Consider the following 57,671-nt stretch of genomic DNA (forward strand, 5'->3'; position numbering starts at 1 on the left):
GATTCTGGCTTTCATCAAACGCTGCCTGGAAGACAACGGATATCCACCCACCCGTGCGGAAATCGCTCAGGAACTGGGCTTCAAGTCACCCAATGCGGCGGAAGAACACCTCAAGGCACTGGCCCGCAAAGGCGCAATCGAGATGACGCCTGGCGCCTCCCGTGGCATTCGCATCCCCGGCTTCGAAGCCAAGGCCGACGATTCCACCCTGCCGATCATTGGCCGGGTTGCAGCCGGCGCCCCGATTCTTGCGCAGCAACACATCGAAGAGTCCTGCAACATCAATCCTGCCTTCTTCCATCCGCGCGCCGACTACCTGCTGCGCGTCCACGGGATGAGCATGAAGGATGTCGGCATTTTCGACGGCGACCTGTTGGCCGTCCACACCACCCGTGAAGCCCGTAACGGCCAGATCGTGGTTGCGCGAATCGGCGACGAAGTGACCGTCAAGCGTTTCAAGCGCGACGGCAGCAAAGTCTGGCTGATTGCCGAGAACCCCGAATTCGCCCCTATTGAAGTGAACCTTCAAGATCAGGAACTGGTGATCGAAGGCTTGAGTGTCGGCGTCATTCGCCGCTAAAGGAGGCATCATGCAGTTCCCACAGACATCACCACAGCAAACCCAACTGCCGTTGTTCGAAGCGTTCATGGCACAGCCATTGGCGCCGATCCTGAAAGACGTAGTCGAGTCCCCCTGGAGCGCCGAGCCTGACGTTTTCAGCGAGCTGTCACTGCGTGGTGCAGCCGGGAACTGCCTGAGCCTTCTGGCACCGATCCTTCGGGAATTGAGCCAGGACCAGGACGCACGCTGGCTGACACTGATCGCGCCACCCGCCAGCCTGACCCAAGCCTGGTTGCGAGATGCCGGCCTCAACCGTGAACGCATTCTATTGCTGCAACCGCGGGGTACCCAGAGCGCCCAACAACTGACCTGCGAAGCTCTGCGCCTGGGTCGCAGCCACACGGTAGTCAGTTGGATCAACCCACTGAGCCCGCAATCGCGACAACAACTGATCAGCGCCGCCCGCACCGGAGACGCTCAGAGCCTGAACATTCGACTGGGTTAACTGAAAGACAAAACGCGTGTCTCACCGCGTGAGGCTTCTCCAGGGACAGAGAAGCCGATGAGTCGCGATATCAAGAAAAACGACAAACGGGGATCAATGAAGAACCCGTGGCCCCTCATCCTTGTCGAACTCGCCTTCAACCAGGCGACCCGCCATCTGAACACCCACGCTCAACATCGCCTTGGCGACTTCCACGTGCTGCCCTTGCAGGAATGCCTTGGCGTCCTCGGAGAAATCCAAAGTAACCAGAGAACCCTCGTCCTCGGCCCTGCGCAGCTCGATACGGCCGTCTGGTAACTCGACAATTTCTAGAAAGGACGTTGGCATAAAGGACTGTTCTCCACGAAAGGCGGGGATTATATAGGCATCGCGCCGGCTTCGCTTGGGATCTTGACCAGATGTCATCCCAAAACTGTTTCTGTCAGCACTCGTTCAGGCCTTCGCGAAAGCGGATCGCCAATCCTTTCAGGTTCTGACGCCAACTCTCCAGTTCCTCCCGGCTCAACTCCTCCGGCGCGTCCTCCTCATCCAGATTTACAGCCTGAATCAGTGGCTGGGTCACATCCCCCTTCGGCTTGTGCGGCGCCCGTGGCGGCTGAAACAGCGCAGCATAAGCAGCCAACAGCTTGGCCAGCCAGGTTTCCGGGTTATTGGCCAACTCAACCAACTCAGCCATTTCCGGAATAGCGATGGTTTCCAGTACCTCACGAGTCAGCAACAACTCCGCACGGGGCGCATTGGCTTGAGGCAAGCGATAGAAACCGGCGATTTCGTGACACAGACCCAACAGAGCACCGTACAGGTGAAACAGCGCGGATTCGCGTCCAGCCTGGATCAGCGCCAGCGAATTCATCGCCCGACCCTCTTCAGTGCGAGCCAGTGCTTCCAGCGACAAGCCGGCGAAATAAATCTTCTGATTGGTGCGGGTATAAAGTTCGTGGGCCATGACGGCAGCCTCCACAACGAAATAATTGCTTCATGCAGGTTGGACAGTGTCGTGGATCAGCCGATCCGACCGCAAGCCCCTAATGCCAGTCAGTTAAGCGGTAACGCGATCTGTAGCAGCTGCCGAGCCCGCGAGGCTGCGTTCGGCTGCGAAGCAGTCGTAAAATCAGTCATTGCGGTACGTCAGGCAGACCGCGTCAGCTGGACTCACGACTGCTTCGCAGCCGAACGCAGCCTCGCGGGCTCGGCAGCTGCTACAAAGGGTATCTGACTGGCATTACCGCAGCCCCTTTTTTTGCACAAAAAAAGCCGCATGAAAACCCGAGGGTTCTCATGCGGCCTTTTTATGTGGCAAGGGAGCTTGCTCCCGCTGGCCGACGGAGTCGGCCCACTGTCAGCCTGCGCTTAAGCCTTGGCAGCTGGCCGCTTGTCTTCGACCGTCCACTTACCGCCGTCGTAGTACGCTTTCCAGCCAGTCGGCTTGCCATCAACCTCGGTCTGCACGTACTGCTCCTTGGTCTTGCGACTGTAACGAATCACAGCCGGGAGGCCATCCGGATCTTTTTTCGGCGCTTCGCAGAGGAAGTGATACTTCGGATCGATCTCATCCTTGTGCGGAATGATTTCGATCACCAGCGGAGCACGAGTCTCGCGGTTTTTCGGGAACTGACTGGCCGCCAGGAACAGGCCGGAAGCACCGTCGCGCAGAATGTAGGTGTCGTTGACCTTTTCGCACTTCAGCTCCGGCATTTTCACCGGATCCATCTTCGGCGGCGCCGCATCACCACTTTTCAGCAGTTTGCGGGTGTTCTTGCAGGTCGCATTGGTGCAACCGAAGAACTTGCCGAAACGGCCAGTCTTGAGCTGCATCTCGCTGCCACACTTGTCACACTCCAGGCTCGGACCTTCATAGCCCTTGATGCGATAGGTGCCCTCTTCGATTTCGTAACCATCGCAATCCGGGTTGTTACCGCAGATGTGCAACTTGCGCTTCTCATCGAGCAGATAGGCATCCATCGCCGTGCTGCAGATCGGGCAGCGATGCTTGCCACGCAGTACCAGCGACTCCGACTCACCCTCGTCGTCCGCGGCAATTTCATCGCCCGGCACCAGGTTGACGGTGGCCTTGCAACGTTCCTTCGGCGGCAGGCTGTAGCCCGAGCAACCGAGGAACACGCCGGTCGACGCAGTACGAATCTGCATCGGACGACCGCAGGTCGTGCACGGAATATCCGTCATCACCGGTTGGTTGGCGCGCATGCCGCTGTCCGGGCTCTCGGCAATTTCGAGCTTCTTCTTGAAGTCGCCGTAGAACTCGTCGAGCACGTTTTTCCAGTCGCGTTCGCCCTGGGCCACGTCATCGAGATGCTCTTCCATGCCGGCAGTGAAGCCGTAGTCCATCAGGTTCGAGAAGCTCTCGGCCAGACGCTCGGTGACGATGTCACCCATCTTTTCCGAGTAGAAACGACGGTTGTGCAGCGCAACGTAGCCGCGATCCTGGATGGTCGAAATGATCGCCGCGTAGGTCGAAGGACGACCGATGCCGCGCTTTTCCATTTCCTTGACCAGGCTGGCTTCCGAGTAACGCGCCGGCGGCTTGGTGAAGTGCTGGGTCGGATCAAGCTTGATCAGCTTCATCGCGTCACCCTGGGCCATGTCCGGCAATACGTCGTCGTCGCCCGGCTTGGCGATTTGCGGCATGACGCGGGTGTAACCGTCGAACTTCAGGATGCGGCCCTTGGCACGCAGCTCGAAGTCCCCGGCACCGACGGTGACTGTGGTCGACAGGTATTGCGCCGGCAGCATCTGGCAAGCGAGGAACTGGCGCCAGATCAGCTCGTAGAGGCGCTCAGCGTCCCGCTCCATGCCCGACAGCTTGCTTGGCTCGGTGTTGGCGTCGGAGGGACGAATCGCTTCGTGAGCCTCTTGTGCACCTTCCTTGCTACTGTAGACATTAGGGGTTTCCGGCAGGTACTTCTTGCCGAACTCGCCTTCAATATAAGTACGCGCCATCGCCACGGCATCAACCGAGAGGTTGGTCGAGTCGGTACGCATGTAGGTGATGTAGCCGGCTTCGTACAAACGCTGGGCCATCATCATGGTTTTCTTCACACCGAAGCCCAGGCGGTTACTGGCAGCCTGTTGCAGGGTGGAGGTGATGAACGGTGCCGACGGCTTGCTGCTGGTCGGCTTGTCTTCGCGCTTGACGATGCTGTAGCTGGAAGACTTGAGCTTCTCCAGCGCGGCCATGGCCTGGGCTTCGTTGAGCGGCTTGAAGGCTTCGCCCTTCTCGCGAGCGACGTCGAAACGCACGGTCGCGCCCTTGGCGGTGCCGAGGTCGGCATGAACCTCCCAGTATTCTTCAGGGATGAATGCGCGGATTTCACGCTCGCGCTCAACCACCAGCTTCACCGCAACCGACTGCACGCGACCGGCGGACAGGCCACGAGCGATCTTGGCCCACAGCAGTGGCGAAACCATGTAGCCCACAACGCGGTCGAGGAAGCGACGCGCCTGCTGGGCGTTGACGCGGTCGATATCCAGCTCGCCTGGCTGGGAGAAGGCTTCCTGGATCGCCTTCTTGGTGATTTCGTTGAACACCACACGCTTGTAGCGGCTGTCGTCACCACCGATGGCTTCGCGCAGGTGCCAGGCAATGGCTTCCCCCTCGCGATCCAAGTCGGTTGCGAGATAGATGGTGTCAGCATCCTTGGCGAGCCGGCGCAGCTCCTCGATGACTTTTTCCTTGCCCGGGAGGATCTCGTACTTGGCTTTCCAGCCATGGTCCGGATCGACACCCATGCGTGTGACCAGCTGCTTGCGCGCTTTTTCTTTCGGCGACAGTGCCGGCGCTTCACCCGCAGCAGCCTTGCCGCGCTTGGCGGCTGGCTCTTTGCTGGCGCTAGCCGAACCGCTGGTGGGCAGGTCTCGGATATGGCCGATACTCGACTTCACCACGTATTCGTTGCCCAAATACTTGTTGATGGTCTTGGCCTTAGCCGGGGATTCCACAATGACCAGCGATTTGCCCATGGATCAGAAAATTCCTGAATTCGAGAAGTGAAAGGCGATTGGCGCCTGACGCGGCACCGCTATATATAGTGGCAACAAGGTGAGGTCAAGCGCAGGGTTTTGCGCGCACTCAGCTTATGGCTTGGTAAAAAGGCTTTCTTCGGCCTGCACCAAAGCAAAGCGTGGCACCTGTTCGCCGTCAACCTCGACGGACTCCAGGAACATGCTCAAGGGACGCACCCAAAAGCCGTAATCGCCATACAGGGCTTGGTAGAAGACCACTTCTTCTTCGGTTTCCGAATGCCGCGCAACACTGAATACGCGGTACTGCGGACCTTTGTAATGTTGGTAGAGCCCTGGTTGTATCGGCATGCTTTGGCCCTCACTCAAATTTTTTCAAAATAAAAACAAAAATAAATCCGGAAAAACAAAAACCGGGGCACTTGGCCCCGGCTTCCATCAACGAGACGCTTAAACGCGTTCGAAGACGGTGGAGATGCCTTGGCCGAGACCAATGCACATGGTGGCTACCCCGAAGGTGCCGCCATTCTGCTTCATCACATTGAGCAAAGTGCCGGAGATTCGCGCACCGGAGCAACCGAACGGGTGGCCCAGGGCGATCGCGCCGCCGTGCAGGTTAACCTTCTCGTTCATCTTGTCGAGCACTTTCAGATCTTTCAGCACTGGCAGGGCCTGTGCGGCGAAAGCTTCGTTGAGCTCGAAGAAGTCGATGTCGGAGATGCCCAGACCCGCGCGCTTCAGTGCTTTTTGTGTGGCCGGTACTGGACCATAGCCCATGATTGCCGGATCCACACCTGCCACTGCCATCGAGCGAATCACCGCCATAGGCTGGATGCCCAGGTCCTGTGCGCGCTGTGCCGACATCACGATCATGCACGAAGCACCATCGGTGATCTGCGACGAAGTACCGGCGGTCACGGTGCCCCCCTTCGGATTGAACGCCGGCTTCAGAGCCGCCAGGCTTTCCAGGGTGGTTTCCGGACGAATGGTTTCGTCGTAGTCGAAGGTTTTCAGGAAACCGTTCTCGTCGTAACCCTGCATCGGGATGATTTCGTCTTTGAACTTGCCTTCCACGGTCGCCTTGTGGGCGAGTTGGTGGGAGCGCACGCCGAAAGCATCCTGCTGCTCGCGGGTAATGCCGTGCATTTTGCCCAGCATTTCCGCGGTCAGGCCCATCATACCCGAGGCCTTGGCCGCGTACAGCGACATGTGCGGGTTCGGATCGACACCGTGCATCATGCTCACGTGCCCCATGTGCTCGACGCCACCGACGACGAAGACGTCACCGTTGCCGGTCATGATCGCTTGCGCAGCAGTGTGCAGAGCGCTCATGGACGAGCCACACAGGCGGCTGACGGTCTGGCCGGCCGAAGTGTGCGGGATCTGGGTCATCAGCGACGCCATGCGCGCGATGTTCCAGCCCTGCTCCAGGGTCTGGTTCACACAGCCCCAGATCACGTCCTCGACTTCGTTCGGGTCGACCTTGACGTTGCGTTCCAGCAATTTGCTGATCAGGTGCGCCGACATGTCTTCGGCGCGGGTGTTGCGGTGCATGCCGCCCTTGGAGCGGCCCATCGGAGTACGACCGAAGTCGACAATCACGACGTCTCTAGGATTCAAGCTCATAAGTTCACTCTCACTCTAGTTGGGGGCGCTTAACCGAAGAAGCTCTGGCCGTTCTTGGCCATTTCGCGCAGCTTCGCGGTCGGGTGGTACAGCGCGCCCAAATCAGCGTACTGGTCAGCCAGGGCAACGAACTCTGCCACACCGATCGAATCGATGTAGCGCAGCGCACCGCCACGGAATGGAGGGAAACCAATACCGTAGACCAGACCCATGTCGGCTTCGGCAGCGGTTTCGACGATGCCGTCTTCCAGGCAACGCACGGTTTCCAGGCACAGCGGGATCATCATCCAGTTGATGATGTCTTCGTCAGTGACTTCGCGCTGTTCAAAGACGATTGGCTTGAGCACTTCCAGTACCGACGGGTCGGCGACTTTCTTCTGCTTGCCCTTTTTGTCGGTCTCGTAGGCGTAGAAGCCCTTGCCGTTCTTCTGGCCCAGGCGCTTGGCTTCGTAGAGCACGTCAACGGCCGAACGACGGTCGTCTTTCATGCGGTCCGGGAAGCCTTCAGCCATCACGTCACGGCCGTGGTGACCAGTGTCGATGCCGACCACGTCCATCAGGTAGGCCGGGCCCATTGGCCAGCCGAATTTTTCCATGATCTTGTCGATACGAACGAAGTCCACACCGGCGCTGACCAGCTTGGCGAAACCGCCGAAGTACGGGAACAGGACACGGTTGACCAGGAAGCCCGGGCAGTCGTTGACGACGATCGGGTTCTTGCCCATTTTCTTGGCGTAGGCAACGGTGGTCGCTACGGCCAGTTCGCTGGACTTCTCGCCACGAATCACTTCAACCAGCGGCATCATGTGCACCGGGTTGAAGAAGTGCATGCCGACGAAGTTTTCCGGACGCTTGAGGGCCTTGGCCAGCAAGGTGATGGAAATGGTCGAGGTGTTGGACGCGAGGATGGTGTCCTCTTTGACCTGGTCTTCAACTTCAGCCAGTACGGCTTGCTTGACCTTGGGGTTCTCGACGACTGCTTCCACCACCAGGTCCACGTGACCGAAATCACCGTAGGACAAGGTCGGACGAATGCCATTGAGCACTTCTGCCATTTTCGCAGCGGTCATGCGGCCTTTATCGACGCGGCCAACCAGCAGTTTGGCGGCTTCGGCAAGACCCTGCTCGATGCCGTGCTCGTTGATGTCCTTCATCAGGATCGGCGTGCCTTTGGAAGCCGACTGATAGGCGATACCGCCGCCCATGATACCGGCGCCGAGCACGGCGGCCTGCTTCACGTCCTTGGCGATTTCATCGTAGGCCTTGGCCTTTTTCTTCAGTTCCTGATCGTTCAGGAACAGACCGACCAGGCTCTGTGCGGCCGAAGTCTTGGCCAGCTTGACGAAACCTGCGGCCTCAATTTCCAGCGCCTTGTCTCGACCGAAGTTCGCAGCTTTCTGGATGGTCTTGATCGCTTCAACCGGCGCCGGGTAGTTCGGGCCGGCCTGGCCTGCCACGAAACCTTTGGCGGTTTCGAAAGCCATCATTTGTTCGATGGCGTTCAGCTTCAGCTTTTCCAGCTTCGGCTGGCGCTTGGCCTTGTAGTCGAACTCGCCAGAGATGGCGCGCTTGATCAGTTCCAGCGCGGCCTCTTGCAGCTTCTCTGGAGCAACCACTGCGTCGACAGCACCGACTTTCAGCGCGTCTTCAGGACGGTTTTCCTTGCCGGCGGCAATCCACTCGATGGCGTTGTCTGCGCCGATCAGGCGCGGCAGACGAACAGTACCGCCGAAGCCCGGGTAGATGCCCAGCTTGACTTCCGGCAGACCGATCTTGGCCTTGGTCGACATGACGCGGTAGTCCGCGGCCAGGCACATTTCCAGACCGCCACCCAATGCAATGCCGTTGATCGCGGCTACAGTCGGGACGTTGAGGTCTTCGAAATCGCTGAAAATCTTGTTGGCTTCGAGGTTGCCAGCAACAAGTTCTGCATCCGGCAGCTTGAAGTTGTCGACAAATTCAGTGATGTCGGCGCCGACGATAAACACGTCCTTGCCACTGCTGACGATCACGCCCTTGATCGAAGCATCTGCCTTGATGGTGTCTACGGCCTGACGCAGTTCGTTCAGGGTTAGACGGTTGAACTTGTTGACGGACTCACCCTTGAGGTCGAACTTCAGTTCGACGATGCCACTTTCAAGAGCCTTAACCGTGATGGCTTTACCTTCGTAAATCATCAACTGATCTCCACGATATGGAAGCTGAACAGTACACGCCGGACGCAGGCGAATGGCTTGGCAGGACGTTAAACGTCGATGCTACGCCGATTCACCCGACACACCCGCCAACGCGATAGTCGGGATTCTGTAGGAGCGGTCTGAAATACAAACGCTCAATTCATACGCCCGTTTGATTTGGGTACGTCACCTTCACGGAATTTCCGACAATTGTCAATCGCCCGAAACACGGGTTGAAACGCGACTTTCCGGTCATTTCCGTACTGCGAAGACCTTCAACACGCTTAAGCATGCGAGGTCATTCATAGGATCAATTGTTAGAAAAGTCGCCCTAATTCGCTGCAGCCCGTGATTAACAGGCTACGCTGGCGGGACCAGGGGAAAAGTTGAACGCTTCGGCGAATGCCCAGCGCAAGATCAGCCAACACCGATTTACCGGCCTGCCTGGCCAACCCGCCCGATGATTTTGTCGGGCTTTTTATTGCCTTCTGTAGCAGCCGCCGAGCCTGCGAGGCTGCGTTCGGCTGCGAAGCAGTCGTAAATCAGGCACCGTGGTACATCAGGCTGATCGTGCGCTCAGGGTTTACGACGACTTCGTCGCCGGACGCAGCCTCGCAGGCTCGGCAGCTGCTACAGATCCGTTTCAGGCGAGGGCTTTGAGGGTGGCGTCGATCTGTTGCAACACCTCGGCCTCGCCCTTCTCGCCCCAATACAAGGCAATCATTTGCTTGTCGGCTTCGACCTTGTAGACATTGCCCGGCAATTTTTCGAAATGATTGAGCAGCGCCCGATCCTCACAGACTTCCTGCCATTGATTCACCCAGACACCCGGTGATTTTTGCCAGTAACACCAGCACGCAGGCTGACTGCCACGTCGCGGGCGATGGTACTGGGCGCAGGGGCTCGGCGGCTCCTGGCTTAGCCAATGCGGCCACTCCTGAGGCGCCAGCTGCATGGACAGGCCGATGCGTCGGGCCTCCATCCGCAGGGCTATGCGCCCACTCTGGGCACGCGAAGGGCGCAACCATGCCAGCGGGCTGAGCACCACCAGCAGGATTGACACCACTATCCAGACCGTCATATCTGTACTCCCGATTCTTGATGGGCGCGTTCAGTCACTTTTGAACCGGTGCGCTTGAAACCAGCCATACTTACCAATATTGCAATCCTCAGGAGGAGCACCTCATGCCCTACAACCATATTCTGGTCGCTGTAGATCTGACCGAAGAGTGCGACCCTGTCATCCACCGCGCTCGCGAACTGTCGGTGAGCAACGGCGCGAAACTGTCGCTGGTGCACATTGTCGAGCCAATGGCGATGGCCTTCGGTGGCGACGTGCCAATGGACCTGTCACAACTGCAACAGCAGCAGTTCGATCAGGCCAAGGAACGCCTTGAACGCCTGAAGCACAAATACTCAGAGCTTGAGGGCTCCAATTGCCACCTCACCTACGGCCAGCCACGCCAGGAAATCCATCACTTCGCCAAGGAACAGCAATGCGATCTGATCGTGGTGGGCAGCCATGGCCGACATGGCCTGGCACTGCTGCTGGGTTCCACCGCCAACGATGTACTGCATGGCGCGCCTTGCGATGTGCTGGCGGTGCGCCTGCAAAACAAATCCTGACGCTACACTTTCCCTGTGGGAGCGGGCTTGCTCGCGAATGAGGTGTGACAGTCGACATATTCGTTGAATGTTGAACCGCTTTCGCGAGCAAGCCCGCTCCCACAATGGATCTGCAACAACCCGCAGATTGCATTGCATATGAAAAGCCCGGCGCTCATCACTGAACGCCGGGCTTTTTTATTGCAGGATCAATCAGGCATCCAGTTCGGCCCAACGTTCGACCATGACGTCGAGTTCAGCCTGCAATTGTTCCAGCTGAGCGATCACGGCAGCGGTTTCAGCCGCAGGACGCTGGTAGAAACCCGCATCAGCCATCTGCGCTTCAACAGCGACAATCTGCTGCTCCATGGCTTCGATCTGGCCCGGCAACGCTTCCAGCTCGCGCTGCAACTTATAGCTGAGCTTTTTCTTCGCCACTGGCGCTTCGACGGCTGCCGCAACTGGCGCAGGCTCGGCCTTCACCACAGCGGAGTTGAGGTCGGCCTTGCCGGACTTGCTCTCGGTCACGCCCAGCAGGCGCGGCGAGCCGCCCTGACGCAGCCAGTCCTGATAGCCGCCGACGTATTCGCGAACCTTGCCTTCACCTTCGAAGACCAGGGTGCTGGTAACCACGTTATCGAGGAATGCCCGGTCGTGGCTGACCATCAGCACGGTGCCGTTGAAGGTCAGCAAGACCTCTTCGAGCAATTCCAGGGTTTCGACGTCGAGGTCGTTGGTCGGTTCGTCGAGCACCAGCAGGTTCGCCGGCTTGCTGAACAGCTTGGCCAGCAGCAGACGGGCGCGCTCACCACCGGACAGCGCCTTGACCGGCGTGCGGGCACGCTGCGGGCTGAACAGGAAGTCGCCGAGGTAGCTCAGCACGTGGCGGCTCTGGCCGTCGATATCGATGAAGTCGCGGCCTTCGGCGACGTTGTCGATCACGGTTTTTTCCAGATCCAGCTGATGGCGCAACTGGTCGAAGTAGGCAACATCGATCCTGGTGCCCTCTTCCACTTTGCCGCTGGTCGGTTGCAGCCCGCTGAGCATCAGCTTCAGCAGCGTGGTCTTGCCGGTACCGTTGGCGCCGAGCAGACCGATACGGTCGCCGCGCTGCAGCACCATGGAGAAGTCCTTGATCAGGAACGGACCGTCCGGGTGAGCAAAGCTCACGTTATCGAGGACCATTACCTGTTTGCCGGACTTGTCGGCGGTTTCCAGCTGGATGTTGGCCTTACCGGTACGCTCACGACGCTCGCTGCGCTCGACGCGCAAGGCTTTGAGCGCACGTACGCGGCCTTCGTTACGGGTACGACGGGCCTTGATGCCCTGACGAATCCACACTTCTTCCTGGGCCAGACGCTTGTCGAACAGCGCGTTGGCGGTTTCTTCGGCCGCCAGCGCGGCTTCCTTGTGTACCAGGAAACTGGCGTAGTCGCCGTTCCAGTCGATCAGGCCGCCGCGATCCAGTTCGAGGATGCGGGTTGCCAGGTTCTGCAGGAAAGAACGGTCGTGCGTGATGAACAGCACGGCGCCCTGGAAATCCTTCAGCGCCTCTTCAAGCCAGGCGATGGCACCGATGTCCAGGTGGTTGGTCGGTTCGTCGAGCAGCAGCAGGTCCGGCTCGGACACCAGGGCCTGGGCCAGCAGGACGCGACGACGCCAGCCGCCGGACAACTCGGCGAGGGTCTTGTCGGCCGGCAATTGCAGGCGGCTCAGGGTGCTGTCGACCAGCGTCTGCAAGCGCCAGCCATCACGGGCTTCGAGGTCGTGCTGAACGTGCATCAGTTTGTCCAGATCGGCATCGGTGACGATGTTCTGGCTCAGGTGGTGATATTCGGCGAGCAGCGCACCGACGCCGTCCAGGCCTTCGGCCACCACGTCGAACACTGTCCGCTCGTCGGCTACCGGCAATTCTTGCGGTAATTCGCCGATCTTGAGACCGGGTGCGCGCCAAACGGAGCCGTCATCGGGCTTCTGGTCGCCCTTGACGAGCTTCATCATGCTGGACTTGCCAGTGCCGTTGCGGCCGATGATGCACACCCGCTCACCACGGGCGATCTGCCAGGACACCTTGTCCAACAACGGCATAGCGCCGAAAGCAAGGGACACATCGCTGAATTTGAGCAGGGTCATGAGCTTCTCCAAAAACCGGGCGCGCATTCTACCTGACTTGAGGCTTCAGAAGGCCGGCAATTTCACTCTCGTAGCACTCTGAACGACAAATGTTGCGAACTGATGCGGGAAGACCCGCAAAGCTTTCGCCGGCTGCTGGCAAAAGGCTAAGCTACAGACAATTCAGTGCGGGCCTGACCCGCACTTGTCATGTTTTCTCTGCCTGGACGTCTCATGCGCAGTCGCCTTTTCAATCTTTTGTCCTGCTTTTTACTTTCAGCCGCAGCGTTTCAATCCGCCCAGGCGGTGGACCTGTCCACCCAACGCCAATATTACGATGAAGCCAAACGCGCCCTGGCCAAGGGTGATACCGGCCCGTATTTCCGTTACAGCCAGGCCCTCGCCGATTATCCGCTGGAACCGTACCTGGCCTACGACGAACTGACCGCGCGCCTGAAAACCGCGAGCAACGCCGAAATCGAGAAATTCCTCGCCGAACACGGCGACCTGCCCCAGGCCAACTGGATGAAGCTGCGCTGGTTGCGCTGGCTGGCGGATCGGGGTGACTGGGCGACTTTCGTCAAGTATTACGACCCGAAAATGAACTTCACCGAACTGGACTGCCTGAATGCGCAGTACCAGCTCAGCCACAACCTCAAGGCCGAAGGTAATGCTAACGCGGAAAAACTCTGGCTGACCGGCAAATCCCAACCCGATGCCTGTGACACCCTGTTCGGCATGTGGGCGGCCGAAGGCCAGTTGACCGAGCAAAGACGCTGGGAGCGCGCCAAACTCGCTGCCCAGGCGCGCAATTACCCGCTGGCCAACAGCCTGGTCAACAGCATGACCACCCTCGCCCCTCGCGGTCGTTTGCTGGTGGACGTCGCGCAGAAACCGGAACTGCTCAACCAGCCGGCACGCTTCACTCCGGCCGATGAAGCCATGTCTGACGTGGTCAGCCTCGGCCTGCGCCGCCTGGCTCGCCAGGACCCGGACAAGGCCATGGACCTGCTCGATGGCTATGCCAACAGCATGCACTTCTCCCGGGATGAAAAAGTGGCGATCGCCCGGGAAATCGGCCTGACCCTCGCACGACGTTTCGACAGTCGCGCACTGGATGTCATGACCAAATACGACCCCGAGCTGCGCGATAACACGGTTTCCGAATGGCGCTTGCGCCTGCTCCTGCGCCTGGCGCGCTGGGATGATGCCTATCAGTTGACCCGCCGCCTGCCCCAGGACCTGGCCACCACCAACCGCTGGCGCTACTGGCAGGCCCGCAGCCTGGAACTGGCGCAACCGCAGAACCCGGAAGCGCAGACGCTGTATAAAAGCCTGGCCCGCGAACGCGACTTCTATGGCTTCCTCGCCGCCGATCGCTCGCAGTCGCCCTACTCTTTGCTCAATAAGCCGCTGGTACTCAGCCAGGCCACCATCAACAAGGTGCGCAATACGCCCGGCGTGCGCCGTGCCCTGGAGCTGCATGCCCGCGGGCAGATCGTCGATGGCCGCCGCGAGTGGTACTACGTCAGCCGTCACTTCAGCCGCGATGAAATGGTCGCCCAGGCCAAACTGGCCTACGACCTGAAATGGTACTTCCCGGCGATCCGCACCATCAGTCAGGCGCAGTATTGGGATGACCTGGACATCCGCTTCCCGATGGCTCACCGCAATACTCTGGTGCGTGAAGCGAAGAGCCGCGGCCTGCATCCGAGCTGGGCGTTTGCCATCACCCGCCAGGAAAGTGCGTTCATGGACGACGCCCGCTCCGGTGTCGGCGCCTCGGGCCTGATGCAACTGATGCCCGCCACCGCCAAGGAAACCGCACGCAAGTTCAGCATTCCCTATAGCTCGCCACAGCAACTGTTCGATCCGGAGAAGAACATCCAGCTCGGCGCCGCTTACCTGAGCCAGGTGCACAGCCAGTTCAACGGCAACCGCGTCCTCGCCTCCGCCGCCTACAACGCCGGCCCGGGTCGCGTCCGCCAATGGCTGCGCGGTGCCGACCACCTGAGTTTCGACGTGTGGGTGGAAAGCATTCCGTTCGACGAAACCCGCCAGTACGTGCAAAACGTGTTGTCGTACTCGGTAATCTACGGCCAGAAGCTCAATTCGCCACAACCGATCGTGGATTGGCATGAGCGGTTTTTCGACGATCAATAAGAGGAGCCGCGGCTAATGCCAGCCGGTTAAGCGGTAATGCGATCTGTAGCAGCTGCCGAGCCCGCGAGGCTCGGCAGCTGCTACAAAGAGTGTCGCAGTTTTTTTTATTGCTCAGGATTTCTACGCCGACTTGAGCCGTGCGACGACCTGATTACCGCGCGGGGTCAGGCGATACTTTTGTGCCGGACTATTTGGCGATTCGGGATTGGTCATTTCTACCCATTCGGCCGCTAATGCAGGCTTGAGATAGTTAGCGCGGAAGGTCGCCTTGTGCACCAATCCGATGTCAGCCATCAAATCGCTGATTTTACGCGGACCATTGATATGTAGTGCAGAAAGCAACTTCCCTACTGGGTCGGTTACTGGGTCGGTTACTGGGTCGGTTTCTAGCTCGCCAAGGACAGCTTCCTCAAGTGCAAGGCTCAGAGCGTGCAACATGAACTCTACGAAAGGCGTCGATTCGGCCGATTGATCGGCAGCCAACAATGCCGCGTAATAAGCATCCTGCTGATCCCGAATGACCGCCTCAACCGGTAAATAAGACAATACCGGGCGCCATTGACTGAGTATCAGGGTTTGCCAAAGGCGTCCCATGCGTCCATTGCCGTCAGCAAAAGGATGGATGAACTCGAATTCATAATGGAAGACACAGCTGGTGATCAGCGGATGCCAATCAGAGGCGCCAAGCCACGCCAACAAGTCGTCAATCAAGTGCACGACACGACTAGGCGGTGGCGCCATATGGATCAACGTATCGCCACGGTAGATACCCACGCCGGCTCGACGAAACTGCCCGAAATCGTCAATCAATCCGCCCATCAGCAATTCATGGGCGCGAAGTAAATCGGCTCGATTGCTTGGCTGCCAATCCGGCATGGCTTCGTAAGCAGCAAACGCATTACGCACTTCCTGGATTTCCCGAGGCAAACCCAGCACACGCTGCCCGGCCAGAACGGCAGTCACCTGCTCGACGCTCAGCGTATTGTTTTCGATGGCCAAGGAGGCCTGAATCGTTCGAATCCGATTACCACGACGTAACTGAGGTGTCTGCAGGCGTCCGTCCATCGCCGTAAGCTGACCGATCAGCTCGCTGATCTCGGCGATCAGCGACAACATTTTCGTGGTCAAGGTCAACGGTGGTTGATAACGGCTCATATCCTCATCCGGGCTCATGGCAGAGGTCGACATAATGCCCGAACCGGGCAACATTCATCAGCTCCCACTCACGCGAACTCATGCCCATCACTGAACTGCAACGCCGCCAATCGCGCATACAACGCATTGCTGGCGATAAGTTCCTGATGTGTGCCCACCGCCACCAGTTTCCCCTGATCCATCACAGCGATTCGGTCGGCGTTTTTCACGGTAGCCAGGCGATGGGCGATCACCAGGGTGGTGCGGTTTTTCATCAGGCTCGGCAGCGCCTGCTGGATCAGGTGTTCGCTCTGGGCGTCGAGGGCGCTGGTGGCCTCGTCGAGAAGCAGGATCGGCGCGTCCACCAGCAACGCGCGGGCGATGGCCAGGCGTTGGCGCTGGCCGCCCGACAAGCCGAGACCGGCGTCCCCCAGATGAGTCTGGTAACCGTTGGGCATGGCTTCGATAAAGTCATGGGCGTAAGCGATCTTTGCCGCTTCCTGTACCTCGGCCAGTGTCGCCTTCGGGTTGCCGTAGCGAATGTTTTCTTCAATGCTGCCGAAAAACAGCGCCGGGGTTTGCGACACCAGGGCAAAGCAGCGGCGCAGGTCCAGTGGATCGAGTTGAGTCAACGGCACGCCATCGAGCAGGATGCGCCCCTCGGCCGGGTCGTAAAAACGCAGCAGCAAGTCATACACCGTGGATTTCCCTGCCCCTGATGGCCCGACCAGCGCCAACGTTTCACCGGCATTGACGGTCAGATTCAAGCCGTCGACGGCATAACTTTCCGGCCGCGACGGGTAGGAAAAACGCACACTTTGCAGTTGCAGGCGGCCGTCGACCCGTTCCGGCAATGTCACCGCGCCTGCGACCGGCGGCAGGATGATGTTTTCCGAACGCAACAACTCGGCAATCCGCTCGGCCGCGCCGGCTGCCCGTTGCAACTCGCCAATCACTTCGCTCAACGTGCCGAATGCACTGCCGACGATCAGGCTATAGAACACGAACGCCGCCAGCTCGCCTGTGGAAATTCGCCCGGCCATGACGTCCATGCCGCCGACCCAGAGCATCACCCCGACCGCGCCCAGTACCAACACGATCACCAGGGTAATCAGCCACGCCCGCTGGAAGATGCGTTTGCGCGCCGTATTGAATGCCTCTTCCACGGTCACGGCAAACCGACGCTCGTCCTGGGTCTGATGGTTGTAGGCCTGCACGGTCTTGATCTGCCCCAGGGTTTCGGACACATAACTGCCGATGTCGGCAATCCGGTCCTGGCTCAGGCGCGAGAGGTTACGCACCCGGCGTCCGAAGATCAGGATCGGCGCGATCACCAGGGGCAACGCAACCACCACGATGCTGGTGAGCTTGGGGTTGGTGATGAACAACAGGACGATCCCGCCGATCACCATCAACAGATTGCGCAAGAACAACGACAGCGAAGAGCCGATGACCGATTGCAGCAGCGTGGTATCGGCGGTCAGGCGGGACTGGATTTCGGAACTGCGATTGTCTTCGTAAAACCCCGGGTGCAGGTAAATCAGATGATTGAACACCTGACGCCGGATATCGGCGACGCAGCGTTCGCCGATCCACGACACCAGATAAAACCGCACAAACGTACCGACGGCCAGCCCCATGACCAGCATCATGAACAGAGCGATGGACTGATTGAGCAGATGCGGTGACTGGGTCATGAACCCCTGATCCACCAGCAGGCGGATGCCCTGCCCCATGGACAAGGTGATGCCTGCGGTGGCGATCAACGCCAGCAAAGCGCCAAAGGCCTGCCAGCGATACGGCGCGATGAAACGACTGGCCAGGCGAGCAGCACGGCGGTGACGGGCAGAAAGCATCGCAATCATCCAGAACAAAGCAGTCAGTAGGGTCAGCCTACACCGTTCAATGGGGTAGCCCGGTGTAAATCACAATGAGTCAGGTTAATTATGTCCACCAAGACAGGAGGCTAGACGCTATTGATCTAAAGTTCGGCTAGCCACGCGCAGGCATTTCTGCTGGACTGGTCCTGTCCCCCCGGAAAGATCGCAGGACGTTGTCATAGCCCGGTCACCTGGAGGTTCTACAGTAAGCACACAACCTGATGAGGAGACAGGCCATGTCCTTGCAACACAGCAGCGATGACAAGATTCAAGTGATCCGCACGCAACCAGACCAGTCTCTGGGTTGCTCGATTATTGACGAGCAGGGCCGCGAAGTACCGATCACTGAAAAAATGATCCAGAAAGCTTGCAGCGAACTGGAAAAGCGATTGGTCAAACCTGCCGAACAAAAGTGATGTAGCCACTGTCTTCTTGACCCGGCCCATTGTTGGCCGGGTTTTTTATGGGCGCCTGTCCGGACATTGTGGGGCGCCCTTCGCGAGCAAGCCCGCTCCCACAGGGGATTTGTGGTGCATGAAGATCCAGTGTGGGAGCGGGCTTGCTCGCGAACGGGCCGCCGCGGTCTGTCAGATTGTCGTTGCGCCCAACGCCGCCACAATCCTCTGCAGCTCAGGCGAGTCACCTTCGATCCGCACCTGCAACCCGTCAACTTCGCGGCGCAACGGGTACTGCTTGCGCAGCACATCGAATGCCGCACGCTGCTCGCTGACACTGCCGACGAGGCTGCGACGGAAATCCGCATCGTCACGACGCGGGTCATACACGCCACGGCACAGCATGGCCAACGCCCAGGCCGGGTCGCTTTGGGCATTCAGGGTCACGTGCGAGAGCCATGGTGCCGGCAGCAAATCGCTCAGGCTGATGCGGGCCGGTTGCCCGAGGAAATCGCAATACGCCTGATAAATCTGCGCCGTCCCCCGCTGCTTGCCGTCGAGGCTGTAACCGGCAATGTGCGGCGTTGCCAGCACGCACAGTTCGGCCAGCGCCACATCGACTTCAGGCTCGCCTTCCCAGACATCGAGCACCGCTTGCAGGTCTTCGCGCTCCAGCAACACATCGCGCAGTGCCGCATTGTTGACCACCGGCCCGCGACTGGCGTTGATCAGCCAGGTGCCGGGTTTGAGCTGGTTCAGACGCTTTTCATCGAACAAATGCCAGGTCGATTGCCGGCCCTGCTTGGTCAACGGCGTGTGCAGGCTGATAACGTCGCACTCCTCGACGATCTGCTCAAGACTGACGTAGTCACCCCCTTCAGCGGCCTGCCGTGGCGGATCGCACACCAGCACCTTCCAGCCCAGGCCTTGCAGAACCCTGACCAGCCGCCCGCCCACTTCACCGGCACCGACCACGCCATAGGTACGCCGGGTCAGGTCGGCACCTTCGATTTCGGCCAGGGTCAGCAAACTGCCAAGCACATAGTCGACCACGCCGCGGGCGTTGCAACCCGGTCTTCGTGTTTTTTTTTATATTTTGTGCGCTGGACCAGGTGATACCGGCCTGCTGAAAGTACTCCAGGTCCAGATGATCGGTGCCGATGGTGCACGTACCGACAAAGCGCACCTTGCTGCCTTCGAGCAGCGCACGATTGACGTTGGTCACCGAACGCACCAACAGCACATCGGCCTGCTCGACCGTGGCTCGATCGATGGAACGACCCGGTACCCGGTGGACTTCACCGAAACCTTCGAAGAAGGCATCGAGCAGGGGGATATTTTCGTCGGCAACAATCAGCATGGCAGGCTCCTTTGGCGGATCGGCAGTTTAGGCGTAGATGCGGGTAGTGGGCCAGCGGGCATTGTTCATCTGTGCCTGAATGTGGGAGCGGGCTTGCTCGCGAAAGCAGTGTGCCAGGCAACATCAATGGTGACTGACACTCCCCCTTCGCGAGCAAGTCGAATCGTCGCGCCGCCGCTCCCACAGGTTTTTAATTACAAATCGGTAACACGGGGTTTTTCCTGACTGCCGCGTCAACGCGTAGAATGCGCGCCTGTGCATCAAACCCCTTTGGACGTTTCGCTATTGAATCCTGTAATTGAGAATACCGCCGCCATGGCTCCTGCGCGGACGACACCCGTACGCCTGGAGCTCAAAGGCCTGCTCAGCCTGGCCTTGCCGATCATGATCGCGCAACTGGCCACCACGGCCATGGGCTTTGTCGATGCGGTGATGGCCGGCCGGGTCAGCCCTCGGGACCTGGCTTCGGTGGCCCTGGGCAATTCGATCTGGATTCCAGTCTACCTGTTGATGTCTGGCGTTCTGCTGGCAACCACGCCCAAGGTCGCACAACGCTTTGGCGCCGGGCAGCTTGACGAGATCGGTCCGCTGGTACGCCAGGCACTGTGGCTCGCGCTGTGTGTCGGCTTGATCGGCAGTGGCCTGCTGCTCGGTGCCGAGCCAATCCTGCACTGGATGAAAGTCGATCCGCAATTGATCAAGCCGAGCATGGGCTACCTGCACGGTATCGCTTTCGGCTTTCCCGGCATGGCGTTCTATTACGTCCTGCGCTGCTACAGCGATGGCATGGGGCGTACCCGTCCGAGCATGGTTATTGGCTTGTGCGGTCTACTGCTGAACATCCCGCTGAACTATGCGTTGATCTATGGCCATTTCGGCGCACCGGCCCTGGGCGGCGTCGGTTGCGGCTGGGCCAGCGGCATTGTGATGTGGTTCATGGCGTTGAGCATGGCCGGCTGGACGTTCTGGGCCCCGTTCTATGCCCGCACCCGGGTGCTGGTGCGTTTCGACCGTCCGAAGTGGGCCGTGATCAAACGCCTGGTCGGGATTGGCCTGCCGATCGGTATCGCGGTCTTCGCCGAGTCCAGCATCTTCGCGGTCATCGCCCTGTTGATCGGCAGTCTCGGCTCGACCGTGGTGGCCGGCCATCAAATCGCCCTGAACATCAGCTCGTTGCTGTTCATGATTCCCTACTCGCTGGGCATGGCGGTGACCGTGCGGGTCGGTCAGGCACTGGGGGCCGGCAATCCTTGGCAGGCGCGCTTCGCGGCGAAGGTCGGGCTCGGTGCAGCGTTGGTGTTTGCGGCGTTCTCGGCCAGCCTGATCCTGTGTCTGCGCGAACCGATCGCCTCGATCTACACGCCTGACCAGAGCGTGATCCAGATTGCGTCGATGCTGATTGTCTATGCCGCGCTGTATCAGTTTTCCGATGCCATCCAGGTGATTTGCGCGGGCGCGTTGCGCGGATACCAGGACACCCGGGTGACGATGATCCTGACCTTGTTCGCCTATTGGGGCATCGGCCTGCCGGTCGGCTACGTGCTGGGACTGACCGATTGGTTCGGCCCGGCCAGCGGCCCGAGCGGGCTGTGGGAAGGGCTGATTGCCGGTTTGAGCTGTGCAGCGCTGATGCTGTCGATCCGCCTGACGCGCAGTGCGCGCAAACGGATTCGTATCAGCCAATCGATGGGCTAAGCGCACACAAAAAAAGACCTGCCAGTGCAGGTAATGCCGATCAGTTAAGCCACAACGCAATCTGTAGCAGCTGGCGTAGCCTGCGTCCGGCTGCGCAGCAGTCGTAAAATCAAAGCTCGCGGTACGTCAGAGAGATCGTGCAAGCCGGATTTACGACTGCTGCGCAGCCGGACGCAGCCTTCGGCAGCTGCTACAAGGAAGGTGTAGCGTCTGGGTTCGCCTAACTGATCGGCATTAGCCAGTGCAGGTCTTTTTTTTTGAGTCCGTCAACCGGATTTCTTGCGGATCCAGTAGAGGTAGGTGCCTGCCTCTTCGTGCTGCGCCACCAGTTCGTGATCGAGAAACACACAGAACTTGGGAATGTCGCGACGGGTCGACGGGTCGGTGGCGATCACTTTGAGCAGGCCGCCGGGCACCAGGTCACGAATGTGCTGGTGCAGCATCATCACCGGCTCGGGGCAGTTGAGGCCAGTGGCGTCGAGGGTGCCGTCTACCGGCGTATCAAGCATTTCACTCATGATTCACTCCTGAAACTGGCCGGCATTGTCGCGCATTGCCGGGTGCAACGTCATCTGTGGCATAACGCCGCCGTTGCAGGATTAGCACTGCCCTGTGGGAGCGGGCTTGCTCGCGAAGGCGGTGTGTCAGCAGCATTGATGTCGACTGACACGACGCCTTCGCGAGCAAGCCCGCTCCCACATGGGTCCGTCGGTGTTAGCGGGACTTGGGTTTCTTCACGTCCAGCCGGCGCAAATGGCAAGTCACTTCCTCGCGGTCGTGGTACAGCTGTTTGCAGCCGATCTCGACCTTGATGCCCCGCGCCTTGAAGCCGTCGGCAATGCGCTCGAGCAAACGCTTCACTTCGGCATAGCGCTGTTTCATCGGCAGCTTGAGGTTGACCACCGCCTCGCGGCAATGCCCGTCGCCGATCCACTCTTCCAGCATCGCGGCGTTGCGCGCCGGTTTCTCGACGATGTCGCAGACCATCCAGTCCACCGGCTGCTTGGGCTTGAAGGTGAAACCGTCGGCCATCAAGTGTTGCACCAGCCCCGTGTCCATCAGGCTTTCGGCCATCGGACCGTTGTCGATAGCCGTCACCAGCATGCCGCGGTTGACCAGCTGCCAGGTCCAGCCACCGGGGGCGGCCCCCAGATCAACGCCGGTCATGTCGCTGTGCAGACGCTCGTCCCACTGGTCGCGCGGGATGAAGTGGTGCCAGGCCTCCTCCAGCTTGAGGGTCGAGCGGCTCGGCGCTTCGCGTGGAAACTTCAAACGCGGAATGCCCATCGGCCACATCGCCGAATTATTGGACTCGGCCAGCCCCATGAATACTTCGCGACCACTTTTGAATGTCAGCAACAAACGCGGCTTATGCGCGTCGTCCACCAGCTTGCCGGCCGCCACCAGCGCCTTGCGCAGATGCACCTCGAACTTCTTGCAGAAGTTCGACAGTTCCTTGCCATCGTTGGTGTCGACCATTTCCAGCCACAGGCTGCCGCACAGCGGAAAGTCCGCCATATGATCGAGGATCACGCTGATGCGGTCGGTTTCCGGCAGATCGATAAAAATCCCCCGGGCCCACTGGCGCGGGAAGATCAACTCGGCGAAACGCTGCCCGCGCATCAGGCGCTCGGCACCGTCTTCTTCGGTGCAGACAAATTCAGCGCAAGCAGTTGCCGCTTTGGCCTTGGCATAACCAGCCACGTTCAACCGCGCGGCAAGGTCGGAAATCTCGGAACAGACTTCGCCTTCGAAGCCCGGCCGGCAATGCATAAAGAGGGTGTTCATTCTTACTCCTGGGCAATGGCGAGGAATTTCGGCCACTGCACGATGCCCAGGCTTGCGTTGAAGCAAAGCCTGTCACGAAAACCCGCGCATGATAGCTGACTTCGGAACCCGGGACTTAGCGATAGAGTCCAGTTATTAGCCTTAAGCACTAAAGAGGACTAGGTTTAGTCCTCTATCCGTTCCCTCAGTCCGTAGCCGTGCGGACTCAAAGGAGTGATCGCAATGCCGTCCCTCGATAGCCTGAAGACTTTGAAAACCCTGCAAGTCGGCAACAAGACCTACCATTATTTCAGCCTGCCGGATGCCGCCAAAAGCCTGGGCGACCTGCACAAGCTGCCAATGTCGTTGAAAGTCCTGCTGGAAAACCTGCTGCGCTGGGAGGACGAAAAAACCGTCACCGGTGCCGACCTCAAGGCGCTGGCCGCGTGGCTCAAGGAGCGTCGCTCCGACCGCGAAATCCAGTACCGCCCGGCGCGGGTGCTGATGCAGGATTTCACTGGCGTTCCCGCCGTGGTCGACCTGGCCGCCATGCGCGCGGCGATGGCCAAGGCCGGCGGCGATCCGCAGCGGATCAATCCGCTGTCGCCGGTGGACCTGGTGATCGACCACTCGGTGATGGTCGACAAGTTCGCCAGCAGCAGCGCCTTCGAGCAAAACGTCGATATTGAAATGCAGCGCAATGGCGAGCGTTATGCGTTCCTGCGCTGGGGCCAGAGTGCCTTCGACAACTTCAGCGTGGTACCGCCGGGCACCGGGATTTGCCACCAGGTGAATCTGGAGTACCTCGGCCGCACGGTCTGGACCAAGGATGAGGACGGCCGCACCTACGCCTTCCCCGACACCCTGGTCGGCACCGATTCCCACACCACCATGATCAACGGCCTCGGCGTGCTCGGCTGGGGCGTCGGCGGTATCGAGGCGGAAGCAGCGATGCTCGGGCAACCGGTGTCGATGCTGATTCCGGAAGTCATCGGTTTCAAACTCACCGGCAAGCTCAAGGAAGGCATCACCGCCACCGACCTGGTGCTGACTGTCACCCAGATGCTGCGCAAGAAAGGCGTAGTGGGCAAATTCGTCGAGTTCTACGGTGATGGCCTCGCCGACCTGCCGCTGGCCGACCGCGCGACCATCGCCAACATGGCCCCGGAATACGGCGCCACCTGCGGTTTCTTCCCGGTGGACGACGTCACGCTGGAATACCTGCGCCTGTCCGGGCGCCCCGTCGAAACGGTGCAATTGGTCGAGGCCTACAGCAAGGCCCAGGGCTTGTGGCGCCTACCCGGCCAGGAACCACTGTTCACCGACAGCCTGGCGCTGGACATGGGCAGCGTCGAAGCCAGCCTCGCCGGGCCGAAACGCCCACAAGACCGGGTTTCGCTGCCGAATGTCGCCCAAGCCTTCAGTGACTTCCTCGACCACCAATTCAAACCCACCAGCAAGGAAGAAGGTCGCCTGGAAAGTGAAGGCGGAGGCGGCGTCGCCGTCGGCAACGCCGATCTGGCCGGCGAAGCGGACTACCACCACGAAGGCCAGACCTATCGCCTGAAAAACGGCGCGGTGGTGATTGCCGCGATCACCTCCTGCACCAACACCTCCAACCCGAGCGTAATGATGGCGGCCGGGCTGGTGGCGAAAAAAGCCGTGGAAAAAGGCCTGAAACGCAAACCCTGGGTGAAGAGCTCGCTGGCGCCCGGCTCGAAAGTGGTTACCGACTACTACAAGGCTGCCGGCCTGACCCAATACCTGGATGAATTGGGGTTTGCCCTGGTCGGCTATGGCTGCACCACCTGCATCGGCAACTCCGGACCGCTGTCGGAGCCCATCGAGAAAGCCATCCAGCAAGCCGACCTCACTGTGGCCTCCGTGCTCTCAGGCAACCGCAACTTCGAAGGCCGGGTGCATCCATTGGTGAAAACCAACTGGCTGGCCTCCCCGCCACTGGTGGTCGCCTATGCGCTGGCAGGCACGGTACGCACCGACCTCAGTCGCGAGCCATTGGGCAATGACAAGGACGGCAAGCCGGTTTATCTGCGGGATATCTGGCCAAGCAGCAAAGAAATTGCCGACGCCGTGAATCAGGTCAACACCGCCATGTTCCACAAGGAATACGCCGAAGTGTTTGCCGGTGACGCGCAATGGCAGGCGATTGAAGTGCCGCAGGCGGCGACCTACGTCTGGCAGGACGACTCGACTTACATCCAGCATCCACCTTTCTTCGACGACATCGGTGGCCCGCCGCCCGTGGTCAAGGATGTATCGGGTGCGCGCATCCTCGCGCTGCTCGGCGACTCGGTGACCACCGACCACATCTCCCCGGCCGGCAACATCAAGGTGGACAGCCCGGCCGGGCAATACCTGCGCGACAAAGGCGTGGAACCGCGCGACTTCAACTCCTACGGCTCACGGCGTGGCAACCACGAAGTGATGATGCGCGGCACCTTCGCCAACATCCGCATACGCAACGAAATGCTCGGCGGCGAAGAAGGCGGTAACACCCGCTACATTCCCACCGGGGAAAAAATGCCGATCTACGACGCCGCCATGCGCTATCAGGCTTCGGGCACGCCGCTGGTGGTGATCGCCGGCCAGGAATATGGCACCGGATCGAGCCGCGACTGGGCAGCCAAAGGCACCAATTTGCTGGGGGTGAAAGCAGTCGTCGCCGAAAGCTTCGAACGGATTCACCGCTCCAACCTGGTGGGCATGGGCGTGTTGCCGTTGCAGTTCAAGCTGGATCAGAACCGCAAGAGCCTGAAACTCAACGGCAGTGAAACCCTGGACATCCTCGGTTTGACCGGCGTCGAGCTGACGCCACGGATGAACCTGACGCTGGTCATCAACCGTGAAAACGGCACCAGCGAGAAAGTCGAAGTACTGTGCCGCATCGATACGCTCAATGAAGTGGAGTACTTCAAGTCCGGGGGGATTCTGCACTACGTGTTGCGGCAGTTGATTGCGTCATGACCGACCGCTGACAAAGACACCGCCTTCGGGCGGTGTTTTTGTTTGTGGCACCCCCCCTATAATCTCGCGCCGCCGAATGTGGCCTTGCCCACAATGTTGCATCCGACTCATGACCACTGTGGGAGCGAGCTTGCTCGCGATGGCGGCTCAACATTAACGATGATGTTGAATGACACTCCGCTATCGCGAGCAAGCCCGCTCCCACAGAGGTTGGCGGCGCACCGCAAATACTGACACAAGGACTTCAAATGATTGCCCTGCCATGGACGTTTCTGGTCCTGCTTTCCCTAGGCTACGGTCTGGCGCTGACCTACGGCCATCTCGGTTGGCTTTCTGCAATCCCGCTGTTCTTGTTACTGGTCGCTGGCGCCGCAGTCCGCCAACGCGTGATCCCTTTTGCCCGTCTCCTCGGCCACGGCCTGTTCATCGTCCTGGCACTGACACTGGCGACGCATTGGCTACCCGGTTTCTACAACGGTCGAGGCATCGACCCCCAGCGTTTTACCGATAATGCCGTGCCGTTTGCCATGCACCTGAATCTGGACAAACCGCTGATCGGCTTCTGGCTGTTACTGGTTTGTCCGTGGATTGTCGGCCGCCGTTCGCTTCGGCTATCCCTGTATGCCACCGCACTGGCACTGACCTTGAGCGCCGTGCTGGCGTTGGGTGGCGCGCTGCTGCTCGGCATAATCGCCTGGGCGCCGAAGTGGCCAGATCAAGCCTGGCTGTGGTTGCTCAACAATCTGCTGCTGGTGACGCTGGTCGAAGAGGCGCTGTTTCGTGGCTATATCCAGGGCGGCCTGAGCCGGTGCCTGAAAAACCGGCCCTACGGTGAAAACCTCGCCCTGCTGCTGGCGTCATTGATGTTCGGCCTGGCCCACACCGGCGCGGGATGGCAATGGGTTTTGCTGGCGACCCTGGCCGGGGTCGGCTATGGCCTGGCCTATCGGTTCGGCGGTCTGGGCGCCGCCATTGCCAGCCACTTTGGCTTGAACCTGCTGCACTTCGGCCTGTTCACCTATCCGATGCTCGTCGGCTGACGCAAGGGTCATTTCGCGACGCATTGCTAATTATCAAAAAATAGTCTCAACAATCCGCCGACCTTGCCGATACAGCACTTGAAAGCCTTGCGGATTAAAAAAGCCATGCGTAACAACCAGCCAATTACACAACGCGAGCGGACCTTCCCGGCTCAGCAACGGTTGATTTCCACCACCGATGCCAAGGGCATGATCACCTACTGCAACGACGCCTTCGTCGAAATCAGCGGGTTTTCCCCAGAGGAGCTGATCCGTGCACCGCACAACCTGGTCCGTCACCCCGACGTCCCGGTCGCGGTGTTCGCGCACATGTGGGGCACACTGAAACAAGGCTTGCCATGGATGGGCATTGTCAAGAACCGCTGCAAGAACGGTGATCACTACTGGGTGAACGCCTATGTGACACCGATCTTCGAAGGCAATCAGGTAATCGGTTACGAGTCGGTGCGGGTCAAGCCCACCGCCGAACAGATCCGCCGCGCCGAAGCGCTCTACCAACGCATCAACCAGGGCAAGCCGGCCGTTCCTTCCTCGGATAAATGGCTACCGGTCCTGCAGGATTGGCTGCCGTTCATTCTGGTCAGTCAGTTGAGCTTCATGATCGGTGCATCGCTGAACTCGCAATGGGGTTTTGCCCTGGCGGCCGGTCTTTCGGTGCCTCTGGGCTTGCTGGGTCTGAGCTGGCAACAGCGCGGTCTCAAGCGTTTGTTGAAACTGGCTGAACAGACGACGTCTGACCCGTTGATTGCACAGATGTACACCGACAGCCGTGGTGCCCAGGCGCGTCTGGAGATGTCGATCCTCAGCCAGGAAGCGCGTCTGAAAACTTGCCTGACCCGTCTGCAGGACACGGCCGAACACCTGAGCGATCAGGCCAGGCAATCCGATGCCCTGGCGCACAACAGCTCCACCGGCCTGGAACGTCAGCGCGTCGAAACCGAGCAAGTGGCCACCGCGGTCAATCAGATGGCCGCTACCACCCAGGAAGTCGCCAGTCACGTACAACGCACTGCCGATGCCACCCAGGAAGCCAATCGCCTGACCGGTCGTGGTCGCGACATCGCCGGGGAAACCCGCGAAGCCATCCAGCGCCTGTCGGTGGTGGTCGGTGAAACCGGCGTGACCGTGACCCAACTGGCCAAGGACAGCAACGAAATCGGTGGTGTGGTCGACGTGATCAAAGGCATCGCCGACCAGACCAACCTGCTGGCGCTGAACGCCGCCATCGAAGCGGCCCGTGCCGGTGAGATGGGTCGTGGTTTTGCAGTGGTGGCCGATGAAGTCCGTCAGCTGGCGCAACGCACCAGCGAGTCCACCGGGCAGATTCATGCGCTGATCGCCAAGCTCCAGCAAACCGCCGGTACTGCCGTGCAAACCATGGAAGCCGGACATCGCCAGGCTGAAGAAGGCGTAGCGCGGGTACTGGAAGCGGACCAGGCACTGGTGGGGATCAGCGAGGCGGTGGCCAACATCACCGACATGACCACCCAGATCGCTGCTGCGACCGAAGAGCAAAGTGCCGTGGCCGAAGAAATCAGCCGCAACATCAGCAATATTTCGTCCCTGGCGGACCAGACCTCGGAACAGGCACAGAATTCGGCGCTGCTGAGTGAAGAGCTGACCAAGACTGCGAATACCCAGTATTCGTTGGTGGAGCGGTTTAACCGCTGTTAGAGGCTGGAATGACAAAAAACCCGGACAGTGAAAGCTTCCGGGTTTTTTATTGCCAATATGAAATGTGTACCGCCTGGACAGGCCTCATCGCGAGCAAGCTCGCTCCCACAGGGTTTTGTGTTGATCACACAATCAAGCCACACCAAAGATCACTGTGGGAGCGGGCTTGCTCGCGAAGAGGCCAGTTGCAATACCACATCTTTCAATGAAGAAATGCGACCACTTTCTGCGCCGCAGCCACCAAATGCTGCTCATGACTAAACCCCGAAGCCTTCAACGGCTTCAAATCATGATCCCCCGCCACCAGCCAGCACACCTCGATACTTGGCGACAGCGCATAACCCGCGACCGCCTCGCGATTGCCCAACGCATCGCGCTCGCCCTGCACAATCAAAGTCCGAGTCTTCAGCCCGGCCAGATGCTCGACCCGTGGCTTCTCCGGTTTGCCCACCGCATAAAACGGATAGCCCAGGCACACCAGCGCATCCACACCCAACTCATCGGCCAGCAAACTGGCCATCCGCCCGCCCATGGACTTGCCACCGATGGCCAGCGGCCCGGCGACATGGCGTCGCACTTCGGCATACACCTCGCGCCAGCATTCCAGCAGTTTCGGGGCCGGATTTGGCGGGCGTTTGCCGCCGTCGGTGCGCCGTAGCGCCATGTAGGGGAACTCGAAACGCAAGACGTTGACACCAAGCCCGGCAAGGCGTGCAGCCATGTCGCTCATCCAGTCGCTGTCCATCGGCGCGCCGGCGCCATGGGCGAGGATCAGCGTCGCCGAAGCCGGGGCTGGCGCGGCGTTCCAGAGCCATCCGCGATCCCGCACACACTGCGCCCATTGATCCCCGTCAATACCGGCCTTGTGCCCTTTGTCCATGCTTGCCTCGCTTTTAGTCTGCCTATAACTCCGGCCGAAGGGTGCGCTGCCTTGCGCGAGTGCGTTCACTTCGGCTGAACCGTGGATGGGGAACCATGAACACTTCTATCAGTACCGCCTACAACTACAAGGTGGTCCGCCAATTCGCCATTATGACGGTGGTGTGGGGCATCGTCGGCATGGGGCTCGGGGTTTTTCTCGCTGCCCAGTTGGTCTGGCCCGAACTCAACTTCAATTTGCCGTGGACCAGCTTCGGCCGCTTGCGTCCACTGCACACCAACGCAGTGATCTTCGCCTTCGGCGGCTGCGCCTTGTTCGCCAGTTCGTTCTATTCGGTGCAACGCACCTGCCAGGCCCAATTGTTTGCGCCGAAAATCGCCGCGTTCTGCTTCTGGGGCTGGCAACTGGTGATTCTGCTCGCGGCCATCAGCCTGCCGCTGGGCTACACCAGTTCCAAGGAATACGCCGAACTGGAATGGCCGATCGACATCCTGATCACCATTGTCTGGGTCGCCTACGCCATCGTGTTCTTCGGCACGATCATGCAGCGCAAGACCAAACACATTTATGTCGGTAACTGGTTCTTCGGTGCGTTCATCATCACCGTGGCGATCCTGCACATCGTCAACAACATGGAACTGCCGGTCAGCTTCACCAAGTCCTACTCGCTGTACGCCGGTGCCACCGACGCGATGGTGCAATGGTGGTACGGGCACAACGCCGTGGGCTTTTTCCTCACCGCGGGTTTTCTCGGGATGATGTACTACTTCGTGCCGAAACAGGCCGAGCGCCCGGTGTATTCCTATCGCTTGTCGATCGTGCACTTCTGGGCGCTGATCACCTTGTACATCTGGGCCGGTCCGCACCATTTGCACTACACCGCGCTGCCGGACTGGGCGCAGTCGCTGGGCATGGTGATGTCGCTGATCCTGCTGGCACCGAGCTGGGGCGGGATGATCAACGGCATGATGACCCTGTCGGGCGCCTGGCATAAGTTGCGCAGCGACCCGATCCTGCGTTTTCTGGTGGTGTCCCTGGCGTTCTACGGCATGTCGACCTTCGAAGGGCCGATGATGGCGATCAAGACGGTCAACGCCCTCTCCCACTACACCGACTGGACCATCGGCCACGTACACGCCGGCGCCCTCGGCTGGGTGGCGATGATCTCCATCGGCGCGCTGTACCACATGATCCCGAAAGTCTTCGGACGCGAGCAGATGCACAGCATCGGCCTGATCAACGCGCACTTCTGGCTCGCCACCATCGGCACCGTTTTGTACATCGCCTCGATGTGGGTCAACGGTATCGCCCAGGGCCTGATGTGGCGTGCGGTGAATGAGGACGGCACGCTGACTTACTCCTTCGTCGAGACCCTGGTGGCCAGCCACCCTGGCTTCGTCGTGCGGCTGGTGGGTGGCGCGATCTTCCTCAGCGGCATGTTCCTGATGGCCTACAACACCTGGCGCACCGTGCGGGCCTCACAGCCTGCCGCCGTCGCCGCTGCCGCGCAGATGGCCTGAGGAGTCCGCCATGAAACACGAAACTATCGAGAAAAACGTCGGCCTGTTGCTGCTGCTGATGATCCTGGCCGTGAGCATTGGCGGCCTGACCCAGATCGTCCCGCTGTTCTTCCAGGACGTGACCAACAAACCGGTGGAAGGCATGAAGCCCTACACCGCGCTGCAACTGGAAGGTCGCGACCTCTACATCCGCGAAGGCTGCGTCGGCTGTCACTCGCAGATGATCCGCCCGTTCCGCGCCGAAACCGAACGCTACGGCCACTACTCGGTGGCCGGCGAAAGCGTCTGGGATCACCCGTTCCTGTGGGGCTCCAAGCGCACCGGGCCGGACCTGGCGCGGGTCGGCGCGCGTTACTCGGATGACTGGCACCGCGCGCACTTGTACAACCCGCGCAACGTCGTGCCGGAGTCGAAGATGCCCGCCTACCCGTGGCTGGTGGCCAATCAACTCGACAGCAGCCACACCGAAACCAAGCTGCGCGCCATGCGCACCCTGGGCGTGCCGTACACCGACGAGGACATCACCGGCGCCGTTGCTTCGCTCAAGGGCAAGAGCGAAATGGACGCGCTGGTCGCCTACCTGCAAGTGCTCGGCACTGCGATCAAGAGCAAGAGGTGAGCCATGGTTGTTGAGATGAGCACTGGAATGATCCGCGGCCTGGGCACCGTCGTTGTCTTCATCGCCTTCGTCGGCCTGATCCTGTGGGTGTTCAACGGCAAGCGCAGCCCGGAATTCGCCGAAGCGCGCCTGCTGCCGTTCGCCGACGAGCCACAACCCGACATCACCGAAGATTCAGCAACAAGGAGTACCCGGCCATGACCACCTTCTGGAGTACGTGGATCTGCGTACTGACCATCGGCAGCCTGATCGGCCTGACCTGGCTGTTGATCGGCACCCGCAAGGGCGAGACCAAGGGCAGTGTCGACCAGACCATGGGCCACAGCTTCGACGGCATCGAGGAGTACGACAACCCGTTGCCACAATGGTGGTTCATGCTGTTCGCCGGCACCCTGGTGTTTGCCGTCGGTTACCTGATCCTTTATCCCGGCCTCGGCAACTGGAAAGGCATCCTGCCCGGCTATGAAAACGGCTGGACCGGCGCCCACGAGTGGGAAAAGGAAATGGCCAGGGCTGACGCGAAGTTCGGACCGATTTTCGCCAAATTCGCGGCAATGCCACTGGAAGAAGTCGCCAAAGACCCGCAAGCGCTGAAAATGGGCGGCCGCCTGTTTGCCTCCAACTGCTCGGTGTGCCACGGCTCGGACGCCAAGGGTGCATTCGGCTTCCCCAACCTGACCGACAGCGACTGGCGCTGGGGCGGCGCGGCCGAAACGATCAAGACCACCATCATGGGTGGCCGGATGGCGATGATGCCGGCCTGGGGAGAAGTTCTGGGTGAAACCGGTGTGAAGAACGTCGCCGCTTATGTGCGCCATGATCTGGCCGGCCTGCCGTTGCCGGAAGGCAGCAAAGCCGACCTGCAAGCCGGACAACAAGCCTTCAGCACCACGTGTGTAGCCTGCCATGGCGCAAACGGCCAGGGCACTGAAGCCATGGGCGCACCGAACCTCACGCACCCGGCCGGTTTCATTTACGGCACCAGCCTGACGCAGCTTGAACAAACGATTCGGCATGGTCGCCAGGGCCATATGCCGGCGCAGAACGAACTGCTCGGCAATGATAAGGTGCAGCTGCTGGCCGCGTATGTGTACAGCCTGTCCCACGGTTTGAATACCGAGCGCCCACAGGCTGAAGACAACCGCGAATAAATCCCGACCGCTCTGCTGCCGCATTCTCCCGGATGCGGCAGTTCCCTGCCCCTTTGCGACGCATTGTCGCACCCTCCTTGAGTCTTCCTTTCGGTTCCCCGGATTCAGGTCTAAGCTTCCCCCGATGCGGACTGGCCGGTGCCGGTTCCAGGTCGACCCTGAACGATGTGTTCGACGAATCTGCCCGACGACAGGCCGCAAAGGCTGGTAGATACCGGCTGTCGCGCCAATTGCCTTCGGTCAGCCAAACGTTGCGTTTGAACACACCTCGTTACATCCGACCTGACCCCCTCGCCTGATCAGTCCGCCGGGACGTTTTGCCCGCGGGCAATTTTGTCCCTACGCGGCGCATGGAAAGGCCGCAGAATCAGCATTTGAAAGCATTGACCCAGGTCATGGCGCGTTGCAATGACCCCCTGCTTTCTCCATACTTGCGGCCGATTTTTAATCCTAATAAAACACCCAAACCGTGGAACCTTAGAATGAGCACAGCAATCAGTCCGACTGCTTATAACTATAAGGTAGTCCGCCAGTTCGCCATCATGACGGTGGTCTGGGGGATCCTTGGCATGGGGCTCGGTGTCTTCATCGCCTCACAGCTCGTATGGCCGGAATTGAACTTCGGTCTGCCGTGGACGACTTTTGGACGCCTGCGCCCGTTGCACACCAACCTGGTGATTTTCGCCTTCGGTGGATGTGCACTGTTTGCCACTTCTTATTACGTCGTGCAGCGAACCTGCCAAACGCGACTGATTTCCGACAGCCTCGCCGCCTTCACCTTCTGGGGATGGCAAGCGGTGATTGTCGGCGCGATCATTACCTTGCCGATGGGTTTCACCACCACCAAGGAATACGCGGAACTGGAATGGCCCCTGGCTATTCTGCTGGCCATTGTCTGGGTCACCTACGGTCTGGTGTTCTTCGGCACCATCGTCAAGCGCAAGACCAAGCACATCTATGTGGGTAACTGGTTCTACGGCGCGTTCATCGTCGTGACCGCGATGTTGCACATCGTCAACCACATGTCGCTGCCGGTCAGCCTGTTCAAGTCCTACTCGGCCTACTCGGGTGCGACGGATGCGATGATCCAGTGGTGGTACGGCCACAACGCCGTAGGTTTCTTCCTGACCACGGGCTTCCTGGGGATGATGTACTACTTCGTGCCGAAACAGGCCGAACGCCCGATCTACTCCTATCGCCTGTCGATCGTGCACTTCTGGGCACTGATCACCCTGTACATCTGGGCCGGCCCGCACCACCTGCACTACACCGCACTGCCGGACTGGGCGCAGTCCCTGGGCATGGCGATGTCGATCATCCTGCTGGCGCCGAGCTGGGGCGGCATGATCAACGGCATGATGACCCTGTCGGGCGCCTGGCATAAGCTGCGCACCGACCCGATCCTGCGCTTCCTGGTGGTGTCCCTGGCGTTCTACGGCATGTCGACCTTCGAAGGTCCGATGATGGCGATCAAGACCGTCAACTCGCTGTCGCACTACACCGACTGGACCATCGGCCACGTACACGCCGGTGCCTTGGGCTGGGTAGCGATGATCTCGATCGGCGCCATCTACCACATGATCCCGAAACTGTTCGGTCGTGCGCAGATGCACAGCACCGGCCTGATCAACACCCACTTCTGGCTCGCGACCATCGGCACCGTGCTCTACATCGCGTCGATGTGGGTCAACGGCATTACCCAGGGCCTGATGTGGCGTGCAATCAACGACGACGGCACCCTCACCTACTCGTTCGTCGAAGCGCTGCAAGCCAGCCACCCCGGTTTCATCGTTCGCGCCCTGGGCGGTGCGTTCTTCGCCACCGGCATGTTGTTCATGGCCTACAACGTATTCCGTACCGTACGTGCCTCGAACCCGGCTGAAGCTGAAGCCGCCGCCAAGATTGCCGTAGTTGGAGCTCACTGATGAAGCATGAAGCAGTCGAGAAGAATATTGGCCTGCTGGCCTTCTTCATGGTCATCGCCGTCAGCGTCGGCGGCCTGACCCAGATCGTTCCGCTGTTTTTCCAGGATGTCACCAACAAGCCGGTCGAGGGCATGAAGCCCCGCACCGCTCTTGAGCTGGAAGGCCGGGACATTTATATCGCCAACGGTTGTGTCGGCTGCCACTCGCAGATGATCCGTCCGTTCCGTGCCGAAACCGAACGCTACGGCCACTACTCGGTCGCCGGTGAAAGCGTCTGGGACCACCCGTTCCTGTGGGGCTCCAAGCGCACCGGTCCGGACCTGGCCCGTGTCGGCGGTCGCTACTCCGATGACTGGCAACGTGCGCACTTGTACAACCCGCGCAACGTCGTGCCCGAGTCGAAAATGCCGGCCTATCCGTTCCTCGTGGAAAACAAGCTCGACGGCAAAGACACCGCCAAGAAAATGGAAGTCTTGCGCACGCTCGGCGTTCCTTACACCGACGAAGACATCGCCGGTGCCAAGGATGCTGTGAAGGGCAAAACCGAAATGGACGCGCTGGTGGCCTATCTGCAAGGCCTGGGCACCATCATCAAAAGCAAACGGTGAATTATGGATATCGGGATGATTCGTGGCCTGGGCACCGTTGTCGTGATGGTGGCCTTCATCGGACTGGCACTGTGGGTGTTCAGTCCCAAGCGCAAGTCGGAGTTTGAAGACGCGACCCTGCTGCCTTTCGCGGATGATCCCGAAGCCATCAAGCACGTCGAGCAAGCTTCTAGGAGTAACAAAGAATGACTACATTCTGGAGTCTGTACGTCACAGTCCTCAGTCTCGGTACGATCTTTTGCCTGACCTGGCTGCTGCTGTCGACCCGCAAGGGCCAGCGCGCAGAGCAGACGGACGAGACGGTCGGGCACGAATTCGACGGGATCGCGGAGTACGACAACCCGCTGCCGAAATGGTGGTTCATGCTGTTCGTGGGCACCATCATCTTCGCACTGGGCTACCTGGCGCTGTATCCGGGCCTGGGTAACTGGAAAGGCCTGCTGCCGGGTTACGGCTACCTCGACAACGAGAAGCAGACCCCGTTCGCCAACGGCCAGACCGGCTGGACCGGCGTTCACGAGTGGGAAAAGGAAATGGCCAGGTCGGACGCCAAGTTCGGTCCGATCTTCGCCAAATTTGCCGCCATGCCAATCGAAGAAGTGGCCAAGGACCCCCAAGCGCTGAAGATGGGTGGCCGTCTGTTCGCCTCCAACTGCTCGGTTTGCCATGGTTCCGACGCCAAGGGCGCCTATGGTTTCCCTAACCTGACCGACGCCGATTGGCGCTGGGGCGGCGAGCCGGCAACCATCAAGACCACCATCATGGGCGGCCGTCATGCCGTAATGCCGGCGTGGGCTGAAGTGATCGGCGAACAAGGCGTGGCCGACGTGGCCGCGTTTGTCCTGACCAACCTCGATGGCCGCAAGCTGCCGGAAGGCACCAAGGCCGACCCGGTTGCCGGGCAGAAACTGTTCGCCACCAACTGCGTGGCGTGCCACGGTCCGGAAGGCAAAGGCACGCCAGCGATGGGCGCCCCTGACCTGACTCACCCGGCAGCGTTCATCTACGGTTCGAGCTTCGCTCAACTGCAGCAGACCATCCGTTACGGCCGTCAGGGCCAGATGCCTGCGCAAGAGCAACTGCAAGGCAACGACAAGGTTCACCTGCTGGCCGCTTACGTCTACAGCCTGTCTCACGGTGAGAAGGCAGCGGACGCCGAATAAGGCAAACGCTTGATGCAACAAAAAACGGCCCCGCCAATGAGAATTGGCGGGGCCGTTTTGGTTTGGGCGGCACCGTGTTAAAGCGTGGCGACCAATGGTGTATCGCTGGCCCCACTTCTACGTTGTCGAAAGACGCATCGAGTAGTAACGTTTCTACAAAGCTTCCCGAGGAGGGTCAACAATGATGGCCATTACTACCATCTCAAGCCGTGAGTTCAATCAAGACACAAGTGGTGCCAAAAAAGCCACGCGTCAGGGGCCGGTTTTCATCACTGACCGAGGCAGGCCGGCCCATGTGCTGCTAAGCATAGAGGACTACCAAAAACTGACCGGCATCAATGCCGACATCGTCGACTTGTTGGTAATGCCAGAAGCGGCAGACATCGAGTTCGAAACCGAGCGCGCCGTGATTACTCATCGCCCCGTGGATCTGTCCTGATGTTTCTACTCGACACCAATGTGATTTCTGAACTGCGCAAACCCCAGGCTGACGCTAACGTCGTCGCCTGGGCAAAAAGCATCATCGCGCCTCGCATGTTCATTTCAGCTATTACCTTGAAGGAACTGGAGACAGGCGTTCTACGCATGGAACGTCGCGATCCCGCTCAGGGAAAGGTATTGCGTACCTGGCTCAAGCGCCACGTAATACCGGCTTTCGATGCTCGAATCCTGCCGATCGATGCCGCTGTGGCCCTTCGGTGCGCCAGCTTGCACGTTCCGGATCGGACCAACGAAGCAGACGCATTGATTGCAGCGACAGCGCTGGTTCATGGTCTGACCGTTGTCACCCGTAACGTCAGCGATTTTCAATCCAGCGGCGTGCAGTTGATCAACCCATGGGCCGATTGAACGCCGACTCCCGCAAAAGCATCCATAATTTACAAGTCAATTGATTCAAGTCATTACACCATCAATTGATTTTGCCAAACGTGACCAAAGGTCGCACCCGCAGGCTAGAGCGACAGGCGTATCATTGCGCCACTGCAACACCTCTTTTTGACCGCGGTTGGCACGTACTGACCGAGGCATTTTTCCACTGCCGTGGGATGCAATGATGAGCAACCAGATTCCGGTACACGACGTCACTCCACCCGCCAAGAACGCGAACAACAGCGTCGACCTCTACGCCTCCAGAGAAAAAATCTACACCCGCGCCTTCACCGGCCTGTTTCGCAATCTGCGGATGACCGGCGGTGCCGTGTTGTTCCTGCTGTATTTCGGTACGGTGTGGCTGAACTGGGGCGGTCATCAGGCCGTCTGGTGGAACTTGCCGGAGCGCAAGTTCTTCATTTTCGGCGCCACCTTCTGGCCTCAGGATTTCATCCTGCTGTCCGGCATGTTGATCATCGCCGCGTTCGGCCTGTTCTTCATCACCGTGTACGCCGGACGGGTCTGGTGCGGCTATACCTGCCCGCAAAGCGTCTGGACCTGGATCTTCATGTGGTGCGAAAAAGTCACCGAAGGTGACCGCAACCAACGCATCAAGCTCGACAAGGCGCCGATGAGCGCCAACAAGTTCCTGCGCAAGTTCAGCAAGCACAGCCTGTGGCTATTGATCGGTTTCGTCACCGGCATGACCTTCGTCGGCTACTTCTCGCCGATCCGCGAATTGACCATCGAATTCTTTATCGGTGAAGCGGATGGCTGGTCGTACTTCTGGGTCGGTTTCTTCACCCTCGCCACTTACGGCAACGCCGGCTGGTTGCGCGAACAGGTGTGCATCTACATGTGCCCTTACGCGCGCTTCCAGAGCGTGATGTTCGACAAGGACACCCTGATCGTTTCCTACGACCCGCGCCGTGGCGAAAGCCGTGGCCCGCGTAAAAAAGGCATCGACTACAAGGCCCAGGGCCTGGGCGACTGCATCGATTGCACCATGTGTGTCCAGGTCTGCCCGACCGGTATCGACATCCGTGACGGCCTGCAAATCGAATGCATCGGTTGCGCCGCCTGCATCGATGCCTGCGACGCCGTCATGGACAAAATGGAATACCCGCGCGGGCTGATCAGCTACACCACCGAGCACAACCTGTCCGGGCAGAAAACCCATAAACTGCGTCCGCGCCTGATCGGCTATGCCATTGTGCTGCTGGCAATGATCAGCTTGCTGGTGACGGCCTTCTTCATGCGTTCGCTGGTGGGCTTCGATGTCAGCAAAGACCGCGTGCTGTACCGCGAAAACGCCGAAGGCCGGATCGAAAACGTCTACAGCCTGAAAATCATGAACAAGGACCAGCGCGACCATACCTACTTGCTCGAAGCCTCTGGCCTGCCGGATCTGAAATTGCAGGGCCGACGCGAGATCAAGGTCGCAGCCGGCGAGATCGTCAGCCAGCCTGCCGAGCTGTCCGTCGCGCCGGAAAAACTGCCGTCGAGCACCAATGAGGTGAAATTCATCCTCAAGGATGCCGATGACGACAGCGTCCACATTGAAGCCAAGAGCCGGTTCATCGGCCCACAAAATCGTTGAGAGAACAGAGCATGCCCGCAGCAACTGCCGCAAGTCCCTGGTACAAGCACCTCTGGCCGTGGATCATCATCGGAATCCTGGCCTGTTCGGTGACCTTGACCTTGTCCATGGTGACCATCGCGGTGAACAACCCGGACAACCTGGTCAACGACAACTACTACGAGGCCGGCAAAGGCATCAATCGCTCCCTCGACCGCGAGCTGCTGGCCCAGAACCTGAAAATGCGCGCCAGCGTTCATCTTGATGACGTGACCGGCGAAGTTGACCTGCGCCTGAGCGGCGACAGCCAGCCCAGGACCCTGGAACTGAACCTGATCTCGCCGACCCAGCCAGAGAAGGATCGCAAGATCACCCTGACCCGCAGCGAAACCGAACAGGGCCGCTACATCGGCCAGTTGAGCGACAAGGTCGAAGGCCGGCGTTTTGTCGAGTTGCTCGGCACTCAGGACGACCACATCTGGCGCATGTTCGAAGAAGAACCGGTCAGCCATGACAAGGATCTGCTGCTCGGTGACGAACCGTTGCAAGGTGCCGAAGACCTGAAAAAGTAAAAGCTGCGCTCCGCGCATTCGCGGGCAAGCCCGCTCCCACAGTTGATCAATGTCATGCGCAGATTTTGCGTACACCGATGATCCCTGTGGGAGCGGGCTTGCCCGCGAAGAGGCCCTACTTGACGACAGAGATCCAGCGGCATTAATGAAAACCTCATGACCACCCCACTCCCCTGCTACCACTGCGCCCTGCCCGTCCCGACCGGCAGCCGCTTCACCGCCGCGGTCCTGGGGCAAACCCGCGAATTCTGCTGCCCGGGTTGCCAGGCCGTGGCCGAAGCCATTGTTGCTGGCGGCCTGGAAAACTATTACCAGCACCGCAGCGAAGCCTCGGCCAACCCTGAAGCGCTGCCAGTGCAACTGGTGGATGAACTGGCGCTGTACGACCGTGCCGATGTACAGCAGCCCTTTGTTCGCCACGAAGGCGAGCTCGCCGAAACCACACTATTGATGGAAGGCATCAGTTGCGCTGCCTGCGGCTGGCTGATCGAGAAACACCTGCGAACCTTGCCGGCGGTGGCTGAAGCGCGCCTGAACCTGTCCAACCATCGCCTGCACGTACGCTGGGCCGATGCGCAATTACCGCTGAGCCAGGTCCTCAGCGAACTGCGCCACATCGGTTACGCCGCACACCCGTATCAGGCCGACCGCGCCAGCGAACAACTGGCCAGCGAAAACCGTCTGGCCCTGCGCCAGCTTGGCGTGGCCGGATTGCTGTGGTTCCAGGCGATGATGGCAACCATGGCCACCTGGCCTGAATTCAACATCGACCTCAGTCCTGAACTGCACACCATCCTGCGTTGGGTCGCGCTGTTCCTCACCACCCCGATCGTGTTCTACAGCTGCGCGCCGTTCTTCAAAGGCGCCATGCGCGATTTGCGTACCCGCCACCTGACCATGGACGTTTCCGTGTCACTGGCCATCGGCAGCGCCTACGTTGCCGGAATCTGGACCTCGATCACCGGGGTCGGCGAATTGTATTTCGATGCCGTCGGCATGTTTGCCCTGTTCCTGCTGGCCGGGCGTTATCTGGAACGGCGCGCCCGCGAGCGCACAGCCGCCGCCACTGCGCAACTGGTCAACCTGTTGCCCGCCTCGTGCCTGCGCTTGACGCCTGACGGCCAGAGCGAACGCATTCTGCTCAGTGAACTGCGTGTCGGCGATCACGTGCTGGTTCATCCGGGCGCCATTCTCCCGGCTGACGGCAGGATCCTCGACGGCCAGTCGAGTGTCGACGAGTCGCTGCTGACCGGCGAATACCTGCCGCAACCCCGCACCCTCGGCGATGCGGTCACCGCTGGCACCCTGAACGTCGAAGGCGCGCTGACCGTCGAGGTCCAGGCCCTGGGCCAGGACACTCGCCTCTCGGCCATCGTTCGCCTGCTGGATCGCGCCCAGGCCGAAAAGCCGCGCCTGGCGGAAATCGCCGACCGCGCCGCGCAATGGTTCCTGCTGTTGTCGCTGATCGCTGCCGCCGCGATTGGGCTGCTGTGGTGGCAACTGGATGCCTCGCGGGCGTTCTGGATTGTGCTGGCGATGCTCGTGGCGACCTGCCCGTGTGCCTTGTCGCTGGCGACACCGACCGCACTCACCGCCGCCACCGGCACCTTGCACAAACTTGGCCTGCTGCTGACGCGCGGCCATGTGCTGGAAGGCCTGAACCAGATCGACACAGTGATTTTCGACAAGACCGGCACCCTCACCGAAGGGCGCCTGGCGCTACGCTCGATCCGCCCTCTCGGTCCGCTCGACAGTGATCAATGCCTGAGTCTCGCCGCGGCCCTGGAAAATCGCTCCGAACACCCGATCGCCCGTGCATTCGGACGCGCGCCGATGGCGGCCGAAGAAGTCCACAGCACCCCGGGACTCGGCCTGGAGGGTCTGGTCGAGGGGCGGCGCCTGCGCATCGGCCAACCGGGATTCGTCTGCGAACTCAGTGGCGCCGTGGTGCCGCCGATGCCCGAAGAAGCTGGCCAATGGCTGCTGCTGGGCGACAGCCAGGGACCGCTGGCCTGGCTCGTCCTCGATGATCGCTTGCGTACCGATGCGCCCGCGCTGCTGGCCGCGTGCAAGGCGCGTGGCTGGCGCACGCTGTTGTTGTCCGGCGACAGCTCGCCGATGGTCGCCAGCGTGGCGACGGAACTGGGCATCGATGAAGCCCGCGGCGGTTTGCGTCCGGACGATAAACTGCAAGTCTTGCAACAACTGCACAAAGAAGGTCGCAAGGTATTGATGCTGGGGGACGGGGTCAATGACGTGCCGGTGCTGGCGGCTGCGGATATCAGCATCGCCATGGGCTCGGCCACCGATCTGGCGAAAACCAGTGCCGATGCCGTGCTGCTGTCGAACCGCCTCGACGCGCTGGTGCAAGCCTTCAGTCTGGCACGGCGTACCCGTCGGGTGATTATCGAGAACCTGTTGTGGGCCGGGTTGTACAATGGCCTCATGTTGCCCTTCGCCGCTCTCGGCTGGATTACCCCGGTCTGGGCTGCGGTGGGCATGTCGATCAGTTCGTTGACCGTGGTGTTGAACGCCCTGCGCCTGACTCGAATGCCGAGCGCGCCCGCCCTCTCCACCACGCCAGAAACCCGCCCGCTGCCAGCCTGAGCCGCGCGGGCATGGAGTTCAGATGCCAGCTCTTTACGTGATGATTCCCGCTGCGCTGCTGATCGTGGCCATCGCCGTCTATATCTTCTTCTGGGCAGTCGACAGCGGTCAGTACGACGACCTCGACGGACCGGCCCACAGCATCCTGTTCGACGACCAGGACCCGAACCACACCGCCGCCGTCGACGAGGCCAGCGGCCAACCGGCCAAGCCGCAAGACAAGGCACCGCCCCATGTTTGAACTGGCGCCACTGCTGGTGTCGGCGGTGATCCTCGGCTTGCTCGGCGGCGGCCATTGCCTGGGCATGTGCGGCGGTTTGATGGGCGCACTGACCCTGGCGATTCCCAAGGAACAACGCAGCCGCCGCTTTCGCCTGCTGCTGGCCTACAACCTGGGGCGGATTCTGAGCTACGCCTGCGCCGGATTGCTGATCGGCCTGGCCGGATGGGCCGTGGCCAGCAGCCCGGCGGCGATGTTCCTGCGCATCCTCGCCGGATTGCTATTGATCGCCATGGGCCTGTACCTGGCCGGCTGGTGGAGCGGCCTGACCCGTATCGAAAGCCTCGGTCGAGGCTTGTGGCGGCATATTCAGCCCGTCGCCACCCGGTTGCTGCCGGTGTCGAGCGTTCCGCGCGCGCTGCTGTTGGGCGCCCTCTGGGGCTGGCTGCCATGCGGCCTGGTTTACAGCACATTGCTATGGTCGGCCAGTCAGGGTAACGCGCTGGACAGTGCATTGTTGATGCTTGCGTTCGGGCTCGGCACCTGGCCGGTGTTGCTGGCGACAGGCCTCGCCGCCGAGCGCATCACCGCACTGTTGCGCAAACGCAGTGTGCGGATGACAGGCGGGGTGCTGGTGATGCTGTTTGGCATCTGGACCTTGCCGGGGCCGCATCAGCATTGGCTCATGGGGCACTAGATCGGCGGCGCCCCCTTGTAGCAGCTGCCGAGCCTGCGAGGCTGCGTTCGGCGGCGCAGCCGTCGTAAACCCTGAGCACCAAATTCACCTGTAACACCGCACAGTCTGATTTCACGACGGCTCCGCCGCCGAACGCAGCCTCGCAGGCTCGGCAGCTGCTACAGGGTGATGTTTGGCAATGACACCCTTGATGCAAATCAAGATCCCCCAACCCGCCCTCGCATAAAGTGGCTGACACTGCCAGCCTATCCGGGGAATGCCCGCATGATGCTCGACGCCATTCGTTGGGACACTGATCTAATCCGCCGTTATGACCTGGCGGGACCACGCTACACCTCATACCCGACTGCCGTGCAATTCAACAGCCAGGTCGGCACCTTTGACCTGTTCCATGCCCTGCGCGACAGCCGCAAGGCCCAACGCCCGTTGTCGCTGTACGTGCACGTACCGTTCTGCGCGAACATTTGCTATTACTGCGCCTGCAACAAGGTCATCACCAAGGATCGCGGCCGGGCGCAGCCCTACTTGCAGCGCCTGGAACAGGAAATCCAGTTGATCGCCTGCCACCTCGACCCCAAGCAGAAAGTCGAGCAACTGCACTTCGGTGGCGGCACGCCCACTTTTCTCAGCCACGACGAGCTGCGCCAGTTGATGGCGCATTTGCGCAAACACTTCAATTTGCTGAACGACGACTCCGGTGACTACGGCATCGAAATCGACCCGCGCGAGGCCGACTGGTCGACCATGGGCCTGCTGCGCGAACTGGGTTTCAATCGGGTCAGCATCGGCCTGCAAGACCTCGACCCGGCGGTCCAGCGAGCGGTCAATCGCCTGCAAAGCCTGGAAGAAACCCGCGCCGTGATCGACGCCGCCCGCACCTTGCAGTTTCGTTCGATCAATATCGACCTGATCTACGGCCTGCCGAAACAGACGCCGGAAAACTTCGCCCGCACCGTCGAAGAGGTCATCCAGCTGCAACCGGACAGGTTATCGGTGTTCAACTACGCCCACCTGCCGGAACGCTTCATGCCGCAGCGACGCATCAACAGCAATGAACTGCCGACACCCGCGCAGAAGCTGGAAATGCTGCAGCGCACCATCGAACAACTGATCAGCGCCGGTTACCGCTACATCGGCATGGACCACTTCGCCCTTCCCGACGACGAGCTGGCGATCGCCCAGGAAGAATCGACCCTGCAACGCAACTTCCAGGGCTACACCACCCACGGTCATTGCGATTTGATCGGCCTCGGTGTCTCGGCGATCAGCCAGATCGGCGACCTTTACTGCCAGAACACCAGCGACCTGCATCAGTATCAGAACGCGCTCGCAGCGTCGCAACTGGCCACCAGCCGTGGCCTGTCATGCAACGCCGACGACCGCCTGCGGCGTGCGGTCATCCAGCAATTGATCTGCACCTTCAGCCTGGAATTTTCCGACATCGAACAGGCATTCAACATCGACTTCCAGGGCTATTTCGGCGAACTCTGGCCCCAACTGCAAGACATGGCCAAAGACGGGCTGATCGAACTCGACCGCGACAGGATCACCATCCTGCCCGCCGGGCGATTGTTGGTGCGCTCGGTGTGCATGGTTTTCGATGCGTATCTGGAACAACACGGGCGCCAGCGCTTTTCCCGGGTGATCTAGGCCGCTGCGACAAAGCGCCACGGACTGGCCTCAATCTGCCTGGGTGAGTTACCCTTACATCTTATGTGTGTTTTCCCACAAGGATTGAAGAAATGTCCGAGCCAGTAAAACTGCGCGCTCATAATCAAGCCCATTGCAAGGATTGCAGCCTGGCCCCTCTTTGCCTGCCACTTTCCTTGAATCTGGAAGACATGGATGCGCTGGACGAAATCGTCAAACGTGGCCGACCGCTGAAAAAAGGCGAATTTCTGTTCCGCCAGGGCGATACCTTCGATTCTGTTTACGCCGTCCGTTCTGGCGCCCTCAAGACCTTCGGCTTGAGCGACACCGGCGAAGAACAGCTCACCGGTTTTCACCTGCCCAGCGAACTGGTCGGCCTGTCGGGCATGGACACCGAAAAGCATCCAGTGTCGGCGCAAGCCCTGGAAACCACTTCAGTGTGCGAAATTCCCTTTGAACGTCTCGACGAACTGGCCCTGCAGCTGCCGCAGTTGCGCCGTCAGTTGATGCGCGTGATGAGCCGCGAAATCCGTGACGACCAGCAGATGATGCTGCTGCTGTCGAAAAAGACCGCCGACGAACGCATCGCCACGTTCCTGGTCAACCTCTCGGCACGCTTCCGCGCCCGGGGCTTTTCCGCCAATCAGTTCCGCCTGAGCATGTCGCGCAACGAAATCGGCAACTACTTGGGCCTGGCGGTGGAAACCGTGTCCCGCGTCTTTACGCGCTTCCAGCAAAACGAACTGATCGCGGCAGAAGGCAAGGAAATCCGGATTATCGACCCGATCCAGCTTTGCGCCCTGGCCGGTGGCTCACTGGAAAGCTGAAACAAACCGTTGCGGCTGAGCGAAACGGTTCAGCCGCCGTTATACTTTGTCGTTTGCAGCCCTGCCAGGATTCTTCGACTATGGCCTTCGACTCCTTCGACATCAAATCCCTTATCCGCCCTGTCATCGACTTCCCGAAACCGGGTGTGATCTTTCGCGACATCACCCCGCTGTTCCAGTCGCCCACGGCCCTGCGGCTGGTGATGGACAGCTTCGCCCATCGTTATGTCGAGGCTGACTTCACCCATATCGGCGCCATGGACGCCCGTGGCTTCCTGATCGGTTCAGTACTGGCCTATCAGTTGAACAAGCCGCTGGTGCTGTTTCGCAAGCAAGGCAAACTGCCGGCCGAAGTGCTGGCCGAGGGCTATGCGACCGAATACGGCGAAGCCTTCCTGGAAGTGCACGCCGACAGCTTGTGCGAAGGCGATTCGGTGGTGATGTTCGATGACCTGATCGCCACCGGCGGTACCCTGATTGCGGCAGCCAACCTGATCCGCCGCATGGGCGCGCGCGTGCATGAAGCGGCGGCGATTATCGACTTGCCGGAGCTGGGTGGTTCGCAGCGTCTGGAAGACATGGGCATTCCTACGTTCTGCCTGACGCAGTTTGCGCTGACTGATAAGTAATCTGGCGCCTGTACTGACGCCTTCGCGAGCAAGCCCGCTCCCACACTGGACTGTATTCTTCCTGAAAGAACACGATCGAATGTGGGAGCGGGCTTGCTCGCGAATGGCGTCAGCCGCCACACCACCAAACTCAAAGCCCCATCTGCTTGCTGATGATCTCGTTCATCACTTCCCGCGTCCCCCCGCCAATCGACAGGATCCGGTTGTCGCGATACAGCCGCTCCACCAGACTCTCGCGCATGTAACCCAGCCCACCCAATATCTGCACCGCATCGTTGACGATCCGGTCTGCCGTATCCGTCGCGAAATTCTTGGCCATGGAAATCTCCTTGATCACGCTCTGCCCCGCCGCCATTTTCGCGGCCTGGCGGTAAGTGAACTCCCGGGACACTTCCAGCGCGGTCGCCATCTCGGCGAGACGATGCTTGATCACCTGGAACTTGCCGATCGGCTTGCCAAAGGCTTCCCGCTGGCGCGCCCATTTCAGGCTCTCTTCCAGTGCAAGCTGTGCAGTCATGTTGGCCATCAATGCCAGGGCCAGGCGTTCGCTCTGGAAATTGCCCATGATGCAGGCAAAGCCCATGTTCTCGGCACCGATGAGATTTCCTGCGGGCACCCGGCAATCGTCGAAGAACAGTTCAGCCGTGTCTGACGCCCACCAACCCATTTTCTTCAGCTGCCGTCCTACGGTGAAACCGTGCGTGCCCTTCTCGATCAATAACAGGCTGATGCCAGAGAAACCTGGCTCGCCAGTGCGCACCGCGACGGTAAAGAAATCTGCGCGCACGCCGCTGGTGATGAAGGTTTTGCTGCCACTGACCCGGTAAAAACCGCCGTCGCGCACGGCACGGGTTTGCAGATTGGCGACGTCGGAGCCACCGCCGGGCTCGGTGATGGCCAGGGCACTGATCTTCTCTCCCGACAGCACCTGCGGCAGCACACGATCACGCACTTCGGGGCGGGCCCACTTGAGAATGGGCGGCAAGCCGATATCCAGCGAACCCAGGCCGGCAACCAGCCCGCCTGAGCCGCAGCGCATCAACTCTTCGCTGGCGGCAATCTTGGCGAACAAATCCCCCTCATGACTGCCTCCGTAAGCTTCGGGGTAACCGATGCCGAGAATCCCCGCCGCGCCGGCCTTGAGATAGAGCGCGCGAGGAAAGCTTTCGGCTTCTTCCCACTGTTCGATATCAGGAAGAATCTCGCGCTCGACGAAACGCCTGACGCTGTCACGGACCAATTGGTGGTTGGGGTCGAAGTATTCCTGAAAGGCAGACATCGGCGAGCTCCACTGAAGGGGTCAGTGAAGTTAACCGAGCGCTTGCTTGGTTTTCAACAGGATTGTGTGAATCGGTGAAACCGGGGCGCGCCCTTCGCGAGCAAGCCCGCTCCCACATTTGGAATGCAATCCCCTGTGGGAGCGGGCTTGCTCGCGAAGGGCGCCAGTAAAGACACCGCACAACTCAGAGCGAAATCGGCTTGCGCCCGGCAAACGAATGCGCCAGCGTGCCGCCATCCACCAGTTCCAGCTCACCACCGAGCGGTACGCCGTGGGCGATGCGCGAGGCGATCAGGCCTTTGCTGCTGAGCAACTGGGCGATGTAGTGCGCGGTGGCCTCACCTTCCACGGTCGGGTTGGTGGCCAGAATGACTTCGGTGAAAGTACCGGCCTCTTCGATCCGCGCCATCAATTGCGGAATGCCGATGGCCTCCGGGCCCAAACCGTCGAGCGGCGACAGATGCCCCTTGAGTACGAAATAGCGGCCGCGGTAACCGGTCTGCTCCACCGCATAGACGTCCATCGGACCTTCCACCACGCAGAGCAAGGTGTCGTCGCGGCGGGTATCGGCGCATTGCGGGCAGAGATCATCTTCAGTCAGCGTACGGCACAAACGGCAGTGGCCGACCCCTTCCATCGCCTGGCTCAGGGCCAGTGCCAGTCGTGAGCCACCGCTGCGGTCACGTTCGAGCAACTGCAACGCCATGCGCTGGGCGGTTTTCTGACCCACGCCGGGCAAAATTCGCAGGGCGTCGATCAGTTGGCGAATCAAAGGGCTGAAGCTCATGGTGGAAAAGTCCGACAAAACAACGAGACGCGGTTTATACCCGCGCCTCGGTTTAGCGTCAAATTGCAGCGTCAATTACTCAGTCCCGGGAAACCCGAACCACCAGTTTGCCAAAGTTGCGGCCCTCCAGCAGGCCAATGAACGCGTCGGGAGCCTGTTCCAGGCCATCGACCACGTCCTCGCGGAACTTCACCTTGCCATCGCGTACCCACGGCGCCATGGCGCTGAGGAATTCCGGTTGGCGATCACCATAGTCATCGAACACGATGAAGCCCTGGATGCGCACACGCTTGGTCAACAGCGTGCGTTGCAACAGTGGCAGGCGATCCGGTCCGCTCGGCGCTTCATAGGCGTTGTAGGAGGCAATCAGGCCGCAGAGTGGAATCCGCGCCTTGGGATTGAGCAACGGCACCACGGCGTCGAATACCTTGCCACCGACGTTTTCATAATAAATGTCGATACCCTTGGGACAGGCCTGTGCCAGCTCCTCAGCAAAGTCCGGGCTCCTGTGGTCGATGCAGGCATCGAAGCCCAGTTCTTCGACGACATAACGGCACTTGTTCGCGCCACCCGCCACACCAACCACGCGCAGGCCTTTGATCTTCGCCACCTGGCCGACCACCGAACCTACCGCGCCGGATGCGGCTGCCACCACCAGGGTTTCGCCGGCCTTGGGTTGGCCGATGTCCATCAGCCCCATGTACGCGGTCATGCCCGGCATGCCCAGCACCCCGAGGGCCATCGAAGGACTGGGCAGGCCTTTGGGCACCGGGATGATGCTGCGCCCGTCATTGATGCTGTGGCTTTGCCAACCGGTGGCACCGACCACCAGATCACCTTCCTGAAACTTTGGATTAAGGGAACGCTCGACCCGGCTGACCGCGCCCCCGGTCATGACTTCGCCGATTTCCACCGGTGCCGCGTAGGACGGTGCATCACTCATGCGTCCGCGCATGTAGGGATCCAGCGACAGGAAAACGGTCTTGAGCAGCACCTGACCGTCGGCCAGATCCGGTAGCGCCACCCGCTCCATGCGGAAGTTTTCCGGCGTTGGCGCGCCGACCGGGCGAGAAGCCAGGACAATACGTTGATTGAGGGGAATGGGGTCGGACATGGCAGCGTCTCCTGTGAACAATGGGGTTCAGTGATATAGGGAGCAGACCTTTGTGGCGGTATGGCGTTCGATGTGTTTTCAGTTGCACCGGGGGTGACTTCATCGCGAGCAAGCTCGCTCCCACAGGGGATTCTCGCCGTACACAAATCCACTGTGGGAGCGAGCTTGCTCGCGATGACGGCAATTCAGACACCACATTTCCAATGCCAGAAACAAAAATGCCAAGCGCAATGCCTGGCATTTTTTGTAGCTCATTTGCTGCCTGAAGGCGAATCAGAACGGCAGTTTCATACCCGGTGGCAGTTGCATGCCGGCAGTCATGCTGCCCATTTTTTCCTGGCTGTTGGCTTCGATCTTGCGCACGGCGTCGTTGACCGCTGCCGCGACGACCGCTTCCAGCATTTCCTTGTCGTCTTCGCTCAGGCCTTCAACCAGGCTTGGGTCGATGGTGACGCTCTTGACGTCATGACGACCGGTCATCACCACGGTGACCATATCGCCACCGGCCTTACCGGTGACTTCGGCGTTGGCCAGCTCTTCCTGCATCTTGGCCATTTTTTCCTGCATCTGCTGCGCCTGCTTCATCAGGCCGGCCATGCCACCTTTCATCATGGTAATCACCTCAAAAGTACTTGGATAAAAACAGCGCCCGGCGGAGTGTAGCCGAGCGCCTTCAGTTATTAGCCCTGAGTGACCAGGGCGTCGACAGGTTCAATAGTATCGTTACGGATCACCGCACCGAACTGCTGCATCATTTGCTGGATGAACGGATCACCGTGGATCGATTCCTCCGCCTCGCGCTGCCGGTCGGCGCGGCGACGGGACGCCGCTTGTGCCGGGGTTTCCTGCTCGGGCTTGATCAGCTCGATGCTCAGGGTCAGCGTGCGCTGGTGATACTGGTTCAGCGCATCGTTGAGGCGACGCTGCTGAGTGGCGTTGAACAAGGCGCTGTGGGCCGGGTCCAGGTGCATCAGCCAATTGTCGCCATCCACCGCGATCAGCGTGCAGTTGGCGGCGATGCTGCCGGTCATGCCGGAAATCGGCAATTTCGGGAACAGCTCCAGCCATTGCAGGGCCAGGCCGGTGGCCGGCATTGCCGCGGGCTCAGGCTCGGGCTCCGGAGCCGGATCGGCGGCATGCTCGCTGGCCAGTTCGTCGAGGTAACTGTAGGCCGAATCCATGTCCGGCTCGATGTAATCCTCGTCCAGCGGCGGCTCGTCATCCAGGTCCATGCCCGGCGTCGCGGCATCGACGTCGGCCACCGAAGGCTCCGGGATTGGCGCGGCGGCCCACTCCGGGGCGTCCGGCACCACGCTGTCCGGCGTCGGCAGTGGTATCGGCGGTAATTCGGGTTGTTCGCTGGCGGTTTCCAGCACCGGTTCCACTGCGGGCTGCTGAACGGGTGCGGGTTCGACCGGGTCATTCCACGGCAGGTCGACAACCTCTTCGACCACAACCGCTTCAACCACAGGCACAGGCGCAGGATCTGGCACAACGATCGGCTCCGGTGCAGGCGCTGGAGCCGCCGCTGGCGCTTGCGGCGCAGCCGCGATCGGTGCAACGGCCGCAGCGACTACCGGCGCAACAACCGGCGCGGCAGCCACTGAATTTGCGGAATCAACTGTGGCCTGGCTGATCCCCACTGGCTTTAGCGGTTGTCTCGGGGCATCCGCAGTGTCTGCGGGCCGGAACGCCAGCATCCGCAGCAGCACCATTTCAAAACCGCCCCGGGGATCCGGCGCCAGCGGCAGGTCGCGTCGGCCGATCAGGCCCATCTGGTAATAAAACTGCACGTCTTCGGCCGGCAAAGCCTGGGCCAGTGCCAGCACGCGGTCACGGTCGCCGTGACCGTTATCGACACCCTCCGGCAAGGCCTGGGCGATGGCAACGCGGTGCAGCACATTGAGAATTTCCGAGAGCACGCCATTCCAGTCCGGGCCTTGTTCGGCCAGGTGGCGGACGGCTTCGAGCAACGCCCTGGCATCGCCTTCGATCAGCGCATGCAGGACGTCATAGACCTGCCCGTGATCGAGGGTCCCGAGCATCGCCCGCACGTCGGCGGCCATGACCTTGCCTTCACCGAAGGCAATCGCCTGGTCGGTCAGGCTCATGGCATCACGCATCGACCCGTCGGCGGCACGGCCCAGCAACCACAGCGCATCGTCTTCGAACGGCACGTTCTCGACGCCCAGCACGTGGGTCAAATGCTCGACGACGCGTTCCGGCGTCATGTTCTTCAGGGAGAACTGCAGGCACCGCGACAGAATCGTTGCAGGAAGTTTCTGCGGGTCGGTCGTGGCCAGGATGAACTTGACGTAGGGTGGCGGCTCTTCGAGGGTTTTGAGCAGTGCGTTGAAGGAATGGCTGGAGAGCATGTGCACTTCGTCGATCAGGTAGACCTTGAAGCGCCCACGGCTCGGGGCGTACTGCACGTTGTCGAGCAACTCGCGGGTGTCTTCGACCTTGGTGCGGCTCGCGGCGTCGATCTCGATCAGGTCGACAAAGCGGCCCTCGTCGATTTCGCGGCACACCGAGCATTCGCCACAGGGGGTCGAAGTGATACCTGTCTCACAGTTCAGGCATTTGGCAATGATCCGCGCGATGGTGGTCTTGCCGACCCCCCGGGTACCGGTAAACAGGTACGCGTGGTGCAGCCGCTGGCTGTCCAAGGCATTGATCAGAGCCTTGAGCACATGGGTCTGGCCGACCATTTCGCGGAACGAGCGCGGACGCCATTTACGTGCAAGAACCTGATAACTCATCGAAAACCGTCGCAGCGAAGGAAGCAGAAGCGGCTAATGCTAGCGGAGCAAGGCACAAATTGCATCCGGTGCGCTCGTCTATTCTGGCTAAGCTGCACATCGCAGGCATTTAATGGAGTGTTTATGCGGCTGGCCTTGGGGATATTGCTGTTGATCAGCCTGGACGGCGTGGCCGCGCAAGCGCCGCTGCGCTTCGTGATATCCGACAGCTGGACCATGCCCATGGTGCAACTTGAACGGGGTCAGCCGACCCAGGGCATCCTGTATGACGTGATGGTCAGCCTCGCGACTCGGGTCGGCGTACCGGCCGAATTCCATGTATTGCCCCGCGGGCGGGTGCAAAACGCCATGGAGCAAGGCGAGGTCGATGTGCGCTGCTATGCCGCGCAATCGTGGCTGCCCAAACCGTCCGGCGATTATCTCTGGAGCATCCCCCTATTCACTCAACCTGACGTGTTGATCGCCCGGCATGCGCCGCCCACCACAGTCAAACCCGCCGATTTGCCGCAACAGCCCATAGGCACCGTGCTGGGCTACAGCTACCCGACCCTGCAGCCGCTGTTCGACGGTGGCCAACTGCATCGCGACGACGCTCGCAATCAGGAACAGGTGCTGGAAAAACTCCTGGCCGGCCGCAATCGCTATGCCGTCAGCAATCAATGGAGCCTGGACCGGTTCAATCAACGCCTGCTGCCGGAACAGCAACTGCAAGGCGTGGCGGTGCTGCAGGAACACCGTATCGGTTGCTACGTGCGCAACGACCCGCAAGTCCCGGTGCAGCGCATTCTGAGCACCCTGGTGCAGATGAAGATGTCCGGCGAGATCGATGAGATTGTCCGGCTGTATATCGGTGGCGAGCCTGCGGCTGTGGATAAACCGCAAACGACAAAAAACCGCCCCGGACAAGATCCTGGCAGTTAGCAAAAGTCTGTTTCAGAAAGATAACGCGAGAGAACACTCGCGTAGCGTTAAGGTGGTAACCCTACCAGCCACACCCCGGCACACAATGTCACCGCTGCGGCTGCTCCCTTCCAGGCCTGACCGGGTTCACGGCTGATCGTTGCGGGGGGACCGATAGGGTCACCATAACGACGCTCACCTGTCGGCGAGCCGCGCCATTGTACCTATCTGAGGCGAAGTTACAACCGTTGGTTTCAGATTAAAAACATGAGGGGGTTCAAGCACTTGCTATTGTGCTTGAAGCATCTCATCCGCCCTGCCGCCCTCCCGCTGAATCACCAGGTGGATAAAGTGCAGCTTGGCGATTACCGCCGGCGGCAGGACGAACGGATAAAAATCCGGTTGCCCCATGCTGCGCGACAGCTCATTGAGCATGCCGGCCAGTTCGATCCACGCATTGACGAACGTCAGAAACGCCGCGCCACCGGGATGCTGCGGATCGTAGAGGGTTTCGGGTGGAAACGGCTGATAGTCGAAATCCATTTCCCGGGCACTCATGCCAAAGCCCAGCGCGGTATCCACGGCGTCCATCATGTGCAGGTAATGCGCCCAGGTTTCCGCCCAGTCTTCCCACGGGTGCATGGTCGCGTAGGCGCTGACGTAGTGCTGCTGCCAGTCGAGCGGTGCACCCTGCTGATAATGCCGCTCGAGGGCATCGGCATAACGGGCGCGCTCATCGCCAAACAATCCACGAAACGGCTCAAGCCAATGGCTGTCAGCGATCAATCGATCCCAGTAGTAATGCCCGACCTCGTGACGGAAATGCCCGAGCAGCGTGCGATAGGGTTCGTGCATTTGCACCCGCACCTGCTCGCGATGGGCATCGTCGGCCTCCTTGATATCGAGGGTGATCAGCCCGTTGGCATGGCCCGTGGTGGGCAGTTTGCCTTCCAGGTCGACACCGATGAAATCGAACGCCAACCCCGTCGCCTCGTCCACGGATTTCGGGATAACAGATAACCCCAGGCTGAGCAACTGCGCGATCAGCCGGCGCTTGGCGGTTTCCACCTTGCGCCAGCGTTCGTGATTGTCCGCGATCGACAGGTCGGGAATCGTGCGATTCAAGCTACAAGCGATGCATAAGGTTTCGTGATGATTAGCCGGGAGCAGCCAATTACACGCAGCAGGAGAATCGAGATTGGCGCAGCGGCGGAACGCCCCAGCCTCCGGATCGGCGTCGAGCCACCAGGTGTCGGGGTGTTCGCCCGGTTGCAGCGAAGATAAACGGCTTTGCTCAGGCTGATACCCAAGGGCTGCCGAACACGCCAGGCACTGGCTGTTGCGAAAGAACAGCGACTGCCCGCAACGACAGGGCCAGACTTTGCTGTTGCGCGAGCTTTCGCCCATGAACGGTGCGGTAATGCGCGAACTGAGCTGTTCGAAGAAACGGTACATGGTGATCTCTCCCTGGAGCTTGCCAAGACTAGATCATTCCCGTGACGTGATCGTTCCCGCTTTCTGCCGGGGTACTGAAATCGCCTTCGCGAGCAAGCCCGCTCCCACATTTGGCCCCGTTCCGTCAGAGAGAACGCGGTCGAATGTGGGAGCGGGCTTGCTCGCGAATGGCTTCACACCGAAATATCGTGCTCGCGCAGAAACTCTACAAACGCTTCTTCATCCAGCACCTTCAGGCCCAGCTCATTGGCCTTGGTCAACTTGGAGCCCGCGCCGGGCCCGGCCACCACACAGTGAGTCTTGGCCGACACGGAGCCCGCAACCTTGGCCCCCAGGCTTTCGAGTTTTTCCTTGGCGATATCGCGGCTCATCAGCTCCAGCGAGCCGGTCAATACCCAGGTCTGACCAGCCAGCGGCAAGCCTTCGACGACCTTCTTCTCGCTCTGCCAGTGCATACCGAAATCGGCCAGTTGCTGCTCGGCCGCTTCGGCCAATTGGCGATTGGCCTCGACCGCGAAGAACTCACGCACCGAGTTGGCTTGTTTCTCCGGCAGCGCCTGACGCATATCGAGCCAGTCAGCACCGATCACCGCCTGCAGCGAGCCGAACTTGTCTGCCAGCTTCTGTGCCCCGCCCGGACCGACCGATGGAATATGCAGTTTGTCGAGAAAACCACCCAACGTCGTGCTTGCGGCAAACTCGGCCCCCAACTCGCCCTGATCCTGAATCTGCATGCCATGCCTGAGCAAATCAGCGATCACCTGCTGGTTATGTGCATCCTCGAAGAAGCTGTGGATCTCGTGCGCGACTTCCAACCCGACATCCGGCAAATACGTCAGCACCTGCGGCAAGGCCTGCTGCACCCGCTCCAGCGAACCCAGGGAGCGCGCCAGCACCTTGGCCGTCTCCTCGCCGACATCGGGAATCCCGAGGGCGTAGATGAACCGCGCCAGGCCCGGCTTCTTGCTGTCTTCGATGGCGCCGAGCAGGTTCTTGCTCGACAGCTCGGCAAAGCCTTCCAGGTCGACAATTTGCTCGAACGTCAGGGCATACAGGTCGGCCGGCGAACTCACCAGACCTTCGTCGACCAGTTGCTCAACGCTCTTCTCACCCAGGCCTTCGATGTCCATGGCGCGACGGGAAACGAAGTGAATGATGGCCTGCTTGAGTTGCGCGCCACAGGCCAGGCGGCCGACGCAGCGGTACACCGCGCCTTCACTGACCGTCTCGCGGCCCTTGCTGCGCTTGATCAGTTGCGTACGCTCGACATGGGAACCACACACCGGGCATGTCTCTGGAATCTGTACCGGCCGCGCATTCTCAGGGCGGCGCTCCATCACCACTTGCACCACTTGCGGAATCACGTCACCGGCGCGACGAATGATCACCGTGTCGCCGATCATCAAACCCAGGCGCGCCACTTCATCCATGTTGTGCAATGTGGCGTTGGCCACCGTGACACCCGCGACCTTGACCGGCTTCAGACGCGCCACGGGCGTCACCGCACCAGTGCGGCCGACCTGGAATTCCACATCGAGCAGCTCGGTGAGTTCTTCCATCGCCGGGAATTTGTGGGCGATGGCCCAACGCGGCTCACGGGCGCGGAAACCCAGCTCGCGCTGGGAGGCAATACTGTTGACCTTGAACACCACGCCGTCGATTTCATAGGGCAGCGCATTGCGACGCTCACCGATGTCGCGGTAGTAATCCAGACATTCAGCGATACCGTGCGCCAGTTTCAGCTCATGACTGATCGGCATGCCCCAGGCTTTGAGCTGCTGCAAATTGCCGACGTGCGTATCGGCAATGTCCGCCGACACCTGGCCGATACCATAGCAGCAGAACTCCAGCGGACGGTTGGCGGTGATCTTCGAATCGAGCTGCCGCAAACTGCCCGCCGCCGCGTTGCGCGGATTGGCGAAGGTCTTGCCGCCGACCTCCAGTTGCGTGGCGTTGAGCCGCTCGAAACCGGCCTTGGACATGAACACTTCGCCGCGCACCTCCAGCGTCGCCGGCCAACCGGTGCCGTGCAGCTTGAGCGGAATGTTGCGCACGGTGCGCACGTTGACGCTGATGTCTTCGCCGGTCGTGCCGTCGCCGCGCGTGGCGCCGCGTACCAGTACGCCATCCTGATACAGCAGGCTGACCGCCAGGCCATCGAGCTTCGGTTCACAGCTGTATTCGACTGTCGCCCCGCCACCGAACAGGTCGCCGGCCGGCAGGTCCAGGCCTTCGGTCACCCGGCGGTCGAACTCGCGCATGTCGGTTTCTTCGAAGGCGTTGCCGAGGCTGAGCATCGGTACTTCGTGACGCACCTGGGTAAACGCCGACAGCGCCGCACTGCCGACTCGCTGGGTCGGCGAATCGCTGGTGATCAATTCGGGGTTGGCCGCCTCAAGGGCCTTGAGCTCGTTGAACAAGCGATCGTATTCGGCGTCCGGAATGCTCGGCTCGTCCAGCACGTGATAACGATAGTTGTGCTGATCCAGCTCAGCGCGCAGCTCTAAAATACGGTTCTTGGCGGCGGTCATAGGTGTTCTCTCATAAAGCAAAAGAGCAGCCGAGGCTGCTCAATTTTCATATTTTGGCCCAGCAAGGGGCTGCATTCGTGGCGAGGGGGCTTGCCCCCGTTCGGTGGCGAAGCCGCCGCAATGCCGGCGAATTCGATGTCGCGGATGGGGCTGCTTCGCAGCCCAGCGGGGGCAAGCCCCCTCGCCACAGAAGCCTGCCCAGCCATTAGATCAACGTTTCTGGGTCAGTGCACGACGCTCGAATTCCACGATGCGCTGACGGTAATGCTCAATCGTCTGGGCGGTCAGTACGCTGCGCTGGTCGTCCTTCAGTTCGCCGTTAAGCTCCTGGGACAATTTACGCGCCGCGGCCACCATCACGTCGAAGGCTTGCTTCGGATGGCGAGGGCCTGGCAGACCCAGGAAGAAGCTCACTGCCGGAGTGCTGAAGTGGTCGATGTCGTCCAGGTCGAATACGCCAGGCTTGACGGCGTTGGCCATGGAGAACAGCACCTCACCGTTACCCGCCATGCTTTCGTGACGGTGGAAAATATCCATCTCGCCGAAACGCAGGCCGCTTTCCAGAATGTTCTGCAACAGCGCCGGGCCCTTGAAGCCGGCAGCGTCGCGGCAGATCACGCTGATCACCAGCACTTCTTCAGCTTGCGGCTGATCTTTTTCACTGACCG

General features: G+C 60.3%; 49 protein-coding genes, 1 other RNA gene and 1 pseudogene (2 of these 51 cut by a window edge). 28 read left to right on the top strand and 23 right to left on the bottom strand.

Annotated features, from left to right (window positions below; translation table 11 throughout):
- Positions 1-580, top strand: the 3' portion of a protein-coding gene (lexA, locus tag ABIA48_RS05210; RefSeq protein WP_007974043.1) for a transcriptional repressor LexA. The gene continues 29 nt to the left of window position 1, outside the view; 580 of the gene's 609 nt are visible here — the last part of the coding sequence; the start codon falls outside the window, past its left edge; its stop codon occupies positions 578-580.
- Positions 581-590: 10 nt separating this feature from the next.
- Entirely contained in the window at positions 591-1,067 is a 477-nt protein-coding gene (sulA, locus tag ABIA48_RS05215) for an SOS-induced cell division inhibitor SulA (protein ID WP_007991406.1), read from the top strand.
- Positions 1,068-1,160: 93 nt separating this feature from the next.
- Here sulA and ABIA48_RS05220 read toward each other — a convergent pair whose 3' ends face one another.
- The 7 genes from ABIA48_RS05220 to ABIA48_RS05250 form a co-directional block, all read right to left on the bottom strand.
- The gene (locus ABIA48_RS05220) at positions 1,161-1,394 is read right to left on the bottom strand and encodes a hypothetical protein (protein WP_007991404.1); all 234 of its coding nucleotides are present in this window, start codon (positions 1,392-1,394) and stop codon (positions 1,161-1,163) included.
- Between the two features lie 94 nt (positions 1,395-1,488).
- On the bottom strand, positions 1,489-2,013 hold the full coding sequence (locus ABIA48_RS05225; RefSeq protein WP_204931562.1) for a DUF6586 family protein: 525 nt from the start codon (positions 2,011-2,013) through the stop codon (positions 1,489-1,491).
- Between the two features lie 404 nt (positions 2,014-2,417).
- Positions 2,418-5,045 carry a type I DNA topoisomerase gene (gene topA, locus ABIA48_RS05230; RefSeq protein WP_429487306.1) on the bottom strand — a complete coding sequence of 876 codons (2,628 nt, stop codon included), beginning with the start codon at positions 5,043-5,045 and terminating at the stop codon, positions 2,418-2,420.
- 114 nt (positions 5,046-5,159) lie between these two features.
- A complete protein-coding gene (locus ABIA48_RS05235) occupies positions 5,160-5,396 on the bottom strand; it encodes a DUF1653 domain-containing protein (protein ID WP_007986363.1) in 237 nt (78 codons plus the stop codon).
- A gap of 99 nt (positions 5,397-5,495) precedes the next feature.
- A complete protein-coding gene (gene fadA / locus ABIA48_RS05240; RefSeq protein ID WP_007986361.1) occupies positions 5,496-6,671 on the bottom strand; it encodes an acetyl-CoA C-acyltransferase FadA in 1,176 nt (391 codons plus the stop codon).
- A gap of 29 nt (positions 6,672-6,700) precedes the next feature.
- Positions 6,701-8,848: a fatty acid oxidation complex subunit alpha FadB gene (gene fadB / locus ABIA48_RS05245; protein ID WP_007986359.1), complete on the bottom strand. Its 2,148-nt coding sequence runs from the start codon at positions 8,846-8,848 to the stop codon at positions 6,701-6,703.
- Positions 8,849-9,491: 643 nt separating this feature from the next.
- Positions 9,492-9,929: a hypothetical protein gene (locus tag ABIA48_RS05250; RefSeq protein WP_429487307.1), complete on the bottom strand. Its 438-nt coding sequence runs from the start codon at positions 9,927-9,929 to the stop codon at positions 9,492-9,494.
- 104 nt (positions 9,930-10,033) lie between these two features.
- Here ABIA48_RS05250 and ABIA48_RS05255 point away from each other — a divergent pair, with 104 nt between their 5' ends.
- Positions 10,034-10,474: a universal stress protein gene (locus tag ABIA48_RS05255; RefSeq protein WP_008050059.1), complete on the top strand. Its 441-nt coding sequence runs from the start codon at positions 10,034-10,036 to the stop codon at positions 10,472-10,474.
- 192 nt (positions 10,475-10,666) lie between these two features.
- Here the strand turns inward: ABIA48_RS05255 and ABIA48_RS05260 are convergent, their stop codons facing one another.
- Positions 10,667-12,586 carry an ATP-binding cassette domain-containing protein gene (locus ABIA48_RS05260; RefSeq protein WP_007986352.1) on the bottom strand — a complete coding sequence of 640 codons (1,920 nt, stop codon included), beginning with the start codon at positions 12,584-12,586 and terminating at the stop codon, positions 10,667-10,669.
- Positions 12,587-12,799: 213 nt separating this feature from the next.
- Here ABIA48_RS05260 and ABIA48_RS05265 point away from each other — a divergent pair, with 213 nt between their 5' ends.
- A complete protein-coding gene (locus ABIA48_RS05265) occupies positions 12,800-14,728 on the top strand; it encodes a transglycosylase SLT domain-containing protein (protein WP_429487308.1) in 1,929 nt (642 codons plus the stop codon).
- Positions 14,729-14,848: 120 nt separating this feature from the next.
- Here the strand turns inward: ABIA48_RS05265 and ABIA48_RS05270 are convergent, their stop codons facing one another.
- The gene (locus ABIA48_RS05270; protein WP_429487309.1) at positions 14,849-15,883 is read right to left on the bottom strand and encodes a Fic family protein; all 1,035 of its coding nucleotides are present in this window, start codon (positions 15,881-15,883) and stop codon (positions 14,849-14,851) included.
- A 68-nt stretch (positions 15,884-15,951) separates the two neighbouring features.
- On the bottom strand, positions 15,952-17,727 hold the full coding sequence (locus ABIA48_RS05275; protein ID WP_429487310.1) for an ABC transporter transmembrane domain-containing protein: 1,776 nt from the start codon (positions 17,725-17,727) through the stop codon (positions 15,952-15,954).
- A 251-nt stretch (positions 17,728-17,978) separates the two neighbouring features.
- Between ABIA48_RS05275 and ABIA48_RS05280 the strand changes: the two genes are divergently transcribed.
- Complete coding sequence (locus ABIA48_RS05280) at positions 17,979-18,158, top strand: PA1571 family protein (RefSeq protein WP_007987263.1); 180 nt, start codon at positions 17,979-17,981, stop codon at positions 18,156-18,158.
- Between the two features lie 171 nt (positions 18,159-18,329).
- On the opposite strand, the pseudogene pdxB reads toward ABIA48_RS05280, so the two are convergent.
- A pseudogene (pdxB, locus tag ABIA48_RS05285) lies at positions 18,330-19,497 on the bottom strand (4-phosphoerythronate dehydrogenase PdxB).
- Between the two features lie 315 nt (positions 19,498-19,812).
- Between pdxB and ABIA48_RS05290 the strand changes: the two are divergent.
- On the top strand, positions 19,813-21,192 hold the full coding sequence (locus ABIA48_RS05290; protein WP_429492798.1) for an MATE family efflux transporter: 1,380 nt from the start codon (positions 19,813-19,815) through the stop codon (positions 21,190-21,192).
- 266 nt (positions 21,193-21,458) lie between these two features.
- Here the strand turns inward: ABIA48_RS05290 and tusA are convergent, their stop codons facing one another.
- Both tusA and rlmM read right to left on the bottom strand, forming a co-directional pair.
- The gene (tusA, locus tag ABIA48_RS05295) at positions 21,459-21,710 is read right to left on the bottom strand and encodes a sulfurtransferase TusA (RefSeq protein WP_007987255.1); all 252 of its coding nucleotides are present in this window, start codon (positions 21,708-21,710) and stop codon (positions 21,459-21,461) included.
- Between the two features lie 196 nt (positions 21,711-21,906).
- The gene (gene rlmM / locus ABIA48_RS05300) at positions 21,907-22,980 is read right to left on the bottom strand and encodes a 23S rRNA (cytidine(2498)-2'-O)-methyltransferase RlmM (protein ID WP_204931585.1); all 1,074 of its coding nucleotides are present in this window, start codon (positions 22,978-22,980) and stop codon (positions 21,907-21,909) included.
- A gap of 222 nt (positions 22,981-23,202) precedes the next feature.
- On the opposite strand from rlmM, the gene acnA reads away from it, so the two are divergent.
- From acnA to ABIA48_RS05315, 3 genes are all read left to right on the top strand, one after another.
- On the top strand, positions 23,203-25,944 hold the full coding sequence (acnA, locus tag ABIA48_RS05305) for an aconitate hydratase AcnA (RefSeq protein WP_429487311.1): 2,742 nt from the start codon (positions 23,203-23,205) through the stop codon (positions 25,942-25,944).
- A gap of 248 nt (positions 25,945-26,192) precedes the next feature.
- Positions 26,193-26,984 carry a CPBP family intramembrane glutamic endopeptidase gene (locus tag ABIA48_RS05310; RefSeq protein ID WP_429487312.1) on the top strand — a complete coding sequence of 264 codons (792 nt, stop codon included), beginning with the start codon at positions 26,193-26,195 and terminating at the stop codon, positions 26,982-26,984.
- A 105-nt stretch (positions 26,985-27,089) separates the two neighbouring features.
- Positions 27,090-28,658, top strand: coding sequence for a methyl-accepting chemotaxis protein (locus ABIA48_RS05315; protein ID WP_429487313.1), 1,569 nt, complete (start codon positions 27,090-27,092; stop codon positions 28,656-28,658).
- Between the two features lie 202 nt (positions 28,659-28,860).
- Here the strand turns inward: ABIA48_RS05315 and ABIA48_RS05320 are convergent, their stop codons facing one another.
- The gene (locus ABIA48_RS05320; RefSeq protein WP_429487314.1) at positions 28,861-29,538 is read right to left on the bottom strand and encodes an alpha/beta family hydrolase; all 678 of its coding nucleotides are present in this window, start codon (positions 29,536-29,538) and stop codon (positions 28,861-28,863) included.
- 95 nt (positions 29,539-29,633) lie between these two features.
- Here ABIA48_RS05320 and ccoN (ABIA48_RS05325) point away from each other — a divergent pair, with 95 nt between their 5' ends.
- The 18 genes from ccoN (ABIA48_RS05325) to ABIA48_RS05410 all read left to right on the top strand — a co-directional run bounded on the left by ccoN (ABIA48_RS05325) (position 29,634) and on the right by ABIA48_RS05410 (position 46,175).
- A complete protein-coding gene (gene ccoN, locus ABIA48_RS05325) occupies positions 29,634-31,058 on the top strand; it encodes a cytochrome-c oxidase, cbb3-type subunit I (protein WP_204931623.1) in 1,425 nt (474 codons plus the stop codon).
- A 10-nt stretch (positions 31,059-31,068) separates the two neighbouring features.
- On the top strand, positions 31,069-31,677 hold the full coding sequence (gene ccoO / locus ABIA48_RS05330) for a cytochrome-c oxidase, cbb3-type subunit II (protein WP_007987243.1): 609 nt from the start codon (positions 31,069-31,071) through the stop codon (positions 31,675-31,677).
- A gap of 3 nt (positions 31,678-31,680) precedes the next feature.
- Positions 31,681-31,878 (top strand): cbb3-type cytochrome oxidase subunit 3, encoded by a 198-nt coding sequence (locus tag ABIA48_RS05335; protein ID WP_429487315.1) that lies wholly within the window; start codon positions 31,681-31,683, stop codon positions 31,876-31,878.
- Entirely contained in the window at positions 31,875-32,828 is a 954-nt protein-coding gene (ccoP, locus tag ABIA48_RS05340) for a cytochrome-c oxidase, cbb3-type subunit III (protein ID WP_429487316.1), read from the top strand. Before ABIA48_RS05335 ends, ccoP (ABIA48_RS05340) begins: the two co-directional genes overlap by 4 nt.
- Positions 32,829-33,310: 482 nt before the next feature.
- Positions 33,311-34,753 (top strand): cytochrome-c oxidase, cbb3-type subunit I, encoded by a 1,443-nt coding sequence (gene ccoN, locus ABIA48_RS05345; protein WP_116261734.1) that lies wholly within the window; start codon positions 33,311-33,313, stop codon positions 34,751-34,753.
- Complete coding sequence (gene ccoO / locus ABIA48_RS05350; RefSeq protein ID WP_010456412.1) at positions 34,753-35,361, top strand: cytochrome-c oxidase, cbb3-type subunit II; 609 nt, start codon at positions 34,753-34,755, stop codon at positions 35,359-35,361. Before ccoN (ABIA48_RS05345) ends, ccoO (ABIA48_RS05350) begins: the two co-directional genes overlap by 1 nt.
- 3 nt (positions 35,362-35,364) lie before the next feature.
- On the top strand, positions 35,365-35,550 hold the full coding sequence (locus ABIA48_RS05355; protein WP_003175465.1) for a CcoQ/FixQ family Cbb3-type cytochrome c oxidase assembly chaperone: 186 nt from the start codon (positions 35,365-35,367) through the stop codon (positions 35,548-35,550).
- A complete protein-coding gene (gene ccoP, locus ABIA48_RS05360; protein ID WP_277536252.1) occupies positions 35,547-36,524 on the top strand; it encodes a cytochrome-c oxidase, cbb3-type subunit III in 978 nt (325 codons plus the stop codon). Before ABIA48_RS05355 ends, ccoP (ABIA48_RS05360) begins: the two co-directional genes overlap by 4 nt.
- Before the next feature lie 184 nt (positions 36,525-36,708).
- Positions 36,709-36,963 (top strand): type II toxin-antitoxin system Phd/YefM family antitoxin, encoded by a 255-nt coding sequence (locus tag ABIA48_RS05365; protein ID WP_429492800.1) that lies wholly within the window; start codon positions 36,709-36,711, stop codon positions 36,961-36,963.
- A complete protein-coding gene (locus ABIA48_RS05370) occupies positions 36,963-37,373 on the top strand; it encodes a type II toxin-antitoxin system VapC family toxin (protein WP_429487317.1) in 411 nt (136 codons plus the stop codon). The genes ABIA48_RS05365 and ABIA48_RS05370 overlap by 1 nt, the downstream gene beginning before the upstream one ends.
- Positions 37,374-37,578: 205 nt before the next feature.
- Positions 37,579-38,994 carry a cytochrome c oxidase accessory protein CcoG gene (ccoG, locus tag ABIA48_RS05375; RefSeq protein WP_007991578.1) on the top strand — a complete coding sequence of 472 codons (1,416 nt, stop codon included), beginning with the start codon at positions 37,579-37,581 and terminating at the stop codon, positions 38,992-38,994.
- Between the two features lie 11 nt (positions 38,995-39,005).
- Positions 39,006-39,545, top strand: a complete 540-nt coding sequence (locus ABIA48_RS05380; RefSeq protein WP_429487318.1) for a FixH family protein — start codon at positions 39,006-39,008, stop codon at positions 39,543-39,545.
- Positions 39,546-39,701: 156 nt separating this feature from the next.
- Positions 39,702-42,152 (top strand): heavy metal translocating P-type ATPase, encoded by a 2,451-nt coding sequence (locus ABIA48_RS05385; protein ID WP_429487319.1) that lies wholly within the window; start codon positions 39,702-39,704, stop codon positions 42,150-42,152.
- A gap of 22 nt (positions 42,153-42,174) precedes the next feature.
- Positions 42,175-42,393, top strand: coding sequence for a cbb3-type cytochrome oxidase assembly protein CcoS (gene ccoS / locus ABIA48_RS05390; protein ID WP_110662431.1), 219 nt, complete (start codon positions 42,175-42,177; stop codon positions 42,391-42,393).
- On the top strand, positions 42,386-43,069 hold the full coding sequence (locus tag ABIA48_RS05395) for a sulfite exporter TauE/SafE family protein (RefSeq protein ID WP_429487320.1): 684 nt from the start codon (positions 42,386-42,388) through the stop codon (positions 43,067-43,069). The genes ccoS and ABIA48_RS05395 overlap by 8 nt, the downstream gene beginning before the upstream one ends.
- Before the next feature lie 267 nt (positions 43,070-43,336).
- Complete coding sequence (gene hemN, locus ABIA48_RS05400; protein WP_429492802.1) at positions 43,337-44,719, top strand: oxygen-independent coproporphyrinogen III oxidase; 1,383 nt, start codon at positions 43,337-43,339, stop codon at positions 44,717-44,719.
- Between the two features lie 92 nt (positions 44,720-44,811).
- Positions 44,812-45,546: a fumarate/nitrate reduction transcriptional regulator Fnr gene (fnr, locus tag ABIA48_RS05405; RefSeq protein WP_310063058.1), complete on the top strand. Its 735-nt coding sequence runs from the start codon at positions 44,812-44,814 to the stop codon at positions 45,544-45,546.
- A gap of 80 nt (positions 45,547-45,626) precedes the next feature.
- Positions 45,627-46,175, top strand: a complete 549-nt coding sequence (locus ABIA48_RS05410; RefSeq protein WP_085716790.1) for an adenine phosphoribosyltransferase — start codon at positions 45,627-45,629, stop codon at positions 46,173-46,175.
- A gap of 130 nt (positions 46,176-46,305) precedes the next feature.
- Here ABIA48_RS05410 and ABIA48_RS05415 read toward each other — a convergent pair whose 3' ends face one another.
- From ABIA48_RS05415 to dnaX, 5 genes are all read right to left on the bottom strand, one after another.
- Positions 46,306-47,454, bottom strand: a complete 1,149-nt coding sequence (locus ABIA48_RS05415; RefSeq protein ID WP_429487321.1) for an acyl-CoA dehydrogenase family protein — start codon at positions 47,452-47,454, stop codon at positions 46,306-46,308.
- A gap of 184 nt (positions 47,455-47,638) precedes the next feature.
- Positions 47,639-48,241, bottom strand: coding sequence for a recombination mediator RecR (gene recR, locus ABIA48_RS05420; RefSeq protein ID WP_007985916.1), 603 nt, complete (start codon positions 48,239-48,241; stop codon positions 47,639-47,641).
- Between the two features lie 79 nt (positions 48,242-48,320).
- Positions 48,321-49,355, bottom strand: coding sequence for an NADP-dependent oxidoreductase (locus ABIA48_RS05425; protein ID WP_429487322.1), 1,035 nt, complete (start codon positions 49,353-49,355; stop codon positions 48,321-48,323).
- Between the two features lie 273 nt (positions 49,356-49,628).
- The gene (locus ABIA48_RS05430; RefSeq protein ID WP_007985911.1) at positions 49,629-49,967 is read right to left on the bottom strand and encodes a YbaB/EbfC family nucleoid-associated protein; all 339 of its coding nucleotides are present in this window, start codon (positions 49,965-49,967) and stop codon (positions 49,629-49,631) included.
- A gap of 68 nt (positions 49,968-50,035) precedes the next feature.
- On the bottom strand, positions 50,036-52,117 hold the full coding sequence (gene dnaX / locus ABIA48_RS05435) for a DNA polymerase III subunit gamma/tau (protein ID WP_429487323.1): 2,082 nt from the start codon (positions 52,115-52,117) through the stop codon (positions 50,036-50,038).
- A 123-nt stretch (positions 52,118-52,240) separates the two neighbouring features.
- On the opposite strand from dnaX, the gene ABIA48_RS05440 reads away from it, so the two are divergent.
- The gene (locus ABIA48_RS05440; protein WP_429487324.1) at positions 52,241-53,038 is read left to right on the top strand and encodes a substrate-binding periplasmic protein; all 798 of its coding nucleotides are present in this window, start codon (positions 52,241-52,243) and stop codon (positions 53,036-53,038) included.
- 59 nt (positions 53,039-53,097) lie between these two features.
- On the opposite strand, the gene ffs is transcribed toward ABIA48_RS05440, so the two are convergent.
- The 4 genes from ffs to zipA all read right to left on the bottom strand — a co-directional run.
- Positions 53,098-53,194: signal recognition particle sRNA small type (ffs, locus tag ABIA48_RS05445), an RNA gene on the bottom strand.
- 111 nt (positions 53,195-53,305) lie between these two features.
- On the bottom strand, positions 53,306-54,472 hold the full coding sequence (locus tag ABIA48_RS05450) for a zinc-binding metallopeptidase family protein (protein ID WP_429487325.1): 1,167 nt from the start codon (positions 54,470-54,472) through the stop codon (positions 53,306-53,308).
- A gap of 173 nt (positions 54,473-54,645) precedes the next feature.
- Positions 54,646-57,003: an NAD-dependent DNA ligase LigA gene (gene ligA, locus ABIA48_RS05455; RefSeq protein WP_429487326.1), complete on the bottom strand. Its 2,358-nt coding sequence runs from the start codon at positions 57,001-57,003 to the stop codon at positions 54,646-54,648.
- A gap of 210 nt (positions 57,004-57,213) precedes the next feature.
- Positions 57,214-57,671: the 3' portion of a cell division protein ZipA gene (zipA, locus tag ABIA48_RS05460; RefSeq protein ID WP_429487327.1), read on the bottom strand. The gene runs 397 nt beyond the window's last position; the window shows 458 of its 855 coding nt (coding positions 398-855); its start codon lies beyond the right edge, outside the window — the gene reads right to left on this strand; the stop codon is at positions 57,214-57,216.

This window comes from Pseudomonas sp. S30_BP2TU TE3576 (assembly GCF_050436025.1).
Lineage (GTDB): Bacteria > Pseudomonadota > Gammaproteobacteria > Pseudomonadales > Pseudomonadaceae > Aquipseudomonas.

Bases quoted from the DNA above. Each gene is read 5' to 3' on its own strand.
- sulA (WP_007991406.1), top strand. From the start codon at position 591: ATGCAGTTCCCACAGACATCACCACAGCAAACCCAACTGCCGTTGTTC.
- ABIA48_RS05220 (WP_007991404.1), bottom strand. From the start codon at position 1,394: ATGCCAACGTCCTTTCTAGAAATTGTCGAGTTACCAGACGGCCGTATC.
- ABIA48_RS05225 (WP_204931562.1), bottom strand. From the start codon at position 2,013: ATGGCCCACGAACTTTATACCCGCACCAATCAGAAGATTTATTTCGCC.
- topA (WP_429487306.1), bottom strand. From the start codon at position 5,045: ATGGGCAAATCGCTGGTCATTGTGGAATCCCCGGCTAAGGCCAAGACC.
- ABIA48_RS05235 (WP_007986363.1), bottom strand. From the start codon at position 5,396: ATGCCGATACAACCAGGGCTCTACCAACATTACAAAGGTCCGCAGTAC.
- fadA (WP_007986361.1), bottom strand. From the start codon at position 6,671: ATGAGCTTGAATCCTAGAGACGTCGTGATTGTCGACTTCGGTCGTACT.
- fadB (WP_007986359.1), bottom strand. From the start codon at position 8,848: ATGATTTACGAAGGTAAAGCCATCACGGTTAAGGCTCTTGAAAGTGGC.
- ABIA48_RS05250 (WP_429487307.1), bottom strand. From the start codon at position 9,929: ATGACGGTCTGGATAGTGGTGTCAATCCTGCTGGTGGTGCTCAGCCCG.
- ABIA48_RS05255 (WP_008050059.1), top strand. From the start codon at position 10,034: ATGCCCTACAACCATATTCTGGTCGCTGTAGATCTGACCGAAGAGTGC.
- ABIA48_RS05260 (WP_007986352.1), bottom strand. From the start codon at position 12,586: ATGACCCTGCTCAAATTCAGCGATGTGTCCCTTGCTTTCGGCGCTATG.
- ABIA48_RS05265 (WP_429487308.1), top strand. From the start codon at position 12,800: ATGCGCAGTCGCCTTTTCAATCTTTTGTCCTGCTTTTTACTTTCAGCC.
- ABIA48_RS05270 (WP_429487309.1), bottom strand. From the start codon at position 15,883: ATGAGCCGTTATCAACCACCGTTGACCTTGACCACGAAAATGTTGTCG.
- ABIA48_RS05275 (WP_429487310.1), bottom strand. From the start codon at position 17,727: ATGATTGCGATGCTTTCTGCCCGTCACCGCCGTGCTGCTCGCCTGGCC.
- ABIA48_RS05280 (WP_007987263.1), top strand. From the start codon at position 17,979: ATGTCCTTGCAACACAGCAGCGATGACAAGATTCAAGTGATCCGCACG.
- ABIA48_RS05290 (WP_429492798.1), top strand. From the start codon at position 19,813: ATGGCTCCTGCGCGGACGACACCCGTACGCCTGGAGCTCAAAGGCCTG.
- tusA (WP_007987255.1), bottom strand. From the start codon at position 21,710: ATGAGTGAAATGCTTGATACGCCGGTAGACGGCACCCTCGACGCCACT.
- rlmM (WP_204931585.1), bottom strand. From the start codon at position 22,980: ATGAACACCCTCTTTATGCATTGCCGGCCGGGCTTCGAAGGCGAAGTC.
- acnA (WP_429487311.1), top strand. From the start codon at position 23,203: ATGCCGTCCCTCGATAGCCTGAAGACTTTGAAAACCCTGCAAGTCGGC.
- ABIA48_RS05310 (WP_429487312.1), top strand. From the start codon at position 26,193: ATGATTGCCCTGCCATGGACGTTTCTGGTCCTGCTTTCCCTAGGCTAC.
- ABIA48_RS05315 (WP_429487313.1), top strand. From the start codon at position 27,090: ATGCGTAACAACCAGCCAATTACACAACGCGAGCGGACCTTCCCGGCT.
- ABIA48_RS05320 (WP_429487314.1), bottom strand. From the start codon at position 29,538: ATGGACAAAGGGCACAAGGCCGGTATTGACGGGGATCAATGGGCGCAG.
- ccoN (WP_204931623.1), top strand. From the start codon at position 29,634: ATGAACACTTCTATCAGTACCGCCTACAACTACAAGGTGGTCCGCCAA.
- ccoO (WP_007987243.1), top strand. From the start codon at position 31,069: ATGAAACACGAAACTATCGAGAAAAACGTCGGCCTGTTGCTGCTGCTG.
- ABIA48_RS05335 (WP_429487315.1), top strand. From the start codon at position 31,681: ATGGTTGTTGAGATGAGCACTGGAATGATCCGCGGCCTGGGCACCGTC.
- ccoP (WP_429487316.1), top strand. From the start codon at position 31,875: ATGACCACCTTCTGGAGTACGTGGATCTGCGTACTGACCATCGGCAGC.
- ccoN (WP_116261734.1), top strand. From the start codon at position 33,311: ATGAGCACAGCAATCAGTCCGACTGCTTATAACTATAAGGTAGTCCGC.
- ccoO (WP_010456412.1), top strand. From the start codon at position 34,753: ATGAAGCATGAAGCAGTCGAGAAGAATATTGGCCTGCTGGCCTTCTTC.
- ABIA48_RS05355 (WP_003175465.1), top strand. From the start codon at position 35,365: ATGGATATCGGGATGATTCGTGGCCTGGGCACCGTTGTCGTGATGGTG.
- ccoP (WP_277536252.1), top strand. From the start codon at position 35,547: ATGACTACATTCTGGAGTCTGTACGTCACAGTCCTCAGTCTCGGTACG.
- ABIA48_RS05365 (WP_429492800.1), top strand. From the start codon at position 36,709: ATGGCCATTACTACCATCTCAAGCCGTGAGTTCAATCAAGACACAAGT.
- ABIA48_RS05370 (WP_429487317.1), top strand. From the start codon at position 36,963: ATGTTTCTACTCGACACCAATGTGATTTCTGAACTGCGCAAACCCCAG.
- ccoG (WP_007991578.1), top strand. From the start codon at position 37,579: ATGAGCAACCAGATTCCGGTACACGACGTCACTCCACCCGCCAAGAAC.
- ABIA48_RS05380 (WP_429487318.1), top strand. From the start codon at position 39,006: ATGCCCGCAGCAACTGCCGCAAGTCCCTGGTACAAGCACCTCTGGCCG.
- ABIA48_RS05385 (WP_429487319.1), top strand. From the start codon at position 39,702: ATGACCACCCCACTCCCCTGCTACCACTGCGCCCTGCCCGTCCCGACC.
- ccoS (WP_110662431.1), top strand. From the start codon at position 42,175: ATGCCAGCTCTTTACGTGATGATTCCCGCTGCGCTGCTGATCGTGGCC.
- ABIA48_RS05395 (WP_429487320.1), top strand. From the start codon at position 42,386: ATGTTTGAACTGGCGCCACTGCTGGTGTCGGCGGTGATCCTCGGCTTG.
- hemN (WP_429492802.1), top strand. From the start codon at position 43,337: ATGCTCGACGCCATTCGTTGGGACACTGATCTAATCCGCCGTTATGAC.
- fnr (WP_310063058.1), top strand. From the start codon at position 44,812: ATGTCCGAGCCAGTAAAACTGCGCGCTCATAATCAAGCCCATTGCAAG.
- ABIA48_RS05410 (WP_085716790.1), top strand. From the start codon at position 45,627: ATGGCCTTCGACTCCTTCGACATCAAATCCCTTATCCGCCCTGTCATC.
- ABIA48_RS05415 (WP_429487321.1), bottom strand. From the start codon at position 47,454: ATGTCTGCCTTTCAGGAATACTTCGACCCCAACCACCAATTGGTCCGT.
- recR (WP_007985916.1), bottom strand. From the start codon at position 48,241: ATGAGCTTCAGCCCTTTGATTCGCCAACTGATCGACGCCCTGCGAATT.
- ABIA48_RS05425 (WP_429487322.1), bottom strand. From the start codon at position 49,355: ATGTCCGACCCCATTCCCCTCAATCAACGTATTGTCCTGGCTTCTCGC.
- ABIA48_RS05430 (WP_007985911.1), bottom strand. From the start codon at position 49,967: ATGATGAAAGGTGGCATGGCCGGCCTGATGAAGCAGGCGCAGCAGATG.
- dnaX (WP_429487323.1), bottom strand. From the start codon at position 52,117: ATGAGTTATCAGGTTCTTGCACGTAAATGGCGTCCGCGCTCGTTCCGC.
- ABIA48_RS05440 (WP_429487324.1), top strand. From the start codon at position 52,241: ATGCGGCTGGCCTTGGGGATATTGCTGTTGATCAGCCTGGACGGCGTG.
- ABIA48_RS05450 (WP_429487325.1), bottom strand. From the start codon at position 54,472: ATGTACCGTTTCTTCGAACAGCTCAGTTCGCGCATTACCGCACCGTTC.
- ligA (WP_429487326.1), bottom strand. From the start codon at position 57,003: ATGACCGCCGCCAAGAACCGTATTTTAGAGCTGCGCGCTGAGCTGGAT.